The following is a 43,265-nucleotide window of genomic DNA, read 5'->3' on the forward strand; positions in this document are numbered from 1 at the left end:
CTACTGATTTCACGCGTTTTTCTCATACTGAAGGCTAGGTTGGGGGAAACTGGAAGTTAGTTTTAGAAGTTACCAAAAGTTTGCCAGCCCTTCTTTGATAAGGTATAATAATAACAAGAAAATAATCGAAGGAGATCGCATGTTTTATACTTATTTACGTGGATTGGTTGTCTTGCTCCTCTGGTCCATCAATGGCAATGCCCACTATCATAATACTGATAAAATTCCTAATCAAGATGAAAATTATATTCTGGTTGCACCTCACCGCACCTGGTGGGATCCTGTTTACATGGCCTTTGCGACCAAGCCAAAACAGTTTATCTTTATGGCCAAAAAAGAGCTCTTTGCCAACCGCATCTTTGGTTGGTGGATTCGTATGTGTGGTGCCTTTCCTATTGACCGTGAAAATCCTAGCGCCTCAGCCATCAAATATCCTATCAATGTTCTCAAAAAAAGTGATCGCTCTCTCATCATGTTTCCAAGCGGGAGCCGTCACTCAAACGATGTCAAAGGTGGCGTAGCCCTGATTGCCAAGATGGCCAAGGTTCGTATCATGCCTGTTACCTATACAGGTCCTATGACCTTGAAAGGCTTGGTTAGCCGTGAGCGTGTCGATATGAACTTTGGAAATCCAATAGATATCTCAGATATCAAGAAAATGAATGATGAAGGCATTGAAACAGTCGCCAATCGTATCCAAACAGAATTCCAACGTCTGGACCAAGAAACCAAACAATGGCATAATGATAAAAAACCAAACCCACTCTGGTGGTTTATCCGTATCCCTGCCCTCATCCTTGCCATTATCCTCGCTATCCTAACCATCATCTTTAGCTTTATCGCAAGCTTCGTATGGAATCCAGATAAGAAAAGAGAAAAACTTGCTTAAATAAATACAACAATCCCTTGGAAAAAGCCAAGGGATAAATCTTTTATTCGATTTTCCATTTTTGGGCCAACCAGCTGGAAAAGGCTAAAAATCGTTCAGCTACTTGTTCATGGTGTCCATAAGGATCAAAGACAAACTGGCCGTTCGGATAGCATTTCTGAAGACTGGTATGAATCTGCTCAGCATAGGTTGGTGCTTGAGCCAAGCGATTGCTATGATTGACTCCTTCTGTTTGACCGTTCTGTAAATACAGCAAACAATCTAGATTTTTCACTGTCTCTGCCTTGCAGTAAGTCACAAAATCAGGATACCAAAAAGAACCGCAAATAGAGAAAACAGAAGAAACCTTGTCAAAGCTGAAAAGACTGTAGACTGCCGCCAAACCACCTAGTGAGTAGCCTCCATAAGCAAGGCGAGTTTCGTCCAGGCGATAAAGTGACTGCAACTTGTCTAAAAGACCTCCAAATAAATGATCATGATAGACGTTGGCCTGACCTCCAAAATCTGGAGCCCCATCTCTCAGAGCAGCTGCCTTCCAGGGAGTGTAATCATCTAGGCGATTTTTAGAGGTCAAGCCCACTAAAATCACAGATTCGGAAAGGGACGATAGGAAATCCAAATTTCCATCATTCAATAAAATAGCCGGATAGGTTTGATTGAGGTCGTAGTTAGAAGGAAGGCTGATTTTGACTTGAATTCCTTCCCAATCAAACTCATTATTTATTGATAAAGTCATTGATTTTCTCAAGGGAATCAATCACTGCTGGACCATAGTCCATCAATTCATCGTAAGAGATGGTCATAATTTTTTGATTCTTAATAGCAGGAACGCTTTCCAAAACAGCATTTGCCTTCATCAGCTCTACTGCTTTTTCATCCAATTTTTTATTGCGATCGCTGGTTACATAGATAATCAATTCAGGATCCATTGACACGAGGTTTTCCAAGGTCAAGCCTGATGTCCCCGTAGCAACGTTGGTATAACCAAGTTGATTCAGCAAACTTTCTTGCAAAGCAGACTTGTAGGCACCGAAGGTTTGATCATTATAAGCAACCATAATCAAAGCCTTTTTCTTTTCACCTTGGCTTGCTGGGTTTGCTTTCTTAACAGCGTCAATTTTAGTTTGTAATTGGGTTGCGTATTCACTGGCCTTGTCCTGCACATTAAAAATCATTCCAAGATTTTTGACATCTTCTACGATATTCCCCAAATCTTGCTGAATTGTTGAGAGAGAAGCTTTTTGCGTATAAACTGGGATTTTGTTTTCATTCCAAGTGCTAACTGTCCCCAAGGATTTTTCAGAAAACATCATGTTTCGACCCATCACAGCGTCTGGCTCATAAGAAAGGACTGTCTCTTGTGAGACTGTTTTTTTATCCCCAATTTGAGGAATAGTCGCAATCGCGTCCTTGTATTTGTCCGTCACAGCATTGTCTGGATTGAGCATGCCAACAATTTTATCCTTCAACCCCAACTCCAATAAGATTTCAGTGGTTGAAAGATTGTTGGTGATAACTTTTTCAGGTGCCTTGTCAAAGACTTGTTCGACTTCATTTCCTTTAGCATCATAGGTCTTAACCGTTAACGGATAAGTCGTCTCTGCTTTAGCCTTTTGACTTGTCTCTGTGCTAGACTGTGTGGTAGTTTTTTCTGTAGTAGTATTACCACAAGCTGCCATGGTTAGAGTAGCTACTGTTATGAGTAAAATACTGAGTGTTTTTTTCATCTTGTTTTCCTTTTCATTCTTATAAATAGTGAATCATAGCTTGCTGGTCCTCGGTCCAAGTAACCTGACTTTGAACTCCGTATACAGTTTGCAATGATTCAGGGGTGATGGTCTCCTTTGGAGTCCCTTGGTAAAGGATTTCTCCCTCTTTCATCAGATAGAGATAATCCGAATAGCGACAAGCAAGTTGAATATCATGTAGGACAGCTAGAACATTGACCTTGAGCCCCTTCACAATGGCCAACAAGTCTAGCTGATACCTGATATCCAGGTGATTGGTTGGTTCGTCCAGGAGCAAGAGAGTCGGTTCTTGCGCCAAGGCGCGGGCTAATAAGACTCGTTGTTTCTCCCCCCCTGACAGAGAAGAATAGAGACGAGTTTTCTTCTCGAGCATATCCACCTTAACGAGAGCATCTTGAACGAGGGCATAATCCCTTTCCTTTTCCTTCTGTAAAAAAGAGAGGTGGGGAGTTCTTCCCAGCAAGACGATTTCCTCAACTGTACAATCAAACTGCAATTGATTAAACTGAGTGACAACTGCCATTTGCTTGGCTGTTTCTTTGATTGTCCATTGTTCAAGAGGTTTTCCATCTAGGCTTATCAAGCCTTTGTCCGCCCTTTCCTGACGATAGAGGAGTTTAAGCAGGCTGGTTTTCCCACTTCCATTTGGTCCTAGTATCGTGTGAAATTGATGCCCCTCAACCTTAAGAGAAACTCCTTTGAGGATTTTTTTCTCTCCTAGTCCAAAGTGGACATCCTGACAAATCAAGTCCATATCAGCCCTTCACCTCCCTTCGCCTACCTCCAACAATGTAGATAAAGAAGGGAGCACCTACCAAGGCCGTGAAAATACCAATAGGCAACTCAGCATTTGGAATAGTGACACGAGAGAGTACATCTGCCCAGATAACGAAAAGGGCACCTAGTAAAGTCGCAACAGGAAAAAGTCTCCTGTAATTCGTTCCTACTAACCCTCGAGCTAAGTGAGGAGTAATTAGACCGACAAATCCAATAATCCCACAGGTTGCCACCAAGACTGCTGTCAGCACAGCTACCATGGTCACATAAAGATACCAATAAAAGCGTAAGGGAATCCCCAAAGTTAAAGCAGCCTCATCTCCCATCATCATCGCATTAAAAACACGATACTGAGTAGAGAAAAATAGAAAGGCCATTCCTACTACTATAGTTGGAAGGACTAAGTCAGACCAGGTAGTTCCGGCAAGCGAACCCATGGTCCAAAACTTAATGGTCATCACACTGTCCGCATTAGCGCCAACTGAGATAATAAAGTTGGAAAATGCCAGAAAAAGAGCATTGACCACTGTTCCTGATAAAATCAGACTAGAAGTCGTCATCCTTCCCTGCATAGAGGCAATGATGAGGACAGCAATTGTTGCCAAAATCGCTCCAAGAAAAGCGCCAAGGCTAATCATCACTTTTAAACCAAGAATGATGCTCAAGGTTGCTCCTAGAGTTGCTCCCGCAGATATTCCTAAGACATAAGGCTCTGCGATGGGATTGTTCACTGTAGACTGCATCACACTACCACACATAGAAAGGCCTGCTCCTACTATCAGACCTAACAATACTCGGGGGAATCTCATGTTCCATACAATGGCAAGAGTGGACTTGGAAACCTCTCCTATCTCAAGAGGAAACCCCAATCTGCTCAAAATAATCCGATAAGTATCTCCTAGATGAATCGCAACGGATCCCATTGAAACTGCTAGAAAGAGAGAAATCCCTAAAATACCTAGCAAAACAACTAAAAGTAACACAAATTGCTGGTCTTGTCGGCTTCCAGAAAATTTGGAAAGCATGCAAACCTCCTTTGATAGAATCTTAAAAATTTAGAAAATTCTCATGAAAAAGTATACCATATTTTCAACAATGGAACAAGATGAGAACAAATGAATATAGTTGATTTTATTGTGCTAGGAACCGTAACCGAAGATTATACTTGAGTATATCGAGGTAAGGTGCCAACGCAAAAAGCCCTCTGAAGTCAGAGAGCTGATTTGAGCTCGGGCTAAAATCCTAGTGAAACAAAAAAATCTACACGGTCAGAAAAGTCTCTATCGTGCCATTTTCATACATGATATATAGTCCAAGTAGAATGAATACTAAGGGCACAATGATTCGCTCGTATTTTTCAATTGTCTCGAATATTAAGGGAATAGAGGATAACACCCGACTAATCTCGCATAAGATAATTATGCCGATTACAAACACAAGCAAGGCCACGAGGGTCTGTGACCAATCTAATGAAGCAAAATAAGGTATATAGATACCTAAATTATCTCCGCCAGACGCAATTGTCAGCAATGTAACTGTCCAAAACAGTTGATTTGCCTTGCTTTGTTCTAATCTTTCAATAATTTCTTCCTCTTCTTCCTCACCTTCTCCAACAATTGCAAAGCGAATCCCTAAATAGATAGGGATTAAACCAAGCAATCCAACCATCCATTCTTCAGGCACGAAATTAACGACATAAGCAGCAACTAAACTCGCCCCTACAAGTAAGCCTGTGCCTAGATATTGCCCCGCATAAATATGCCATTTTTGTTTATTCTGTGATAGCTGTGCAAATAAAATAAATAAAATAATTAAATAATCGATACTGGTGGAAATATAAACACCAATAGCAGATATGATTGTCTGTCCCATAAAAAAACCTCCTGTATTAGTCAGTAATAAATCAGCAGATTTTAGGAGAGCACAGACACATTAATTTAGCTATCGCTAGTGGGTAATTTCGAACATAGGAAAGCATTTTACTCCTCCTCAAAACGTAGTTACAAAGTAATTTCTAACTGGAATTCGGTGACTACTTCCATGTAAAGTATAACATACTATACTTTACTTCGTAAAGTGTGGGCTCTCCGAAGGGGCTTGCAGACAGCTACTCGGCTTGAAAAGCCGAGTAGCTACGCACCCTTATGGTGTAATTAGCTGATACCATTTGAGGTTTTTGTAGTCTCCAAAATTGTGACCGATAAAACCTCAATAAAAAAGCCCTCTAAAAATCAGAGAGCTGATTTGAGCCCGGGCTAAAATCCTAGTGAAAAAGATGAAACTCCTTGTGTTCATCGAACACGGTGTCCTTTCCCTATTTTCATACGGATTTTTGACGCCCTCAGCATCATAATTCTTGCTGGATAAATCGTTTATAGACTAGGCGACGAGGAGAAGAATGTACGAAACTTTCAGTGAAACAAAAAATCTCCCCGAAGGGAGAATATCTGGTTTATTTTACCTTACAGTGCTAGGAACCGTAACCAAAGATAATACTTGAGCATACCAAAGTAAGGTGACAAAAGTAAAAAAGCTACCCAATTTAGAGTAGCTTCATTATCAAGATATGCTCAATTGAACACGGCCTAAGCACTTGGCAAAAAAGATAAAATCTCCTAGAAACTGAAGTTTCTTCGTCAATTTTCCTATTTTTGCTTTGTGCTTTTGACGGCCTTTGTATCTTGAATTAGCGACGAAGTCCTAGAGAGTTGATCAACTCACGGTAACGGTTAACGTCGTTTTTACGCAAGTATGCAAGCAAGTTACGACGGCGACCGATTTTTTTCATCAATCCACGGTAAGTAGCGTGGTCTTTTTTGTGTTGTTTGATGTGTTCGTTAAGGTGGTTGATTTCCCAAGTAAGGACAGCAACTTGAACCTCTACTGAACCTGTATCACCTTCGTGACGTGCATATTGTGCGATGATTTCATTTTTTTTCTCTTTTGAGATTGCCATGATGTTTCTCCTTTTTATTTGGCTTCATCCGAGTGACAGGTTGGCATGCCTGTAACCAAGAAGAAGTTATTTGTCTTTACGACAATCCCTATTCTACCAATAACTAACTTCTTTGTCAACAGATTTACTTTCTTGTTTTAAATATGCTATAATGATTATGGTAAGAAATCTAAGTTATCTGTTTTTAAACGAGGTGATTACCATGCCTAGATTCTATTCCCATCTCCCCTACTATCTGGTCATCTTTTTCTTTTACTGGCCACTTTATGAGTTGTTATCACTAATCGTTTCTGACCCCCTTTTGCTCAAAAGTCTCTACGTAAATAATATTCTCTTCTTTACACCTCTGGTAATCTTGATTGTATCGCTACTCTATAGCTACCGTTTCCGTTTCTCACTTTGGTGGTTAATTGGTAACGGACTGCTCTTTTGCTTTACTATCATAACTTTTGGTGAGTTTATACTAATTTACTTGCTAATCTATGAAACCTTGGCTCTGGTGGGCATGGCTTCCGGTATTGGCATCAAGCATATTCTACAAAAATGAAAAACAAAAAACTTTCACAAAATCCTTGAAAAATCTCACAATCATGCTATAATAATCCATAGAGACAAGTCACTTAGTCCCTTTCTACTAGAGAGTGCGTGGTTGCTGGAAACGCATAGAGAGCCTAAACTGATACTACTCTTGAGTTTTTTATGAAAACATAAAACGGTGGCCACGTTAGAGCCAATCAGAGGTGTCCCTCTCTTTTGAGGTACATAAATGAAGGTGGAACCACGTTGCGACGTCCTTTCGAGGAGGTCGCTTTTTGTTTTTCTAGCTTTCACAATCCTCTGTCCCTGTTTTTAAAATAGGGCTCACACATTCGTCAATAATATAAGTAAGGAGAACATCATGATTAACATTACTTTCCCAGATGGCGCTGTTCGTGAATTCGAATCTGGCGTGACAACTTTTGAAATTGCCCAATCTATCAGCAATTCCCTAGCAAAAAAAGCCTTGGCTGGTAAATTTAACGGCAAACTCATCGACACTACTCGTGCTATCACTGAAGATGGAAGCATCGAAATTGTGACACCTGACCACGAAGATGCCCTTCCAATCTTGCGTCACTCAGCTGCTCACTTGTTCGCCCAAGCAGCTCGTCGTCTTTTCCCAGACATTCACTTGGGTGTTGGTCCAGCCATCGAGGACGGCTTCTACTACGATACTGACAACACAGCTGGTCAAATCTCTAACGAAGACCTTCCTCGTATCGAAGAAGAAATGCAAAAAATTGTCAAAGAAAACTTCCCATCAATTCGTGAAGAAGTGACTAAAGACGAGGCACGTGAAATCTTTAAAAACGACCCTTACAAGTTGGAATTGATTGAAGAACACTCAGAAGACGAAGGCGGTTTGACTATCTATCGTCAGGGTGAATATGTAGACCTTTGCCGTGGCCCACACGTCCCTTCAACAGGCCGTATCCAAATCTTCCACCTTCTCCATGTAGCAGGTGCTTACTGGCGTGGAAATAGCGACAACGCTATGATGCAACGTATCTACGGTACAGCTTGGTTTGACAAAAAAGACTTGAAAAACTACCTTCAAATGCGTGAAGAAGCTAAGGAACGTGACCACCGTAAACTTGGTAAAGAGCTTGATCTCTTCATGATTTCTCAAGAGGTTGGTCAAGGACTTCCATTCTGGTTGCCAAATGGTGCGACTATCCGTCGTGAATTGGAACGCTACATCGTAGACAAAGAGTTGGCTTCTGGCTACCAACACGTATACACTCCACCACTTGCTTCTGTTGAACTTTACAAGACTTCTGGTCACTGGGATCATTACCAAGAAGACATGTTCCCAACTATGGACATGGGTGACGGGGAAGAATTTGTCCTTCGTCCAATGAACTGTCCGCACCACATCCAAGTCTTCAAACACCATGTTCATTCTTACCGTGAGTTGCCAATCCGTATTGCTGAAATCGGTATGATGCACCGTTATGAAAAATCTGGTGCCCTCACTGGTCTTCAACGTGTACGTGAAATGTCACTCAACGACGGTCACCTCTTTGTGACTCCAGAACAAATCCAAGAAGAATTCCAGCGTGCCCTTCAGTTGATTATCGATGTTTATGAAGATTTCAACTTGACTGAATACCGCTTCCGCCTCTCTCTTCGTGACCCTCAAGATACTCACAAGTACTTTGACAACGATGAGATGTGGGAAAATGCTCAAACCATGCTTCGTGCAGCCCTTGATGAAATGGGCGTGGACTACTTTGAAGCCGAAGGTGAAGCAGCCTTCTACGGACCAAAATTGGATATTCAAGTTAAGACCGCTCTTGGAAAAGAAGAAACTCTTTCTACTATCCAACTTGACTTCTTGCTTCCAGAACGCTTCGACCTTAAATATATCGGAGCTGATGGTGAAGAGCACCGTCCAGTTATGATCCACCGTGGAGTTATCTCAACTATGGAACGCTTCACAGCTATCTTGATTGAGAACTACAAGGGTGCCTTCCCAACATGGCTAGCACCTCACCAAGTAACTCTCATCCCAGTATCTAACGAAAAACACGTGGACTACGCATGGGAAGTAGCTAAAAAACTCCGTGACCGTGGTGTCCGTGCAGATGTAGATGAGCGCAATGAAAAAATGCAGTTCAAGATCCGTGCGTCACAAACAAGCAAGATTCCTTACCAATTGATCGTTGGGGACAAGGAAATGGAAGACGGAACTGTTAACGTTCGTCGCTATGGCCAAAAAGAAACACAAACTGTCTCAGTTGATGACTTTGTTCAAGCTATCCTAGCTGATATCGCCAACAAATCACGCGTTGAGAAATAAGAGATAAAATCCTAGCTACCTAAAAAGCAACAACTATTTCAGCTGTTGCTTTTTATATTTTTACTCAATGAAAATCAAAAAGCAAACTAGGAAGCTAGCCGCAAGCTGTACTTGAGTACGGTAAGGCGACGCTGACGTGGTTTGAATTTGATTTTCGAAGAGTATTATTTAATCCGAGCTAGTAGTGATTGACCAAACCACCACACAAGATTTACTTTCATGAGTTAGATAAAGTCAGTATCCTCAATCCTTGTCTGCTTCATTTTCTTTTACGATATCTTTTTGTGAATCCTTTTCAGAGAGTTTTTGATCGATATACTTGTTAATGGTTTCATAAAATTCCTTGGTCGAATCACTGTCTAATTTTGTCGAATTATGAACTTGATTGACTTTCAATTGAACAGATTGAATACCGTAAGAGGCTTGTTTTTGGTGGAGCGTTTCTAATTCTTCTTCTGAAATCGGATCTCCAACAACCGTCAAGACCAACTCATTGTTTCTTGATTTGTAGACTTGATTAATGACCGTGTGATTGGCGAACTCTTTTCCTACAAACTGCTTGATTCCTTCTTTTCGCGCTTGATCTATCGTCAGAGTGACTGCTGAATAACTAGCCGGAAGAATCAATAATACAATCAAGGATATCAACCCAATTCTCATTTTAATGTTTAGCTCTTTAAATGAACTTAAGGGAGATTTTCTCATCATAATTCTTGTTCCAACAATGTTGATTAGCATGATAAAGACACAGTTGATCAAGAAAAGATAGAGAGCCCCCAATAAAAATCGTACATTCCCATTAGCTAAACCATAGCCAGCAGTACAGATAGGCGGCATCAGAGCTGTAGCAATGGCTACTCCTGGCACGATATTGTTTGCTTCTTTTTTCCTTGAACCGATCACACCAGCAATCCCACCAGCAATAGCAATGAGGACATCCCAAATGGTTGGAGAGGTTCGTGCAATCAACTCGCTACTTGCATAAGACAAGGGAGAAATCCAGAAATACAGAGTCGAGACAAGCAAACTGACCAACACTTGAGTCAATAAAACCTCTAGAGATTGCTTGATTAAACGCGTATCAAAAATAGCTAAACCGAATCCCAGTCCAACAATCGGTGTCATGAGAGGTGAAATCAACATGGCTCCTATAATGACAGCTGTTGAATTCATATTTAGTCCGATAGAGGCAATAAAAATTGCACACATCAAAATCGCTGTATCTCTCAATCGAACATGAAGGTCATCGTATAATTTCTCACGGTATTCCCGTGTTGAATAATTGGCAGTCATTTGTCCTCTCCTCTTTCCTTATTTAAATTGGTATAATAATTAAAAATAACAGCTGATAAACAGCCAAAAAATATGAGCCCATAAATCGTCAAGAAGACACTGGTAATCCTTCCAATCAAGGTCACAGCTAGGAGATCCCCGTAGCCGACAGTCGTCGAAGTCACAAAAGCATACCAAAGACCGTCTCCGTAATTTGTGATAGCAGGTTCAACTAGGAAAAGCACGCCTCCTGACCCAAAAACAAAGGTCACAAAACTCAGAGCAAACCGAGTAAAACCCGTAACCTGCATAATATGCCATAACATTTTTAAACGTTTCATTTGTTCTCCTTATTCATACTAGCTCCTGACCGAGCCGTTTTTTTCCAATAATCAAAGTGAAGATAGGACATGATCTCCATCAGAGAAAGATAGACAAACTGATAGATCTGATTTAAGCTGATTATCAACTGATATTGTTTGAAAAATGACTGGAAGAAAGACCAGATATGACTGTCTTGAATCAGTCCCTTCTTAATATCAGACAGGATATTAGCTAAAGCTCCCAAGGACTGAAACGGTAAATCCTTGACATTTATATAGATCCGGTCCACCACATCATTCAGACTGGTATCTTGGATGGCATGAAATTCTCCAAAGAGAACTCCTGCCGCTCCAAGAGTAGAAACAAATTCCACCAAATAATTTCTGAGGAAATTTTCTCAACCTTTTCCCATAATGTGTTTAGTGCCATCCATAACGATCCCAACCAGAAAAAGGAAAGAAAACAAGCAAAGAAATTTTGCCGTAAATCCCAAAAAGCTTCAAGACTTGGTGTTGTTGGTTTTTCTAACTCTAAAACCAAGATGGTCATAATAATTGCTAGAACAGCATCTGTCAATACAATTAATCTGTCTTTCTTCATCGGATTGCATCCCCTTTCTTTTTTGTAACATTCTATCTTATCGCATAATATTGGATATTCTTTCATAATCCGACTACAAACAAAAATAAACCAAAAAGTATGTCCCTATTATACTATATTTAACTCTAGAAGTATTCATCCATCTAATTAATAAATATATCATATTTCACAATAAGTGAATACTATCAAAGATTCATCATGGTGTGGATTTTACCCCCAAAATTACAGAGAATGGAGCTGATAAACACTAAACGTTCACACCATTAGTTAAATGATTTTTTGTTCATCATTTTTCTTAGATGATAGAACTTCTAATTTATTTCTTATTCAAGCAAAAACAACCTGCTATAAGTAAGAAAGAGGAAGATACAAGAAAAACACGGCGTAAAAACCGATTCAGTTCATTGTCCTCAATCCTTGTCTGCTTCATTTTCTTTTACGAGATCGTTTTGTGAATCTTTTTCAGAGAGTTTTTGATCAATATACTTGTCAATGTTTTCATAAAATTCCTTGGTCGCTTCACTATCTAATGTTGGCGAGTTCTGAACTTGATTCACTTTCAATTGAACAGATTGAATACCGTAAGAGGCTTGTTTTTGGTGGAGTGTTTCTAATTCTTCTTCTGAAATCGGATCTCCAACAACCGTCAAGACCAATTCATTGTTACTTGACTTGTAGACTTGATTAATAACCGTATAATTGGCGAACTCTTTTCCTACAAACTGTTTGATCCCTTCTTTGCGCGCTTGATCTATCGTCAGAGTGACTGCTGAATAACTAGCCGGAAGAATCAATAATACAATCAAGGATATCAACCCAATTCTCATTTTAATGTTTAGCTCTTTAAATGAACTTAAGGGAGATTTTCTCATCAAAATTCTTGTTCCAACAATATTGGTTAGCATGATAAAGACACAGTTGATCAAGAAAAGATAGAGAGCTCCAAATAAAAATCGTACATTTCCATTAGCTAAACCATATCCTGCAGTACAGATAGGTGGCATCAGAGCTGTTGCAATGGCTACTCCTGGCACGATATTGTTTGCTTCTTTTTTCCTTGACCCAATTACGCCTGCTATCCCACCAGCAATAGCAATGAGAACATCCCAAATGGTTGGAGAGGTTCGTGCAATCAATTCGCTACTTTCATAAGATAAGGGAGAAATCCAGAAATACAGAGCTGAGACAAGCAAGCTGACCAATACTTGGGTAAATAAAACCTCTAGAGATTGCTTGATTAAACGCGTATCAAAAATAGCTAAACCAAACCCCAGTCCAACAATCGGTGTCATAAGAGGGGAAATCAGCATGGCTCCAATAATGACAGCTGTTGAATTCATATTTAGGCCGATAGAGGCAATAAAAATCGCACACATCAAAATCACTGTATCTCTTAATCGAACATGAAGATCATCATATAATTTCTCACGGTATTCACGTGTTGAATAGTTTCCGGTCATTGGTTACTCCTTTTATTTCATATAATTTTGTTTCTGCATGGATGATGGTAGAGAGACTTCTGTCCAGTCTTACATATTTTTCTTCTCACCTGTTATACTTTTGAAAATTATCCTCTAAGTATCCGTCAGTCCATCCTTAACATTATATCAAAAATTTTACAGTCTTTCTCTGACGAAATCTATCAATTGAATAGATAGATGAAGCAAGAAATTTTTGTTTCCTTATCCGAAGAAGGAAAAACGGTATCTCTCCTTAATACTATGCGTTTTATTCTTTATAATTTAGCTATTTCAAAATTACAAGTTCTCCATTCTTAATTTCCCAAACTTGGTCAAACTTACTTAATAATTCGTTTTGGCGATGTAAAGTAACAATGACGGCACTTGGTAGTTCCAGAACTCTTTCCAATTCCATTTTAAACTGATTAGTATCCAAGGCAGAGAAAGGTTCGTCTAGGATAAGCAATGGATTTTTACGATTTTTCTCACGATTTAAATACATTCGTTGTTGCTGACCACCTGACAGGGATTGTGGTGGAATTTTTTCAAAATCTTCTTCTCTGAATTTTTCATTGAAACTATTGAATAGCGTTACATTATTTTCATAACTCGAAATAAATGTATGTTCTTGTTGCAAAATCATACCGAATCTTCCCCAAAGATGGTCCAAAACAAGCCCATCTAGCACAATTTGTCCTTCAAAATCTTCATCTGTTCCATTTAAAATGTTGAGAAGACTACTTTTTCCAGACCCATTCTTACCAATAAGCGCAATTTTATCCCCTTTTTGAATCGTAGCGGAAGTAATTATCAATTTTGATTCTCCCAGTTGTTTGGAAATGTTTTTCAAACTAATCATATCAAAAGAATGTTGAGGTGCTTGAACTGAAACGGGTCTCCCAACAATGTTTTGAAAACTCTTGATTACAGGCTTTACGGACTCTAACATTTGTAAATCATAAAGGATTTCCTGTATTGGTTCAGAAAAAGCATTAATATATCCGAAACTCGCCACCACCTCAGGAATACCGAGTTGCTGGTGAGATAGAGAGTAGGCTAAATAAATAAACAGAACAAGACTAATGAATTCAAAAGAAACACCTGTCAATAAGATGCCTGTAATTTTTGTCAAACCATACTTAAAATACTTATCCTGCAAATTCTTTAGAGAACTCTTTTGTTGATTCAAAAAATGCGACATAGTTAGTTTATTTACCAAATGATGTCCCATGAGCAAATCCTCCAAAGTTCGATAGTAATCTCCTTGTTTTTTCAAGTAAACCTGTCTACGATTAGCGGTCAACTTCCCAACGATTTTAGGAATTTGAATACTAATTCCAGTGGAAAAGATTAAAATCAGTGATACAATAGGATTAATTGTTCTGCTAATAATGAAAGCGTAAATGATGATACGTAAAATTTGTTTGATAAAACTCATCAATGGAGGAAGGTAGTCCTTTTCCAACGAATCTAGGTCATTCGATTGATAGGAAATATACTCTGCTACTGTTTTCTGCTTGAAATCGTGGTGACTGAGTCCCAGAAGTGAACGAAACCACTCATTTTTCAAAGTAGTCGAAAAGATAATCCCCTGCTTCCAATCAAGTATCATTTGGATATAGTTACAACTCAAATAGCCTGCCACTGACATAGAGTAACCATATAGAGCTACTTGATAATCCCCTTTGATTAATGCCTGCGTGAAATACGGTAACAAAGCTGTGCAGATATTCGATACTACACCAAAAAGAAAATTAAAGAAGAGATACCATCTAATAGTTTTAAGATATGGTAGCATATACGATACTCCTTGCTAATGCGTTTTTTTACATATCGCAGAACAATCTCTACTATTCCCTATTTCAGATAGTGCGATACTCGGACATTGAGTGCAATAATTGTAAATCACACAAGTACTGCAGTTTTTACTATCATTCAAAATATAATTTGCTATTTTGTAAAATATAGGTCTATCTCATGTTTCTTTGATAGATGTAAAATGAATATTTCCAATACTTCTATTGAAAGCTTTTTCAGTTTTTCTAACGATTTAGGCTATTTCGTGACACACCCACAATCCGTGAAAATTCTGGTTATATCAGATTATGTGATTTTCGTAAGAATTTTATATTGTCTCCAATCATGGCAGTCTCCTTTTACTTGATAAAACTATTATAACATTTAGAAATTAAAAACTGGTTCAAAATCAATAGAATGTGTGTATTCGATACATTCAATAAATTCTTGGAAACAGTTCTACACCAGTTACACAAATCTATATACACCTATCTCATTCAAAATAAAAAGAAAGCTGCAGTTCTTTTAATCCTGTATCAACGATTCATTCTGAAATCGAATAGGAGACATTTCCCAAGTCTACAATTCACTTCATCTCAAATTAATTTTTGTAATTCACCCTTAGTTTATAGATTTTATGCTCAACAAAAGTATAAAGCATACAAAACTTCACTTTGAACCAGTATTTATACTATATTCCGTATTAAAAATTCTATTATTGGTTTTGTAAAAAACAGTCTTCAAATATCCTGAAATATAGCAAAAAGAGATTGGGTAAAAACTCATTGTCTCTTCTCACTCAAGGACTAAGTTCACTTGAGCAAACTGAATCCGCACTATCGTTCCTTTTCCGACCTCAGACTCGATGCGAATCTGGTGACCTAGTTCTTCAGAAATTTTCTTAGATAGATAGAGGCCAAGTCCAGATGACTGCTGAGTTAGGCGTCCATTATATCCTGAAAAGCCACGTTCAAAGACTCGGAGGACATCACTGTTTTTTATCCCGATTCCCGTATCCTTGATACAAAGCTCTTGCCCGTCCATATAAATCTCCAGACCACCTTCCTTGGTGTACTTGAGACTGTTTGAGATAATTTGTTCAATGACCACTAGCAGCCACTTTTTATCCGTCACGATTTCTTTATCAAGGTCATGTAGATTGACATTTAAGCCTTTTTGAATAAAGAAAAGAGCGTATTTACGAATTATTTCCTTGACCAAGTCCTCAATTTGAACCTGCTTTAAGACCAAATCATCATGAAAACTTTCTAAACGCAGGTACTGTAAAACTAGATTGGTATAGGAATCGATTTTAAAAATTTCCTGTTCTAACTGCTGCTTTAATTGGCGATCATCTACTTCTGCAACTAAGAGTTGACTGGCTGCAATGGGGGTCTTAATCTGATGAACCCACAAGGTATAGTAATCCAGCAAATCCGTCAGTTTTCTTTCTGAATCTGACCTCTGCTGATAGAGTTCCATCTCACGCGCTTCTAATTTTTCAGCCAAGGCTCTTTCCAAAGGAGACTGAGCTTCCCTCTCCCCATAGAGAAGTTCCTGACGATATACCTGCATTTCTACCAATATGTCCCAAGCAAAAAATAAAATGGTTACAAAGCAACACAAGAGGAAAAAATAGAGAAAGTAAATTCCTAAACTGGCAAATAAAAACTGAAAGAGTAAGACCAGAAACGTCAAAGAAAGTAGATAGACAAACAGACGACTACGGGAGCGCAGATAGGCTAGAAAAAATTGTTTCCAATCAAGCATGCTTCAGTCCGTACCCTATCCCTTTCTTGGTCTCGATAAATCCTACCAAACCCTGCTCTTCCAATTTTTTACGCAAACGAGCTACATTAACAGATAGGGTATTGTCATCAATGAAAAAGTCACTATTCCAAAGTTCCCGCATGAGGTCGTCACGCGCTACAATATTGCCCGCATGCTCAAACAAAACTCGTAAAATCTGGAATTCGTTCTTGGTCAAATTCAAGACTTGGCCTTGATAATGTAAATCCATGGATTTGGTATTGAGGATCACACCGGCGTATTCCAGTAAACTCTCGTCACGCCCAAACTCATAGGAACGGCGTAGCAAGCCCTGAACCTTGGCTAAAAGAACCTGCTGGTCAAAAGGCTTGGTCACAAAGTCATCCGCGCCCATGTTAATCGCCATGACGATATCCATAGCCTGGTCTCTCGAAGACAGAAACATGATGGGTACCTTGGAAATCTTGCGAATCTCCTGACACCAGTGATAGCCATTAAACAAAGGCAGTCCAATATCCATGAGGACCAGATGAGGTTCCGACTGAACAAATAGACTCAAAACTTCCATAAAGTCTTCTACCAGGACCACTTCAAATCCCCATTCAGAGAGCATTTTCCCGACCTGTTGACGAATAACCTGATCATCTTCTACTAATAAAATCTTGTGCATCTGATTCTCCTTTGCTAATTTTAGGAGTCTTAAATCCTTTAGTATAAATAGAGGGCTTAGTATCTAATACTTTTTTGACATTTCCTTGTCACAACAGCTCAAAAACAGATAGTGAATAACCCCATTGATATCATACCTTATTTTCAGACATAGTGCCAGCCTTACCCTTTTATTTTTAATTTTTTCAACCTTCATTTCAGTTCTTTTATCCATCCCCTTAACCAAAATTTATATCTATTCTTCCAAACCTTGAGTGTAGTTAAAACGACACTCTATACTCTTCTAACATTGAAAAGCTCCTTATCGAGTTGTATCCGTAAAAAGTTCTAGCTTTCAGATTGACAATCTGAAAAAGATTTGTTAAGATATGAATGAACGGGATTTAATATTCATTCAGAAAAGAGGTGAATCAAATTGGACAAAAAACAGGCTTTGAAATCAGCAGCTTATGAAGTTTTTTCAAAAAAAGGATACAAGGCGACAGGAATTTCAGAAATTGCTAGACAAGCTCATATGGCAGTCGGATCTTTTTATAACTATTACGAAAGTAAAGAAGCTATTTTTTTAGATATCTATATTGATGAAAACAACCGTGTTCGCCAAACTATGATCGAAGAACTGGATTGGGAAATTGATATGATTGATCTTATTAGTCAACTCTTTGCTCAATCCAGAGCACTCGTTTCTTCCAATAAAATCCTTGCAGAATGGTACAATCCTGCCATAGCAGATGAGTTGCATAGCTACTATTCCTCAGAAGAAGGGAAAGTCACGAATCCATTTCATCAATTTCTCGTGAAAACCTTTACTCATCGTTTGCAGGCTGAAGGCCATTCTCCAGAAAAAATTCAAGATATTTTACAAGTTTACAACCTATTTTACTACATGGATATGCATATCACAGAAAACGATTTTCCAGATATTAGCAAAACTGTAGAAATACTAGCAACCAATTTCATTAAAGGAATACTGAAATAAAGAAATCTTTTCTTTATTTTTTGAAAATTATTGAATGAAAAAAAATATTATTCATTCATGAAAAATTACTACACTATAGGAGTTAAAAATGAAACGAGGGAAAAAAATGTTCATAATTATTCTAACTACACTTGGAGTGCTCGGCTTTATATCTTGGGGAATCATTACCTATCTTGGACGAAGTCAAACTTTATCGATAAAATCCATTGAAAATCCCAGCGGAGATTTGTATTTAGTTCACATCACAAAACCAAAAAATCAAATATGGAAAGCTGGCTCCTTTGCTCAGTTTAAGCTTCCTGACAGCGCGTTTGGTCCAGACAAAAGTCCAGTAAAGGAGAATCAGGCTAGCCGATGGCTAACCCTTGCTTCCACTCCTGATGAGGATGAAATTCTTATTGTAACCCATAATAGTGGTAGCGTGTTTAAGGAAACCTTAACACATTTACCAGCTGGTAGTAAAATTGAAATGAGGTGGCTGGAGTCATCTTTATCTGTTAAAGACAATGACCAAGCACTGGTTTGTTTTGCCTCTGATGTCGGTATTTCTACTCTACGTCCAATTGTTAAAGAGTGGGCTGGTAAGCGCTCCATCATTCTTAATCATTTAGACAAAGGAGTAAACATTTTTGATAATGAGTTAAGAGAGCTTAGTAAGAATAATCCGAATCTAACTTATAAAACTAGCGAAACCTTTTCTCAAAGCCAAGCATTTTTAAAAAATGCGGTTGTGAAATACGGTAACCAAGCTATTTATCTCTTAACCGGCCAACCTGATGATATAAATGAGATGAAGAATTTCTTAAAAGAGAATGGGATTGACGCCAAACAGATACAAACAAGTATGTTTAGAGGTTTGAAATAAAAGCAAACTGTCTTCTATGTATCTAAATCATACCATTATAGGTCGGTATGTAGAGAGATCGTACAAACCAACTAGTAAATTCTATGTGTTTGTGATAAGATAAATAAAAAGAAAGGAGCTCTTATGACCAATATTTTTGATTATCTGAAAGATGTCGCACACGATTCTTATTACGACCTTCCTTTGAATGAATTAGATGTTTTAGCCTTAACAGAAATCACCTATCTCTCATTTGATAATCTGGTCTCCACAGCTCCTCAGCGACTTTTAGACCTAGCACCTCAGGTTCCAAGAGAACCCACCATGCTTACTAGTAAAAATCGCCTCCAGCTATTAGATGAACTAGCTCAACACAAACGCTTCAAAAATTGCAAACTCTCCCATTTTGTCAATGACATTGATCCTGAATTGCAAAAACAGTTTGCGGCTATGACCTACCGCCTCACTCTCGATACCTATCTGATTGTCTTTCGTGGGACAGATGACAGTATCATTGGCTGGAAGGAAGATTTCCACCTAACCTATATGAAGGAAATTCCTGCTCAAAAGCACGCTCTCCGCTATTTAAAGAACTTTTTTGCCCACCATCCTAATCAAAAGGTCATTCTGGCTGGGCATTCCAAGGGAGGAAATCTAGCCATCTATGCTGCTAGTCAAATTGAGAAAAACTTGCAAAATCAGATCACAGCAGTTTATACCTTTGATGCTCCCGGTCTCCACAAAGAACTGACACAAACTGAGAGCTATCAAAGGATAATGGATAAAACCAAGGTCTTCATACCACAAGGTTCCATCATCGGTATGATGTTGGAAATTCCGGCCCACCAAATCATCGTGCACAGTACTGCCTTAGGTGGTATCGCCCAGCACGATACCTTTAGTTGGCAGATTGAGGACAAGCACTTCGTCCAACTGGATAAGACCAACAGTGATAGCCAACAAGTTGACACAACCTTCAAAGAATGGGTGGCCACAGTCCCTGACGAAGAACTCCAGCTCTACTTCGATCTCTTCTTTGGCACCATTCTTGATGCTGGTATTAGCTCCATCAATGACTTGTCTTCCTTCAAGGCTATTGAACACATTCATCATCTCTTTGTCCAAGCGCAATCCCTCACTCCAGAAGAAAGGGAAACCATGGGACGCCTTACCCAGTTATTGATTGATACCCGTTACCAAGCCTGGAAAAATAGATAGTACCTTTCAAAAATCAAATGAATACAAAACAAAAGACCTAGAATACATACTTTCATGTGCATTCTAAGTCTTTTTTAATAAAATCTAACTACCAAATAACCCCTTTATAGGCTAGCAAAATGATAGCTAATATCGGAACATAAAAGGCGAGGAAGAGCCATTTCATTTTAACACAGAGAGCCACGTACTCCCGAATAAAAGCAGATGGTATGTAGTAGCCTGCTGTCCTACATCCGAGTCCATCTCCCTTCATATTTAACTTACGAGCATAGGTACTAGTACGAAAGACATGATAGTCATTTGTAACAAAGAGGAATTGAGGTTTGGCTACCAGTTCCTCACCAAGTTCCTTAGAAAAGAGAAGGTTCTCGTAGGTAGTCCTTGATTGATCTTCCAGAATAATCGCATCTTGGGGAACATCTGTCTCTTCAAGAAGATAGTTTGTAATGGCCTGCGCTTCAGAAATCTTCTCATCTCCTCCTTGACCACCACTGGCAATAATTTTTATGTTAGAATTCTTAGACTTGTGGTAAGCTTCTACTGCCTTATCAATTCTCCTCTTCAGCAAAGGTGTTACCTTTTCTCCGCCTAATAAACCAGCACCGTGAATGATAATAAAATCATAATGCTTCTTCTTAGGAATAAAGAGATACAAGATAGAGTACAGCATAAAACCCGTAAAAGCAAAGCCAAAAATAAAATAAGAGTAGAAAATGAATACAAATAAAATGTTTAGAAAGTGATTGGTGGCAAATAAAGCGTCTCTATCTCCAAAGCGAAATAACATCAAAGCAAAAAATACCAAAATGACTATTCCAAGGAGCATGGAGAGATAATTGGCCTTTGAACGTCCCTCTCGCTTCAACAAAATGACCCCATTATAGATTAAAAAGATGCCACTTAGAAAAATCAGTATCGGAAGTAAAATAAAGGGAAATATAAAAAAAGCGAAATGAATCTTCTCATACCCATTTTGATAAAAAAGGTAGCCTAGATAAAAATAACTGGAAATGAGGGATAATAAGAATAATACTGGATTCCACAAACTTCTATTATCCTTCCAAAATGACACTATAAAGGCTAATACGATTCCTATAACGAGATACATTTCTTCCTCCTTTAATGATTCTATTTTATCACAATTTTACATAGAGAAAAAGAGGGCATCTACCCCTCTTAATCCTTCATTTGACTCTCTGCATCAGCCACGACTTGTTCTAGACTGGTCTGACCAAGCTCTGCCTCCATAGCCAGCTGGATTCTCTCCAATTTTTGATCCAAAACATCATGAATATGGGCTCCAACTGGGCAATTTGGATTTGGATTGTCATGGAAACTGAAGAGTTGACCAGTCTTACCAAGACACTCAACCGCTTGATAAACGTCTAATAGACTAATGTCCTTGAGGTCCTTGACAATCTCTGTTCCCCCTGTTCCACGCGCTACTGAAATCAGCTCTGCCTTCTTCAACTGAGACAAGGTCTTTCTGATAATGACAGGATTGACCCCGACACTAGCAGCTAAAAAATCACTGGTCACCTTGCTTTCTTTCCCCTTGAGGGCAATGATTATCAGCATATGAGTCGCAATGGTAAATCTACTCGGAATTTGCATCCTCTTCTCCTTTTTACGAGGCTACCCTGCCTCTACTCTTCTTTTTCTTTTATTATACCTTTTTTAGTTGTAATGTCAATCGTTACCACTTTTCAACCAAGCATCTAATTCCCTATCATAACCCTCTTTCTGGGCCAATTCTCTCAGAAATTCCTGATGATGAGTATGGTGGATACCATTGACCAGACTTTCATAGTAAACCTCAAAATAGGGAAGTTTGAGGTCTTTAGCCAGCTGCAATTCAGCTGCCACATCGTAGTCTACCCGTCGGAAGTCCATATCTACCAAGCCCTTGCCATCAAACTCTAAAATCATATACTGGGCCCGCAAGTCCTTCCGCAACTGGGCATCTAGAAAGAAAGGTTGCCCAATCGAACCTGGATTGACAATTAATTGCCCACCAGTCCCGTAACGAAGCAACTGCTGGTGAATATGACCATAAACAGCAATATCACAAGGCGGATTGGTCACCAAGCGGTCAAAATCCTCTTGCGCTCCAGTATGAATCAACTCTCTCCCCCAGTTCTTATCAGGAAGATGGTGGCTAATTCCTACCGTCAAATTCCCAAACTGACGATGAATCTGGAGTGGTTGATTGTGGAGCAGTTCAATTTCTTCTAGGGAAATTTCCTCTAAAACATACTGGCACTGGCGTAATAGATAGCGTTGACTGGGACGAGTACTATCCAATTCCTTGCGGACACCATGCCAAAGACTGTCTTCCCAGTTTCCTAAAACTCTAGCCGTAATCGGTAGTTGAGCCAACAAGTCCAAAATCTTTCTACGCCCTGTCCCTGGCATGAGAATGTCTCCCAAAAGCCAGTATTCATCCACTCCTAGCTGCCGAGCATCTGCCAAAACAGCCTCCAAGGCGGTGGTATTTCCATGAATATCTGAAAGAAGAGCTATTTTCGTCATATCCATCTCCTCGTTTTTTCTCTTGCAATAAGTATAACATAAAAAGTCACAGCTAGAGAAATCTAGCTTTTTTTGATATACTAGATAGAGATATTAGACAAGAGGAAGCGAATGACCCCGAATAAAGAAGACTATCTAAAATGTATTTATGAAATTGGCATAGACCTGCATAAAATCACCAACAAGGAAATTGCGGCCCGCATGCAAGTCTCTCCCCCTGCCGTAACTGAAATGATTAAACGGATGAAGAGTGAAAATCTCATCCTCAAGGACAAGGAATGTGGCTATCTACTGACTGATCTCGGACTCAAACTGGTCTCTGAGCTCTATCGTAAACACCGCTTGATTGAAGTTTTTCTAGTTCATCATTTAGACTATACAAGTGACCAGATTCACGAGGAAGCTGAGGTCTTGGAACACACTGTCTCTGACCTGTTCGTGGAAAGACTGGATAAGCTGCTAGGATTCCCCAAGACCTGCCCCCACGGAGGAACCATTCCTGCCAAGGGAGAACTCCTAGTTGAAATCAATAACCTACCACTAGCTGACATCAAGGAAGCTGGCGCCTACCGCCTGACTCGGGTGCACGATAGTTTTGACATTCTCAGTTATCTGGACAAGCACTCACTTCACATCGGTGATTCGCTCCAAGTCAAGCAGTTTGATGGCTTCAGCAACACCTTCACTATCCTTAGTAAAGACGAGGATTTACAAGTGAATATGGACATTGCCAAACAACTCTATGTCGAAAAAATCGACTAACTTCTCAAGTACCACTACCAACCCTGAAAGTTTTATTTTCAGGGTTTTATTTTTATCATTTGATTTTGCTTTCATTTAGTTGTAGAATATTTGTTAAAAAAAAGAAAGATAGTTTAACCTATGAAAAAATCACTAAAAATTTTTGCGACATCTAAATGGTTTGACCTCTTTGGAGTTGCTCTGGTCGTTGGGATTGCGATTGCATCTGGTTACCTCAACTCCCGTCTCGACAAATTCGTAGACTGGGGCCCATGGACAGCTCTTGTTCCCTTTGGATTGATTTCCGTAACCAATGTTGGAATTTCCATGTTGTCCACTCGTTTCACGGGAAAATTAAGCAAATGGGGAAATTATTTTGGTATTGTTAATACCATTTTGTCCGGTGCTATTGATTATATCCTTGGAAATAAGGCGGCTATTATCACCTATCCCGTCACCTTCCTCATTTATACCTTTGCTATTAAGAAATGGGAAGCTTCGCAAGAAGGCAGACCCAACCAAATGAGCCAAAAACAGCTAAAATTGGCGGCCATCATCATTTCCATCATCGCCTTCCTCTTTGCCTTTGCGACCAACTATATCGGCTATGGAGGAAAGATGAATCTCCTTGCCTACGTGACAACTATTGCCTTTGCACTATCCCTCATTGCCAATGCTTTTAACGCATTGAAACTAACAACTCAGTGGGGATTTTGGTTGATTTACAATTTTGTGCAGCTGACAAAGGCTGGCATTCAAGGAAACTTTGCCAATATCGGAAAATACATCTTTTATATCCTCAATGCAATCGGAGCTTTATTTGTCTGGAATGATGAAGAAGTAAAACAATAAGAGGGAAAGCAAATAAAGAAATCTAATAGAATCTCCTTACTAAAATTTTTTAGCATTTTACTTGTAACTCCCATTCTTTTGGAGTAGAATGAAGCTAGATAAAAGAGGGAGGTCTTGTCATGAAAAAACTCTATAGAATCCATTTTACAGCAATTGCAGTTATCGATTTGCTACTATTCGCATTTTTCAGCAAAAAACCCGATACATCTTGGGGTGGCTCTTGCTATCTGGTTTTATTTTCCTCCTTACTCAAGGACTCCTGTTATTTCGCTTGGTTGTCCGACTCAAACATCAATTCGCTGAGATTTATCCTCAAATCAATAAAAAGATTCGCTTCTACTATTTAGGGGTTTTCTCCATTGATTTTCTATTTTTTGTGCTCTTAGCCTTCGTTAGTTCTCAGCGATTTTCCGCTCTTATGCCATTCATCACTGCTTGTCATTCTACTTTTTATTATATAACGGCTAGCCACCTGAGAGAAAACTATCCAGACTTTTACGACAAACATATCTCTTTGTGGGAGTGTCTCTAGGGAAAAGGAGGTTTTATCATGAAAAAAATTATCTACATCAAAACCATTCAACTTCTTGTCATTGATGGAATCATGCTGGCATTTTTGACATTTAAAGAGGGGCTTACTTGGGATTGGATTTTGATTTACAGTGGTTGGCTCATTTTCTTTCATCCTGTGCTATTGACCTATCTGTCCAACCAGCTTTGTGACTACTTTAGTCAACTCTATTCCCAGATTAGACCTAGATTCTGGCGTTTTTCCTTGCAAATCCTCCTATGGGATAGCCTGATCATTCTCTCCTTGATATGTTTAAGGGGTATTCCACTTTTCCTTCAGGGAACTCTCCTAATCCTAGGCCATCTCATCCCTTCCTATCGCATAAGCCAAAGCCTGAAAAGAGATTTTCCTAAGGCCTATCAAGAACCGATTTCTTTTTGGAGTATTTTGTAATAGACGAGAAAGACCAAGCCGGCTGGGCTTGGTCTTTCTTATCTATTTTTCGTATCAAGGATAATGGTGACTGGTCCGTCATTGACCAGCTCAACCTGCATATCCGCTCCAAAGATGCCTGTCTGAACGGGCACTTCTTGCGCTAATTTTTGATTGAAAGCATCATAGAAGTCTGATGCCATATCAGGCTTGGCTGCGCCTGTAAAGGCTGGACGATTTCCTTTCTTAGTATCCGCAAAGAGGGTAAACTGAGAAATAGAGAGGATTTCTCCTTCAATATCTTTGACAGACAGGTTCATCTTGCCTTCTGCGTCTGAAAAAATCCGCATATTGACCAGTTTTCTCACAGCATAATCCAAATCTTCCTCTTGGTCCTCTGGTCCAACACCAACCAGCAATAAGAGTCCCTGATTAATTTTTCCCTGAACCTGACCTTCAATGCTCACTTGGGCTTTTTTAACTCGTTGGATAATGATTTTCATAATAGCCTTTCTAGTAAGAGCTAGGACAATTAGCCATTGGTCCGTTTAACAGAGTAAACTTCTGGCACACTCTTAATCTTGTCCACAACCGTGGTTAGCGTCGAGAGGTTGGCAATTCCAAAGGATACATGGATATTAGCAAATTTCATATCCTTGGTTGGTTGGGCGTTGACTGTTGAGATATTCTTGGTTGTGTTTGAAAGAACTTGCAGTACATCGTTCAATAGTCCTGTACGGTTGAGACCATAGATATCGATATGAGCCATATACTCCTTATTTGAGTTTGAATACTGGTCTTCCCATTCCACATCAAGGAGACGTTGCTCGTAGTTTTCTTGTGCACGCAGATTCATACAGTCCACACGGTGAATAGCCACACCACGACCCTTGGTAATGTAGCCGACAATATCGTCACCAGGTACGGGGTTACAACACTTGGCAATCCGCACTAGGAGACCTGAGGCACCTTCAATGACCACTCCACCCTCATGCTTGACCTTGAGGGTTTCTTTGTTTTCAACCTTTACCTCGCCCCCTTTGACAAGTTCCTCTGCCTCCGCCTTGGCCTTGGCACGTTCTTCTTCACGGCGTTCTTTTTCAGTCAGACGGTTAAAGACGGTAATCGCACCGATTTCTCCAAAACCAATGGCCGCAAAGAGGGATTCTTCTGTTTTATAGCTAGTCTTTTGCAGAACTTGGTCCATGTGGCGCTTGTCCATAAATTTATTGGCTACATAGCCATTTTCTTGGAACTGGGCCATCAACATTTCACGCCCCTTGTTGACAGACAATTCCTTATCTTGGTTTTTAAAGAACTGACGAATCTTGTTACGCGCCTTGCTGGTCTTGACCATATTGAGCCAGTCACGACTTGGTCCAAAGGAGTTCGGATTGGTGACAATTTCAACCTGATCCCCTGTCTTGAGCTTGGTTGTCAGTGGAATCATACGGCCATTGACCTTGGCACCAGTTGCTTTTTCCCCTACTTTAGTATGAATTTCGTAGGCAAAATCAATAGGTCCTGAATCTTTTGGAAGAGAGCGGACAGCCCCATCTGGAGTAAAGACGTAAATCTCCTCAGCCAGATAGTTTTCCTTGACAGAGTCCACAAATTCCTTGGCATCATCAGCCTGGTCTTGGAGCTCCATCATCTCCTTGATCCAGTTCATCCCAATAGCTGATTCCTTGCTGTTGACTTGCCCCTTAATGCCTTTCTTATAAGCCCAGTGAGCCGCAACCCCGTACTCAGCCACCTCGTGCATGGCTTTAGTTCGAATCTGGAATTCGATCGGCCCTTTTGGCCCATAAACTGTCGTATGGATAGACTGGTAACCATTGGCCTTTCGGTTGGCGATATAGTCTTTGAAACGACCAGGCATGGGTTTCCAAAGTTCATGAACATAACCAAGCATGGCATAAACATCACTTTGGGTATCCAAAATACAACGAATAGCAATCAGGTCATAGATTTCCTCAAACCGTTTTCTCTTATCCTGCATTTTGCGGAAAATAGAGTAAATATGCTTGGGACGACCATAAATCTTCCCTCTCAAGTGATGATCCGTCGTATATTCCTCTAATTTTGTGACTACCTCATCCACCAAGGCTTCACGCTCTCTGCGTTTTTCCTTCATCATATGGGTAATCTTGTAAAACTCCGTTGGGTTGAGATAACGGAAAGACAGGTCTTCCAACTCCCATTTGACACTGGAAATCCCCAGACGGTGGGCAAGTGGTGCATAAATTTCCATGGTTTCTTTGGAAATACGCTCCTGCTTGTCTTTTCGAAGGTGTTTTAGCGTCCGCATATTGTGCAAGCGGTCAGACAGTTTGACCAAGATAACACGGATATCCTCAGACATAGCCATGAGCATCTTGCGGTGATTTTCAGCCAACTGCTCTTCGTGAGACTTGTATTTAACTTTACCAAGCTTGGTAACCCCATCTACGATTACCCGCACATCAGGACCAAACTCTCTTTCCAAATCATCCAAGGTCGCATCTGTATCTTCCACCACATCATGCAAGAAACCACAAGCTACCGTTACGGCATCCAGCTTAAGCTTGCCTAAAATACCTGCCACTTGGATGGGGTGAATGATATAAGGCTCACCTGATTTGCGGTATTGACCACTATGGCATTCCACCGCATAGACCAAGGCCTTATGGACAAAATGGACATCCTCTTCCGTTAAATATTCTTTGGTTAAAGCGACAACTTCTTCGCCTGTTAAATTCACTTCTTTTGGCATCTCTACTCTCCAATTCTTCCTACCATTTTATCACTTTTTTAAGAATATGAAAACTAGATTGGAACAGAATAAGAAAAAAATAATTCAGAATTGCTTGACAATTCTGAATTATTAGTCTATAATATATTACGAAGTTAGATTTTAAACTTAGGTGATAGAAGGAGAGATAGAAGAACGGAAACCATATTGTAACCGAAAGACTTTCTGACTTCCCCAATTCCATTGAATATACGAAAGATAAACGGTGGAACTCGTGTCACATACACTGGTACCTTGACTGGATTTTGGAATTAAAAATCCTCAAGATGCTTTCTTTTATCCGTTAGTTTATAAGGAGAACACCTATGAAAAAAACTGCTATTTCTATCTTTGCTCTCCTAGTGTTAGGAGTTAGCTGCCTGTTCCTATTCAGTCAACAAAGCTATAAAAAAACAGTCGTTCAATACTATGCTAACGATCAGAACCTGCCCAATAGGATAACTTATAGTGAATATAGCGATAAACGAGAAGCCAACTACGGTGGCACTCTAAACATCACATCTATCAAACAAGCTAATGACGGAGTTTATGCAACCTATGAAGGGCAATTGACACCTCTCCAATATTGATAAATTGATAACCAGCCTGTCTTCATCCAGTCATGCTGGTTTTTAAGTTCATTCTAAATCCTTACCTATTCTCCCTAACTGTGCTATACTTAATTTAGTACATTCTTTGAGATTGGAGCCAATATGAAAATCCATAAAACTGTGAATCCCGTTGCCTATGAAAACACCTATTACCTAGAAGGTGAAAAGCACCTCATCGTCGTTGATCCTGGCAGCCATTGGGACGCTATTCGTCAGACAATAGAGAAGATCAACAAACCGATCTGCGCTATTCTCTTGACCCACGCTCATTATGACCATATCATGAGTCTGGACTTAGTTCGCGAGACTTTTGGCAATCCTCCTGTCTATATTGCAGAGAGCGAAGCTAGCTGGCTCTATACTCCTGTCGACAATCTCTCTGGGCTTCCCCGCCACGATGATATGGCGGATGTGGTCGCAAAACCTGCTGAACACACTTTTGTCTTTCATAAAGAATACCAATTAGAGGGATTTCGTTTCACCGTCTTGCCAACACCAGGTCACTCTATCGGCGGCGTTTCTATCGTCTTTCCTGATGCTCACCTAGTCTTGACAGGAGATGCTTTGTTCCGTGAAACAATCGGGCGGACCGACCTTCCAACTGGTAGTACGGAGCAACTTCTCCATAGTATCCAAACCCAACTTTTCACTCTACCAAACTACGATGTCTATCCAGGGCATGGTCCAGCTACTACCATCGCTCACGAAAAGACCTTCAATCCTTTTTTCTAGTAAAATAATGACAATCAATTTCGCAATTTAATACTCAATGAAAAACAAAGAGCAAACTAGCCGCAGGTTGCTCAAAGCACCGCTTTGAGGTTGCAGATAAAGCTGACGTCGGTGAAGAGATTTTCAAAGAGTATAAGTAAACTATACAGCAATTCTTTCCATTATAAAAGGCATCCTATCAAGGCTTTCACACCTGATTGGATGCCTTTTTCTTATGACTAGATTTTTTGCATTACCAAATAATCACGCGCTCTTCTGGTGAACGCCACATACCGTCTCCTTCTTTGACATCATAGGTTGTAAAGAAATCATCGAAGTTTGGCACTTGCACATTGACACGGAGTTTGGCTGGCGCGTGCACATCCACGCTAGCCAAGAGTTTCATAAATTCTGTACGACCTTTCATGCGCCAGATGCGACCGAAGTTGTAGAAGAATTCTTCTGCTGAGAAGTCTGGTTCTCTCTTAGCTGCTTCAAGCGCTGCAGCGATTCCTCCCAAGTCCGCCACGTTTTCTGACACAGTCAATTTACCGTTGATGGTTGCGCCATAAGAATCCTGTCCATCAAACTGGTCAATAACTTTTTGTGTTTTCTCCTTGAAGGCAGCATAGTCGCTCTCTGTCCACCAATCCTTGAGGCTACCATTTTCATCGAAGGAAGCTCCGTTGGTATCAAAGGCGTGGGAAATTTCATGGGCAATAACCGCCCCAATACCACCGTAGTTAGCAGAAGACGACTGATGCAAGTCATAGAAAGGTGCTTGCAAAATAGCTGCTGGGAAGACAATTAAGTTCTTCTGTGGATTGTAGTAGGCATTGACCATATGAGCAGGCATGCCCCATTCCTTGTAATCTACAGGCTGGTTCCACTTGCTCCAACTGTGCTTGATTTCAACACGCGCAAAGGCTAGAGCATTATCAAAAAGACTAGCAGTCTCATCCACTACCTTGTCCTTGTAACGCTCTGGCAATTCTTCTGGGTAACCGATATAAGGCTTGATAACATTGAGTTTGACGATGGCCTTGTCACGAGTTTCAGGAGTCAGCCAGTCATTTTTAGCCAAGCGTTCCTTATAAACATCAATCATAGTTGCCACTTTTTTCTCCACGTCTGCCTTAGCCTCTGGGGAGAATTTTTCATGGGCATACCAGAGACCCAAGGCTTGTTTGAAAGGACCTTGTGCTAGCTGGTAGGCTGCCTTGACCTTGTCTTTGGCTTCTGGAACTCCTGAAAGCGCACGGCTATAGGCACCTGACAAGACACGAATTTCTTCTGTTAAATAACTGGTTGAGAGATTCACAACACTTAAAATTAAGGTTGCCTTGAGGAGAGGCCATGCCTCTTCACTATAGAATTGATCTGCTGCTTGCCAGAAACGTTCCTCGTCTACGATAACCTTGTCTGGTACTTGTCCAAGAACGGCTTGGAAGAAGTCATCCAGAGGTAGGGCAGGCGCAAATTTCTTGAAATCTTCATAAGAATATGGATGGTAGAGTTTAGCATACTCTGAACTTTCTTCATTAGAAAGCACCACTGCTGCAACTCGACGGTCCAATTCTAGTCTTTTCTCTAGCAAGTCTTCAATTTCTTCATCAGAAAAATCATAAGCCTTGAGGAGATTTGCGCTGCTTTCTTTCCAAAGAGTCAAAAGCTCTTCGCGCTGAGGATGGTCTTCTGCATAGTAGGTCGTATCTGGCAAGATTGTACTTGGAGCACTAGCCCATAAAACGTTGATTCTGGCATCCATAAAGTCTGGCGATACACCAAAAGGAAGGAAGTTTGGTTTGCCAGCAAGCTCAAACTCTGCTAGTTTAGCTGTAAAATCCGCAAAAGTCTCCAATTCTTGGAATTCTTTAAGAAGTGGTAAGACAGGTGTGATACCGTCAGCTTCTCTCTTGTCAAAATCACGAACTAGGCGGTGGTATTTGACAAAGTTTGCCAAGATAGCATCCTCAGGCACCTCTTCTCCTGCCAACCACTTGTCTGTTGTCGCTAGCATCAGGTCTTCAATTTCCTGATCTAAATCAACAAAACCTCCCGTTTGAGACTTATCTGCTGGAATTTCAGCTGTCTGTTGCCATTCTCCATTGATTGCATCATAAAAATCATCTTGATAACGTGTCATCGTGTTCTCGCTTTCATTTGTACTTGTTTTTAGCTTAACAAAAATTAACTGGGAATGCAATTAAAAATGAACTTTCTCTTTCCATCATTTTTCAGTTATTATTTTAATTTTTTTAAAAATTAACTTGACTTAATTTTTTTTTTAATGTATATTAAGAGGCAGGAGGAATACAAGTTTATGATACGTATCGAAAACCTCAGTGTCTCCTACAAAGAAACGTTGGCACTTAAGGATATTTCACTAGCGCTCCATGGACCAACAATTACCGGTATCATTGGTCCAAACGGTGCTGGGAAATCAACATTATTAAAAGGGATGCTGGGAATTATCCCACATCAAGGTCAGGCATTTCTCGATGACAAGGAAGTTAAAAAATCCTTACACCGAATTGCCTATGTCGAACAAAAAATCAATATCGACTACAACTTTCCCATCAAGGTCAAGGAATGCGTCTCGCTAGGACTATTTCCCTCTATTCCTCTCTTTCGAAGTTTAAAGGCTAAACATTGGAAGAAAGTGCAAGAAGCCCTTGAAATCGTCGGCCTAGCTGACTACTCTGAACGTCAAATCAGTCAACTGTCTGGAGGTCAATTCCAGCGGGTTTTGATTGCCAGATGCTTGGTGCAGGAAGCCGACTATATCCTCTTGGATGAACCTTTTGTTGGGATTGATTCTGTCAGTGAGGAAATCATCATGAATACGCTGAGAGATCTGAAAAAAGCTGGGAAGACGGTTCTCATCGTCCACCACGACCTCAGCAAGGTTCCCCACTACTTCGATCAAGTCTTGCTTGTCAATCGAGAAGTGATTGCCTTTGGTCCAACCAAAGAAACCTTTACCGAAGCCAATCTCAAAGAAGCTTACGGTAATCGACTCTTTTTCAATGGAGGTGACCTATGATTGCAGAATTTATCGATGGATTGCAAAAATTCCATTTCTTACAAAATGCCTTGATAACAGCCATTGTCGTCGGGGTCGTAGCTGGAGCTGTAGGATGTTTCATCATTCTACGCGGGATGTCACTCATGGGAGATGCCATTTCACATGCTGTCTTACCAGGTGTAGCCCTCTCCTTCATCTTGGGCGTTGACTTCTTTATCGGAGCCATTGTCTTTGGATTGCTAGCTGCCATCATCATTACCTACATCAAGGGGAACTCGATTATCAAAAGCGATACCGCCATCGGCATTACCTTTTCTTCTTTCTTAGCCCTCGGTATCATCTTGATTAGTGTCGCTAAAAGTTCAACTGACCTTTTCCATATCCTTTTTGGTAATATCCTAGCCGTCCAAGATACGGATATGTTTATTACTATGGGTGTTGGGGCAGTCATTCTCTTGTTAATCTGGATTTTCTTCAAGCAACTCTTGATAACTTCCTTTGATGAACTCTTGGCTAAAGCCATGGGAATGCCTGTCAATTTCTATCACTACCTTCTCATGGTACTCTTGACTCTCGTGTCTGTGACAGCCATGCAAAGTGTCGGAACTATCCTGATTGTAGCCATGCTGATTACCCCAGCTGCAACTGCTTATCTGTATGCTAATAGCCTGAAAAGCATGATTTTCCTTTCCTCAACCTTTGGAGCGATAGCTTCAGTTTTGGGGCTCTTTATCGGCTATAGCTTTAACGTTGCGGCAGGTTCTAGTATCGTGCTCACAGCTGCTAGTTTCTTTCTCATTAGCTTCTTTATCGCTCCAAAACAACGATATTTGAAACTGAAAAATAAACATTTGTTAAAATAAGGGGCAAAACCCCAATAAATTGGAGGATCTAATGAAAAAATTAGGTACATTACTCGTTCTCTTTCTTTCCGTCATTGCTCTTGTAGCATGTGCTAGCGGAAAAAAAGATGCAGCTTCTGGTCAAAAACTAAAAGTTGTTGCTACAAACTCAATCATCGCTGATATTACTAAAAATATTGCTGGTGACAAGATTGATCTTCACAGTATCGTTCCTGTTGGTCAAGACCCACACGAATACGAACCACTTCCTGAAGACGTTAAGAAAACATCTCAAGCTGATTTGATTTTCTATAACGGTATCAACCTTGAAACAGGTGGCAATGCTTGGTTTACAAAATTGGTAGAAAATGCCAAGAAAACTGAAAACAAAGACTACTTTGCAGTCAGCGAAGGTGTTGATGTTATCTACCTTGAAGGCCAAAACGAAAAAGGCAAAGAAGACCCACACGCTTGGCTTAACCTTGAAAACGGTATGATTTTTGCTAAAAATATCGCAAAACAATTGAGCGCGAAAGACCCTAGCAACAAGGAATTCTACGAAAAAAATCTCAAAGAATATACTGAAAAGCTAGACAAACTTGATAAGGAAGCTAAAGAGAAATTTAACAACATCCCTGCTGAGAAAAAACTTATCGTAACCAGCGAAGGATGTTTCAAATACTTCTCTAAAGCCTACGGTGTCCCAAGTGCCTACATCTGGGAAATCAACACTGAAGAAGAAGGAACACCTGACCAAATCAAGACCTTGGTTGAAAAACTTCGCCAAACAAAAACTCCTTCACTCTTTGTAGAATCAAGTGTGGATGACCGTCCAATGAAAACTGTTTCTCAAGACACAAACATCCCAATCTACGCACAAATCTTTACTGACTCTATCGCAGAACAAGGTAAAGAAGGCGACAGCTACTACAACATGATGAAATACAACCTTGATAAGATTGCTGAAGGATTGGCAAAATAATACTCTTCGAAAATCAAATTCAAACCACGTCAGCTTTATCTGCAACCTCAAAGCGATGCTTTGAGCAACCTGCGGCTAGTTTCCTAGTTTGCTCTTTGATTTTCATTGAGTATAAGCCTCTGAAAAACGTCATTCTCACACGTGAGATGACGTTTTTTCTATGCCCATATTTCCGGTCAAATCATTGGAAAATTCTAACTGTTTTAGCTAAAATGGAAGAAAAAAGATTGGAGTATCTTATGGTAACTTTTCTCGGAAATCCTGTAAGCTTTACAGGTAAACAACTACAAGTCGGTGACAAGGCACTTGATTTTTCTCTCACTACAACAGATCTTTCTAAAAAATCTCTGGCTGATTTTGATGGCAAGAAAAAAGTCTTGAGTGTCGTGCCTTCTATCGATACAGGCATCTGTTCAACTCAAACGCGTCGTTTTAATGAAGAACTGGCTGGACTGGATAATACGGTTGTCTTGACTGTTTCCATGGACCTCCCTTTTGCCCAAAAACGTTGGTGCGGTGCTGAAGGCATTGAAAATGCCATCATGCTCTCAGACTATTTCGACCATTCCTTTGGACGTGATTACGCTCTCTTAATCAATGAGTGGCACCTATTGGCACGCGCAGTCTTTGTCCTCGATACTGACAATACTATTCGCTACGTTGAATACGTGGACAATATCAACTCTGAACCAAACTTCGAAGCCGCAATTGCAGCAGCTAAAGCCCTATAGAAAAAATCCTCTGTCACAAAGAGTTTCCTGCTCTTTGAAACGGAGGATTTTTGAATACGAGTAAATACAAGTTCAATCAGATAAAAACAACTACCTTATACTAATTCAAACTACGTCAGCTTTATCTGCAACCTCAAAGCGGTGCTTTGAGCAACCTGCGGCTAGCTTCCTAGTTTGCTCTTTGATTTTCATTGAGTATTACTCTACAGATTTCAAGGCTTCAAGCATATCAACCTTTCTCAGATGATGATTGACAAAGAAACCAAGTAGGGTCAAAATGGTGCTTACTGCTGCCACTGGGATTACATAGACCTCCCAGCCTACCTGCGGATAAAAGAGAATAGTCGCAGGAGAAATCATTTGAATCAAAAATTGGTGTAAATAGAAACCAGCTGCTAGACCAAGGACAATTCCCACAAGGGACAGCACAATCGTCTCACGGTAAATGTAGAGAGTGACTTCATTATTATGAAAACCGAGAACCTTGATAGTGGAGAGTTCACGGATTCTCTCAGCTACGTTAATGTTGGTTAGATTGTAAAGGATAACAATAGCCAACAGAACCGACACGATGACCAAGATGGTCATGGTCTGATTGAGTGAACTTGCGACCGAGTCAAAGAGCCGAATGGCTGAAGCATTCTGGACAACGCTGGACACCGCAGTTTGATTCATAAGCAAGCCGGCCTGTCTTTCGATACTAGGCGCACTAGTATCCTTTAGCGTAACCAGATAAGTGTTGGCTTGGGGTAGCTGTCCATAAAGTTGCTCATAATTGGCTTGGTTCATATAAATAAAATGACCAACGTAGTTCTCAGCAATGGCAGCAACCTTTAGTTCCTTACCTTCAATTTCGAAAGTCTGCCCAACCTTGACACCTGCCAGCTGGGCTAGTTTAGTTGTAATAACGACTCCATCTTTCAATGTCAGCTCCTGCTGATGATTTTGCAGATGGATAAAGGGAGTCAAATCTTCCTTATCTGTCATCATAAGGGTAATGGTCTGAAGACCAGCCTTACCTTTGAAATCCTTATCTAGCGTTTTTGAATAGATTTTCTGATAGGTTTGAATATCCTGCCCTTTCAACACTTCTTCCAACTCTGCCTTGTCTTGATTGGTCGCACTAGGATTTTCAGAGACAATCATTTGATACTGTTGAATTTGTTGAAACTGTCTAGACGGAACTCCTGCTACAGAGGATTGGATTCCCAAGCCTGCAAAAAGCAGAGCGACTGAACCTGCCACACCAAATATTGTCATCAACATCCGCTGTTTATAACGGAAGATATTGCGGGCTGTTACTTTATGGGTAAAATTGAGACGACGCCAAATAAAACCGATACGCTCCAGTAAGATTTTAGCTCCTTTAACAGGTGGTTTAGGCAGTAAAAGCTGAGCTGCTTCATCGTGAAGTTCCCTCCGAGCCACCAGATAGGCTGGTAACACACTCGCTAACCAACTCAGACCAAGTGCCAGTAAACTATAGCTCCAATAGAAGTGAATCTGAGTTTCTCCCACCACCATACCTTTTGTAATAACACTTGAAATCACACTGGCTAGCAAATAATGACCAAGTATACTACCTAGAGCTGTTCCGACAGTCCCAGCCACTAGACCGTACAGGAGAAACTTGGCGATAATATCCTTACTACGATAGCCCAAGGCCTTAAAAATCCCTGCATGTGTTCGCTCTTCATCCACAAAACGAGTCATAGTTGTAAAGGTCACCATAGCTGCTACGGCATAAAGCACTACCGGAAAGATATTGCCCACTGCCCGAATACTGGCTGAAGCATTGCTGTACATGAGGTAGCCCTGACCACCTGGCATGGTCTGACGATTATAGACCTGATACTTAGGCTCGGCCAAATCATCCAAGACTTGCTGATGTTTGTCTAATTTTTCCTTTTCTTGAGCTAAATTCTCTTCAGCTTGCTTTAGTTTATCCTCTTCCTTGCTCAATTCCTGCTTGGCTTGGATAAGTTGAGCATTAGCCTGCTCTCTCTGAGCTTGAGGAAGCAAGGTTAGTTGACTTTCCTGAGCCTGTAAACGATCTTGAGCAGTTGCTAAACGACGCTTGCCTTCCTGCAAATTAGCCTGAGCCTTATCAAGGGTCTCTTGCCCCTTATCGAGAGATTCTTGTCCTTCTTTTTTCAAGACTTGCAAACGTGCCTTGCCATTATCTGATAGAGCTTGTTCAAGTTCTTCCTGATGTTGCTTGGATTTTTCTTCATAAGCTACTGAAAAGGAATTTAAACCTGCTAAATCTTGATATTTCAAACGAGCTATATTGTAGACTTTCTGATCAAACTGGCTAGGTAAAATCACCCCGTAGGCTGTCAGAGTCCCACTTCCACTTCCTGCATAGCCCATATCTCGCTGGGAGAGGATTTCAGCCGAATCCACAAAACCAGTAATGGTAAAAGTATGGTCTTTTAAAGAGGAATGACCGCCTTCTTTTTCTTTAAAACTAATCTCCTGTCCCACGCTATATTGACTCTGCAGATGACTTGCCAAAGCGATTTCCTGGTCTGACTGCGGAAGTCGTCCCTCTCTGAGCTGAAAGGTTGAAATTCTCTCTGGTTTGGAGTACAGCCGAATAGCATCCTGCCCATTATCCATAGTCACATCTGTCAAGTAGCCAAACTCGACCTCTGCCCCCTGCGTCTGTTCTAGTTCTTCTTGATCTGCTTGATCCAAACCATAGTTAGACATGACTGCCAAATCCAAGGTTTGAGCAGTGGTTAAATAAGCATGGGCAGTCTCTTCCATATTGGGGCTGGTTACTTTGAGGCCTACTAAGGCTAGAGACCCTAACATCATCAAGGTCAAGATGGATAAAAAACGCCCCTTGGAGCCTGTAAAGGACTGAATTAAGTCCTTCCAATAAGTTTTTCGCTTAATCATGCTAGTACTCCAAACTGTCAATATCCTGAGGAAACTGGTTCATCACCACATCCTTGACACTGGCATCGTGCATATGAATCACGCGATCAGCAATAGGGGCCAAAGCTCCATTGTGAGTCACGATAATCACCGTCGCTCCCTTTTGACGAGACATATCTTGGAGAATCTTCAAGACTTGCTTGCCTGTCTGATAATCCAAGGCGCCTGTCGGTTCATCACAAAGGAGAATTTTAGGATTTTTGGCTACCGCGCGTGCAATGGAGACTCGCTGTTGCTCCCCTCCAGAAAGCTGGGCTGGAAAATTATTAAGACGATGAGCCAGACCTACATCTGTCAAAACCTGCTCAGGATTCAAGGCATCTGTCACAATTTCTGAGGCCAGTTCCACATTTTCCTTAGCTGTCAGATTAGATACTAGATTGTAAAACTGAAAAACAAAACCGACATCATTACGGCGGTAATTGGTTCTCTGGTGGGAACTATAGTCTGCAATATTAACACCATCTATCCAGATTTCCCCTTCATCATTGGTATCCATTCCCCCTAGGAGATTGAGAACTGTTGACTTACCTGCACCTGACGCACCAAGAATAATAACCAATTCTCCCTTTTCAATCTCAAAATTCACATCACGATTGGCCACAATCTCCGTATCCCCAACCTGATAACGCTTATAACAGTGTTTCATCTCAATATAAGCCATCAGACCCACCCTCTCTCAAACAAATTACTTCCTACTACCATTATAACGCTTTTTCAACTAGTTGGAAACTGCTTACATTCTCAAATCCTTATTAAAGGCAGTCTCAAACTACTGCCTTCTATCACCTTCTTAAAAATAAAATTGAACAAGATCGCCTTCTGCTGTTGCTACCGAAATACAATCTTTCTCTATGCATTTCACTTTTGCTTTTTCTTGATTCATTTTAATCACACTCTTCTCAATATCTGGATAAGAGACTCGCAAATCTCCCCCGCTTCTTGATAAAATGGTCAACTGTAAGAGTTTTTTATCCTCCCACCTCATGCTCACTTCAAAATGTCCACGTGCCATTAAGCCTGAAACGGAACCTCTTGACCATGCATCGGGTAGGGCGACTAGAGGTACCAGATAAGCTGAATGAGACTGGAGTAACATTTCTGCCATGCCACTGCTAGCACCAAAATTACCATCTATCTGAAAAGGAGGGTGGCTACACCAAAGATTTGGCAAGGTCGATGACTTTAACTGCTCTGCTAATAATTTATGGGCTCGATTGCCATCTCCTAGACGCGCCCAGAGATTGATCTTATTAGCCTTGGACCAGCCTGTTCCGCCATCTCCACGATCATTGAGGCTAGCACGCGCCGCTACAAGATACTCTTGTCCCTTGTAGCTAAAGAGAGTTCCAGGATAGAGTCCCACTAGATGGGAAGCGTGCCGATGCTGGGCCTCCACTTTTTCATTTTGAAAATGTTGCTCTTCCTCCTCATACCACTCCCTGATTCGACCAGATTGAGTGATTTGAAGAGGATTAAGCAAGTCAAACTTCTCCTTGACCTCAGTCAACAAAGCTTCATCCAGTCCCAATTCCTGAGCAGCCTGAATAAAATCATGGAATAATTGCCAAATCAGAGATTGGTCATAGGTATTGCCAATCGAAATCGGCCCGTGTTCTGGAGAATAAGACGGAGAAGACACCCAACGCTGCGCCTGCCTATCCTCATGTAAAAACACATTCCAAAAACGAACCGTTTCCCTCAACATGGGATAAATTTTCTCCCTGAGATAGTCTTGATCCCTATAAAATGAATAGGCTTCATAAACAGTTTGCATCATCCACGCATTGGCAGCTGGCGACCAGCCCCAGTAGTAGTCCCAACCAGGTGCCGTCCAGCCAAAAGGAGTCGCTTGCGTATGAACCAACCAACCGTTCTCCTCCCCTTTCTGAGAAATGATTCCTGCATACCTTGCAGCCGCTATGCGACCATAAACACGCAAATCATCGATATAGTTGATGACCGGAAAAGCCGTCTCTAAGAGGTTAGTCACATAGGCTGGCCAATAATTCATCTGCAGGTTGATATTCAAGTGATAGTCCGAATTCCAAGGAGGATTGTCGACCGCATTCCAGACACCTTGCAGGTTAGCTGGTAGCGAATCTGGGCAATCTCTGGAAGAACTAATCAATAAATACCGCCCATACTGGAAGAACAGCTCCTCCAAAGCCTGCCCCTCTTGTGGATTATAATTTTTTAACAAATCATCTGTAGTGGATGCGTCAACTTCAGCCCCCAAATCCAATTGAACACGCTGAAATAAAGCTTGGTAGTCCTGAATATGCCTTGATTTCAATTGGTCATAGCCCTTTTCTTTAGCTGTCTCCACCAGATTTTTTACTTGTCGCTCCAAATCTAGTTTCTTGCGATAATTGCTAGCAGGATTTTGGGCAAAATTCGTCTTAGCTGCCAAGAAGAGATTGGCATAACTGGCTCCTGATATCTGAACCTTATCCGACCAGACTCTAATGTCTCCATCTGTTTCCCAAGCTAGATAACTAGCAAACTGCAGGTCATTGTCCTTAACTCGCCCCTTCATCAAGATATAAGAATCAGTAATATCCAGCTTACACTCCTTGTAATCAGATTTTTCCTGCTCATACTTTCCATCAGAAGCCAAATCACGGGTCAAGGATAGTTCTATAGTAAAATCTAGAGTTTCCAACCCTTCCTTAGTAAAGCGCTGAACCAAGAGATCATCTGGAAAACTCGCAAAGGCTTTACGTTCAAATCGCGTTCCCTTATAGGCATAGGAAGTCGTCGCAAGTGCCTTACTGATATTCAGCTGTCTCTGATAATCCGTCACCTGAGACAAAGTATTGCCTTGATTACTAAACACAATATGAATATCCCCAAATGACAGATAGGTCCCATATTGACTCGTTTGGGGCCCAACTAGGTGCTGTTCTGCCAGTTCTTTTGCCCGATTGTAATCTCTCTTTTCCAAAGCCTGCCGAATTTCAGCTAAAAAACTATACTGGTCCTGAAGATTTCCACCCTGATAATCTGAACTATCAGGAAGTGGACCACCAGACCAAAGACTTTTTTCATTGAATTGAATCCGTTCAGCCCCTATAAGCCCAAATACTTTAGCACCTAAAGAACCATTGCCAATCGGTAAAGACTCTTCTTCCCACCCCTTGTAAGTGGTTGAAGCTGGTTGCTTGTAGGTCAGCACATAATCTTGTTTTTTATTCCTTATCATACTACCATACTAACATAAAAAGCCTAGAAATCAATTCTAGACTTACAATTTTTTATTTTCCAAGGTAGTATTCAGAAACTACGTTCAATTTTTCGTCGAATTCGAATACCAATGGTGGGAAGTTAGGGATTTCCACGTCCATGATTTCGTCATCTGACAAACCTTTGATGTGTTTTACAAGGGCACGGATTGAGTTACCGTGAGCTCCTACGAATACGTTTTTACCATCTTTAAGAGCTGGAGCGATTTTATCTTCCCAGAAAGGAAGGGCACGTTCCAAAGTCACTTTCAAGTTTTCAGCATCTGGGATTACTGAGTCGTCAAGTGAAGCGTAACGACGGTCTGTGTGAGCTGAGTGCTCATCATCACGGTCCATGTTTGGAGGCAATACATCGTATGAACGACGCCAGATGTGAACTTGTTCATCACCAAATTGTTCAGCAGCTTCAGCTTTGTTTTTACCAGTCAAACCACCATAGTGACGTTCGTTCAAACGCCATGATTTTTCAACTGGAACCCACAATTGATCAGAAGCTTCAAGAGCCAAGTTAGTTGTTTTGATCGCACGTTTCAATACTGAAGTGTAAGCTTGGTCAAATTCGATACCAGCCTCTTTGATCAATTTACCAGCGTCAATCGCTTGTTGTGTACCTTTTTCAGACAAATCAACATCAGCCCAACCAGTGAAAAGGTTAGCTTTGTTCCATTCAGACTCACCGTGGCGAGCAAAAACCAATTTTACCATTAGATGGATTCTCCTTTAAATTTTCCGAGGTTTCCCCTCGTTTATCTATTCTATTTTACACAATTTTTCACAAAAAAGCTAGTCAAAACCAAAAAGGAAAGGACTGTTTGCCAATCACATTGTTTTTGGTTGTTTCTATTCTATCTTCATTATTTAATCTTTAAAAAACACCCCAATTTCTAACATTTGGGGTGTAATTTAACCAATTATTCTCAATTACTACAAAAAAATTTCTATCTTACTGTAGTTGAGATGTCAAAGTTTTCAACTGTTTTTGCAAATTGTCTCTAAAGTCTTTCAATTGTTGAGACAATTTTGATTTATCATCTTCCTTGATCTCAGTTGACCCTAGCAAATCATACAATTTTTTCTGCGCATCGAATAATTTTTGAGTTGACTCTTTTAGTTTGGTAAACGACTCATTATTTTCCATAGCTGTGCCTTTGAAACTTTCCTCAGCTTTAGTAAAATAATCATCAAAAATCTTTTTATAAAGATCTATATAATCTGCATAAGTACGCATTGATTCAATCGCATCATCTGTTACAACTGGAGTATCGAAAGTGATTGTTTCTTTTGAGGTATTAGATGTTGCTACTGTCTTCTCATCATTACTTGTTGAAGCGGTCTTTGAACTTTGTGATCCACATGCAACGAGAAGAGAAATAAATAATAGGACTACTCCTAGACCGATAAAATGTTTTGTTCTTTTCATGCTAAAACACCTTTTATTCTTCTGATTTGAATTTCTTCAATGTTGCAAGGAATAGAGATCCTCCAATAATAGCAAGAATCCCCCCAACCCATCCTAAGAATGGAATGAGACTAACTCCACCTGAAACAATCATTAGTACAGACGGAGCTGCACCTACACGATTATCTCCTTTATAGTAAACAATAGCAATGATACCAAGAACAAGATTTGCAATCTTCAAGGCATTCAAGAGTAAGGCAACACCTGAAACAGCCCCTGCAGTAGCTCCTCCATTAAGAGTTGTAGCAGCTGTATTTACCGCTGTTCCCAACAAGACAAAAGGACCAATAAGAAGTAAAATTCCTCCCACAAGACCGACGATACCACTAATTAAAGCAAGTGTTTTTGATTTCATAATAAAATCTCCTTTTTATTTTTTTCAAATAAAATTGTATCATATTTACTAAAAAAAAAAGTATTTTCTGATATTATAAAATAAAAATTTGTATAATATGAAATAAAATATAATACTTTTCAGAAATCAAAAGCAATTACACAAATTTATTATTGTAAAAATGTGACACAATTTACCAATCTTATCCGCAATATCAAATTCGTATTTTATCTTACTGCTGTTAGCTTGCTAAGTTTCTCTTTGATTCTTGTTGAGTATAAAAAGTCACACCTCGCAAATTTTCAAAATAAATAGGCTCTATAATATTTGTAGTGGGTAAATCCCCTATGAATCTTATGGAGCCTATTTTTGTGTAGAAAAAAAGTCCCA

The 43,265-nt window shown here is 40.2% G+C and carries 40 protein-coding genes and 3 pseudogenes; 17 read left to right on the forward strand and 26 right to left on the reverse strand.

What is annotated here, in order from left to right; genetic code table 11:
• Nucleotides 1-139 precede the first annotated feature (139 nt).
• Nucleotides 140-889: a lysophospholipid acyltransferase family protein gene (locus N8L33_RS08535; RefSeq protein WP_261059605.1), complete on the forward strand. Its 750-nt coding sequence runs from the start codon at nt 140-142 to the stop codon at nt 887-889.
• Between the two features lie 43 nt (nt 890-932).
• On the opposite strand, the gene N8L33_RS08540 is transcribed toward N8L33_RS08535, so the two are convergent.
• The 6 genes from N8L33_RS08540 to rpsO form a co-directional block, all read right to left on the reverse strand.
• Nucleotides 933-1,625: an alpha/beta hydrolase-fold protein gene (locus N8L33_RS08540; protein ID WP_261059606.1), complete on the reverse strand. Its 693-nt coding sequence runs from the start codon at nt 1,623-1,625 to the stop codon at nt 933-935.
• A complete protein-coding gene (locus N8L33_RS08545) occupies nt 1,606-2,616 on the reverse strand; it encodes an ABC transporter substrate-binding protein (RefSeq protein WP_261059607.1) in 1,011 nt (336 codons plus the stop codon). The genes N8L33_RS08540 and N8L33_RS08545 overlap by 20 nt, the downstream gene beginning before the upstream one ends.
• 19 nt (nt 2,617-2,635) lie before the next feature.
• Entirely contained in the window at nt 2,636-3,391 is a 756-nt protein-coding gene (locus N8L33_RS08550) for an ABC transporter ATP-binding protein (RefSeq protein WP_261059608.1), read from the reverse strand.
• A 1-nt stretch (nt 3,392) separates the two neighbouring features.
• Entirely contained in the window at nt 3,393-4,439 is a 1,047-nt protein-coding gene (locus N8L33_RS08555; protein ID WP_261059609.1) for a FecCD family ABC transporter permease, read from the reverse strand.
• A 235-nt stretch (nt 4,440-4,674) separates the two neighbouring features.
• Nucleotides 4,675-5,286: a CadD family cadmium resistance transporter gene (locus tag N8L33_RS08560; protein WP_049487351.1), complete on the reverse strand. Its 612-nt coding sequence runs from the start codon at nt 5,284-5,286 to the stop codon at nt 4,675-4,677.
• Between the two features lie 814 nt (nt 5,287-6,100).
• The gene (rpsO, locus tag N8L33_RS08565; protein ID WP_001018251.1) at nt 6,101-6,370 is read right to left on the reverse strand and encodes a 30S ribosomal protein S15; all 270 of its coding nucleotides are present in this window, start codon (nt 6,368-6,370) and stop codon (nt 6,101-6,103) included.
• A 202-nt stretch (nt 6,371-6,572) separates the two neighbouring features.
• Here rpsO and N8L33_RS08570 point away from each other — a divergent pair.
• From N8L33_RS08570 to thrS, 3 genes and pseudogenes are all read left to right on the forward strand, one after another.
• Nucleotides 6,573-6,946: pseudogene (locus N8L33_RS08570) on the forward strand (hypothetical protein).
• A gap of 73 nt (nt 6,947-7,019) precedes the next feature.
• A pseudogene (locus N8L33_RS10185) lies at nt 7,020-7,228 on the forward strand (hypothetical protein).
• Between the two features lie 40 nt (nt 7,229-7,268).
• Nucleotides 7,269-9,212, forward strand: coding sequence for a threonine--tRNA ligase (gene thrS / locus N8L33_RS08575; protein ID WP_000608345.1), 1,944 nt, complete (start codon nt 7,269-7,271; stop codon nt 9,210-9,212).
• 243 nt (nt 9,213-9,455) lie between these two features.
• Here the strand turns inward: thrS and N8L33_RS08580 are convergent, their stop codons facing one another.
• The 8 genes from N8L33_RS08580 to N8L33_RS08615 all read right to left on the reverse strand — a co-directional run bounded on the left by N8L33_RS08580 (nt 9,456) and on the right by N8L33_RS08615 (nt 17,105).
• Nucleotides 9,456-10,505: a DUF389 domain-containing protein gene (locus tag N8L33_RS08580; protein WP_261059611.1), complete on the reverse strand. Its 1,050-nt coding sequence runs from the start codon at nt 10,503-10,505 to the stop codon at nt 9,456-9,458.
• Nucleotides 10,502-10,825 (reverse strand): potassium channel family protein, encoded by a 324-nt coding sequence (locus N8L33_RS08585; RefSeq protein WP_000825751.1) that lies wholly within the window; start codon nt 10,823-10,825, stop codon nt 10,502-10,504. The genes N8L33_RS08580 and N8L33_RS08585 overlap by 4 nt, the downstream gene beginning before the upstream one ends.
• Nucleotides 10,822-11,181: a hypothetical protein gene (locus tag N8L33_RS08590; RefSeq protein ID WP_000397555.1), complete on the reverse strand. Its 360-nt coding sequence runs from the start codon at nt 11,179-11,181 to the stop codon at nt 10,822-10,824. The genes N8L33_RS08585 and N8L33_RS08590 overlap by 4 nt, the downstream gene beginning before the upstream one ends.
• Entirely contained in the window at nt 11,106-11,408 is a 303-nt protein-coding gene (locus N8L33_RS08595) for a TMEM175 family protein (protein WP_006151097.1), read from the reverse strand. The genes N8L33_RS08590 and N8L33_RS08595 overlap by 76 nt, the downstream gene beginning before the upstream one ends.
• 410 nt (nt 11,409-11,818) lie before the next feature.
• Nucleotides 11,819-12,868: a DUF389 domain-containing protein gene (locus tag N8L33_RS08600; RefSeq protein ID WP_261059612.1), complete on the reverse strand. Its 1,050-nt coding sequence runs from the start codon at nt 12,866-12,868 to the stop codon at nt 11,819-11,821.
• A 286-nt stretch (nt 12,869-13,154) separates the two neighbouring features.
• On the reverse strand, nt 13,155-14,666 hold the full coding sequence (locus N8L33_RS08605; protein WP_261059613.1) for an ATP-binding cassette domain-containing protein: 1,512 nt from the start codon (nt 14,664-14,666) through the stop codon (nt 13,155-13,157).
• Nucleotides 14,667-15,460: 794 nt separating this feature from the next.
• A complete protein-coding gene (locus tag N8L33_RS08610) occupies nt 15,461-16,435 on the reverse strand; it encodes a sensor histidine kinase (protein ID WP_000887973.1) in 975 nt (324 codons plus the stop codon).
• Nucleotides 16,428-17,105: a response regulator transcription factor gene (locus N8L33_RS08615; protein ID WP_000548991.1), complete on the reverse strand. Its 678-nt coding sequence runs from the start codon at nt 17,103-17,105 to the stop codon at nt 16,428-16,430. The genes N8L33_RS08610 and N8L33_RS08615 overlap by 8 nt, the downstream gene beginning before the upstream one ends.
• Nucleotides 17,106-17,513: 408 nt before the next feature.
• Here N8L33_RS08615 and N8L33_RS08620 point away from each other — a divergent pair, with 408 nt between their 5' ends.
• From N8L33_RS08620 to N8L33_RS08630, 3 genes are all read left to right on the forward strand, one after another.
• Nucleotides 17,514-18,083 carry a TetR/AcrR family transcriptional regulator gene (locus tag N8L33_RS08620; protein ID WP_101776789.1) on the forward strand — a complete coding sequence of 190 codons (570 nt, stop codon included), beginning with the start codon at nt 17,514-17,516 and terminating at the stop codon, nt 18,081-18,083.
• Nucleotides 18,084-18,171: 88 nt separating this feature from the next.
• Nucleotides 18,172-18,948, forward strand: coding sequence for a ferredoxin reductase domain-containing protein (locus tag N8L33_RS08625; protein WP_261059614.1), 777 nt, complete (start codon nt 18,172-18,174; stop codon nt 18,946-18,948).
• 123 nt (nt 18,949-19,071) lie between these two features.
• Nucleotides 19,072-20,145, forward strand: a complete 1,074-nt coding sequence (locus tag N8L33_RS08630) for a DUF2974 domain-containing protein (protein ID WP_261059615.1) — start codon at nt 19,072-19,074, stop codon at nt 20,143-20,145.
• Between the two features lie 88 nt (nt 20,146-20,233).
• On the opposite strand, the gene N8L33_RS08635 is transcribed toward N8L33_RS08630, so the two are convergent.
• From N8L33_RS08635 to N8L33_RS08645, 3 genes are all read right to left on the reverse strand, one after another.
• Entirely contained in the window at nt 20,234-21,253 is a 1,020-nt protein-coding gene (locus N8L33_RS08635) for a YdcF family protein (RefSeq protein WP_261059616.1), read from the reverse strand.
• A 68-nt stretch (nt 21,254-21,321) separates the two neighbouring features.
• Nucleotides 21,322-21,759, reverse strand: coding sequence for an Rrf2 family transcriptional regulator (locus tag N8L33_RS08640; protein ID WP_001166795.1), 438 nt, complete (start codon nt 21,757-21,759; stop codon nt 21,322-21,324).
• Nucleotides 21,760-21,834: 75 nt separating this feature from the next.
• The gene (locus N8L33_RS08645; RefSeq protein WP_261059617.1) at nt 21,835-22,677 is read right to left on the reverse strand and encodes a metallophosphoesterase family protein; all 843 of its coding nucleotides are present in this window, start codon (nt 22,675-22,677) and stop codon (nt 21,835-21,837) included.
• Nucleotides 22,678-22,788: 111 nt separating this feature from the next.
• Between N8L33_RS08645 and N8L33_RS08650 the strand changes: the two genes are divergently transcribed.
• The 4 genes and pseudogenes from N8L33_RS08650 (at nt 22,789) to N8L33_RS08665 (ending at nt 25,234) form a co-directional block, all read left to right on the forward strand.
• Entirely contained in the window at nt 22,789-23,439 is a 651-nt protein-coding gene (locus tag N8L33_RS08650; RefSeq protein ID WP_261059618.1) for a metal-dependent transcriptional regulator, read from the forward strand.
• A gap of 120 nt (nt 23,440-23,559) precedes the next feature.
• Entirely contained in the window at nt 23,560-24,270 is a 711-nt protein-coding gene (locus N8L33_RS08655; RefSeq protein ID WP_203176384.1) for a nicotinamide mononucleotide transporter, read from the forward strand.
• Nucleotides 24,271-24,389: 119 nt separating this feature from the next.
• A pseudogene (locus N8L33_RS08660) lies at nt 24,390-24,802 on the forward strand (hypothetical protein).
• 18 nt (nt 24,803-24,820) lie between these two features.
• Complete coding sequence (locus tag N8L33_RS08665) at nt 24,821-25,234, forward strand: hypothetical protein (protein WP_261059619.1); 414 nt, start codon at nt 24,821-24,823, stop codon at nt 25,232-25,234.
• Nucleotides 25,235-25,272: 38 nt separating this feature from the next.
• On the opposite strand, the gene dtd is transcribed toward N8L33_RS08665, so the two are convergent.
• Nucleotides 25,273-25,716: a D-aminoacyl-tRNA deacylase gene (gene dtd / locus N8L33_RS08670; protein ID WP_000691419.1), complete on the reverse strand. Its 444-nt coding sequence runs from the start codon at nt 25,714-25,716 to the stop codon at nt 25,273-25,275.
• Between the two features lie 29 nt (nt 25,717-25,745).
• The gene (locus N8L33_RS08675) at nt 25,746-27,968 is read right to left on the reverse strand and encodes a RelA/SpoT family protein (protein WP_261059620.1); all 2,223 of its coding nucleotides are present in this window, start codon (nt 27,966-27,968) and stop codon (nt 25,746-25,748) included.
• Between the two features lie 344 nt (nt 27,969-28,312).
• On the opposite strand from N8L33_RS08675, the gene N8L33_RS08680 reads away from it, so the two are divergent.
• Together N8L33_RS08680 and N8L33_RS08685 are read left to right on the forward strand one after the other, a co-directional pair.
• Entirely contained in the window at nt 28,313-28,576 is a 264-nt protein-coding gene (locus tag N8L33_RS08680; protein WP_000750447.1) for a hypothetical protein, read from the forward strand.
• A gap of 123 nt (nt 28,577-28,699) precedes the next feature.
• Nucleotides 28,700-29,329: an MBL fold metallo-hydrolase gene (locus N8L33_RS08685; RefSeq protein ID WP_261059621.1), complete on the forward strand. Its 630-nt coding sequence runs from the start codon at nt 28,700-28,702 to the stop codon at nt 29,327-29,329.
• Between the two features lie 232 nt (nt 29,330-29,561).
• Here the strand turns inward: N8L33_RS08685 and pepO are convergent, their stop codons facing one another.
• Complete coding sequence (gene pepO / locus N8L33_RS08690; RefSeq protein ID WP_261059622.1) at nt 29,562-31,454, reverse strand: endopeptidase PepO; 1,893 nt, start codon at nt 31,452-31,454, stop codon at nt 29,562-29,564.
• Between the two features lie 177 nt (nt 31,455-31,631).
• Here pepO and N8L33_RS08695 point away from each other — a divergent pair, with 177 nt between their 5' ends.
• The 4 genes from N8L33_RS08695 (at nt 31,632) to tpx (ending at nt 34,891) form a co-directional block, all read left to right on the forward strand.
• Nucleotides 31,632-32,354 carry a metal ABC transporter ATP-binding protein gene (locus tag N8L33_RS08695; RefSeq protein ID WP_261059623.1) on the forward strand — a complete coding sequence of 241 codons (723 nt, stop codon included), beginning with the start codon at nt 31,632-31,634 and terminating at the stop codon, nt 32,352-32,354.
• Entirely contained in the window at nt 32,351-33,199 is an 849-nt protein-coding gene (locus N8L33_RS08700) for a metal ABC transporter permease (protein ID WP_049500957.1), read from the forward strand. The genes N8L33_RS08695 and N8L33_RS08700 overlap by 4 nt, the downstream gene beginning before the upstream one ends.
• Before the next feature lie 31 nt (nt 33,200-33,230).
• Complete coding sequence (psaA, locus tag N8L33_RS08705; protein WP_000733078.1) at nt 33,231-34,160, forward strand: metal ABC transporter substrate-binding lipoprotein/adhesin PsaA; 930 nt, start codon at nt 33,231-33,233, stop codon at nt 34,158-34,160.
• Between the two features lie 239 nt (nt 34,161-34,399).
• Nucleotides 34,400-34,891, forward strand: a complete 492-nt coding sequence (gene tpx / locus N8L33_RS08710; RefSeq protein WP_000256026.1) for a thiol peroxidase — start codon at nt 34,400-34,402, stop codon at nt 34,889-34,891.
• 198 nt (nt 34,892-35,089) lie between these two features.
• Here tpx and N8L33_RS08715 read toward each other — a convergent pair whose 3' ends face one another.
• The 6 genes from N8L33_RS08715 to N8L33_RS08740 form a co-directional block, all read right to left on the reverse strand.
• A complete protein-coding gene (locus tag N8L33_RS08715) occupies nt 35,090-37,798 on the reverse strand; it encodes an ABC transporter permease (RefSeq protein ID WP_261059624.1) in 2,709 nt (902 codons plus the stop codon).
• A 1-nt stretch (nt 37,799) separates the two neighbouring features.
• A complete protein-coding gene (locus tag N8L33_RS08720; RefSeq protein ID WP_261059625.1) occupies nt 37,800-38,501 on the reverse strand; it encodes an ABC transporter ATP-binding protein in 702 nt (233 codons plus the stop codon).
• Between the two features lie 129 nt (nt 38,502-38,630).
• Nucleotides 38,631-41,042 (reverse strand): glycoside hydrolase family 95 protein, encoded by a 2,412-nt coding sequence (locus N8L33_RS08725; RefSeq protein ID WP_261059626.1) that lies wholly within the window; start codon nt 41,040-41,042, stop codon nt 38,631-38,633.
• A 52-nt stretch (nt 41,043-41,094) separates the two neighbouring features.
• Nucleotides 41,095-41,787, reverse strand: coding sequence for a phosphoglycerate mutase (locus N8L33_RS08730; RefSeq protein WP_000240129.1), 693 nt, complete (start codon nt 41,785-41,787; stop codon nt 41,095-41,097).
• Between the two features lie 238 nt (nt 41,788-42,025).
• Nucleotides 42,026-42,502 (reverse strand): hypothetical protein, encoded by a 477-nt coding sequence (locus N8L33_RS08735; RefSeq protein WP_261029661.1) that lies wholly within the window; start codon nt 42,500-42,502, stop codon nt 42,026-42,028.
• Between the two features lie 13 nt (nt 42,503-42,515).
• Nucleotides 42,516-42,896 carry a hypothetical protein gene (locus tag N8L33_RS08740; protein WP_000837844.1) on the reverse strand — a complete coding sequence of 127 codons (381 nt, stop codon included), beginning with the start codon at nt 42,894-42,896 and terminating at the stop codon, nt 42,516-42,518.
• Nucleotides 42,897-43,265: the final 369 nt, after the last annotated feature.

It is taken from the genome of Streptococcus mitis (assembly GCF_946188695.1).
Lineage (GTDB): Bacteria > Bacillota > Bacilli > Lactobacillales > Streptococcaceae > Streptococcus > Streptococcus mitis_DF.

Coding starts and splice junctions, on each gene's coding strand:
- N8L33_RS08580 (WP_261059611.1), bottom strand. CDS start 10,505: ATGACTGCCAATTATTCAACACGGGAATACCGTGAGAAATTATACGAT.
- N8L33_RS08655 (WP_203176384.1), top strand. CDS start 23,560: ATGAAAAAATCACTAAAAATTTTTGCGACATCTAAATGGTTTGACCTC.
- N8L33_RS08665 (WP_261059619.1), top strand. CDS start 24,821: ATGAAAAAAATTATCTACATCAAAACCATTCAACTTCTTGTCATTGAT.
- N8L33_RS08685 (WP_261059621.1), top strand. CDS start 28,700: ATGAAAATCCATAAAACTGTGAATCCCGTTGCCTATGAAAACACCTAT.
- N8L33_RS08680 (WP_000750447.1), top strand. CDS start 28,313: ATGAAAAAAACTGCTATTTCTATCTTTGCTCTCCTAGTGTTAGGAGTT.
- N8L33_RS08730 (WP_000240129.1), bottom strand. CDS start 41,787: ATGGTAAAATTGGTTTTTGCTCGCCACGGTGAGTCTGAATGGAACAAA.
- N8L33_RS08645 (WP_261059617.1), bottom strand. CDS start 22,677: ATGACGAAAATAGCTCTTCTTTCAGATATTCATGGAAATACCACCGCC.
- N8L33_RS08650 (WP_261059618.1), top strand. CDS start 22,789: ATGACCCCGAATAAAGAAGACTATCTAAAATGTATTTATGAAATTGGC.
- N8L33_RS08640 (WP_001166795.1), bottom strand. CDS start 21,759: ATGCAAATTCCGAGTAGATTTACCATTGCGACTCATATGCTGATAATC.
- N8L33_RS08675 (WP_261059620.1), bottom strand. CDS start 27,968: ATGCCAAAAGAAGTGAATTTAACAGGCGAAGAAGTTGTCGCTTTAACC.
- N8L33_RS08600 (WP_261059612.1), bottom strand. CDS start 12,868: ATGACCGGAAACTATTCAACACGTGAATACCGTGAGAAATTATATGAT.
- N8L33_RS08610 (WP_000887973.1), bottom strand. CDS start 16,435: ATGCTTGATTGGAAACAATTTTTTCTAGCCTATCTGCGCTCCCGTAGT.
- N8L33_RS08725 (WP_261059626.1), bottom strand. CDS start 41,042: ATGATAAGGAATAAAAAACAAGATTATGTGCTGACCTACAAGCAACCA.
- thrS (WP_000608345.1), top strand. CDS start 7,269: ATGATTAACATTACTTTCCCAGATGGCGCTGTTCGTGAATTCGAATCT.
- N8L33_RS08735 (WP_261029661.1), bottom strand. CDS start 42,502: ATGAAAAGAACAAAACATTTTATCGGTCTAGGAGTAGTCCTATTATTT.
- N8L33_RS08720 (WP_261059625.1), bottom strand. CDS start 38,501: ATGGCTTATATTGAGATGAAACACTGTTATAAGCGTTATCAGGTTGGG.
- N8L33_RS08535 (WP_261059605.1), top strand. CDS start 140: ATGTTTTATACTTATTTACGTGGATTGGTTGTCTTGCTCCTCTGGTCC.
- pepO (WP_261059622.1), bottom strand. CDS start 31,454: ATGACACGTTATCAAGATGATTTTTATGATGCAATCAATGGAGAATGG.
- N8L33_RS08540 (WP_261059606.1), bottom strand. CDS start 1,625: ATGACTTTATCAATAAATAATGAGTTTGATTGGGAAGGAATTCAAGTC.
- dtd (WP_000691419.1), bottom strand. CDS start 25,716: ATGAAAATCATTATCCAACGAGTTAAAAAAGCCCAAGTGAGCATTGAA.
- N8L33_RS08550 (WP_261059608.1), bottom strand. CDS start 3,391: ATGGACTTGATTTGTCAGGATGTCCACTTTGGACTAGGAGAGAAAAAA.
- N8L33_RS08625 (WP_261059614.1), top strand. CDS start 18,172: ATGAAACGAGGGAAAAAAATGTTCATAATTATTCTAACTACACTTGGA.
- N8L33_RS08715 (WP_261059624.1), bottom strand. CDS start 37,798: ATGATTAAGCGAAAAACTTATTGGAAGGACTTAATTCAGTCCTTTACA.
- N8L33_RS08585 (WP_000825751.1), bottom strand. CDS start 10,825: ATGAAACGTTTAAAAATGTTATGGCATATTATGCAGGTTACGGGTTTT.
- N8L33_RS08605 (WP_261059613.1), bottom strand. CDS start 14,666: ATGCTACCATATCTTAAAACTATTAGATGGTATCTCTTCTTTAATTTT.
- N8L33_RS08560 (WP_049487351.1), bottom strand. CDS start 5,286: ATGGGACAGACAATCATATCTGCTATTGGTGTTTATATTTCCACCAGT.
- rpsO (WP_001018251.1), bottom strand. CDS start 6,370: ATGGCAATCTCAAAAGAGAAAAAAAATGAAATCATCGCACAATATGCA.
- N8L33_RS08740 (WP_000837844.1), bottom strand. CDS start 42,896: ATGAAATCAAAAACACTTGCTTTAATTAGTGGTATCGTCGGTCTTGTG.
- N8L33_RS08635 (WP_261059616.1), bottom strand. CDS start 21,253: ATGTATCTCGTTATAGGAATCGTATTAGCCTTTATAGTGTCATTTTGG.
- tpx (WP_000256026.1), top strand. CDS start 34,400: ATGGTAACTTTTCTCGGAAATCCTGTAAGCTTTACAGGTAAACAACTA.
- N8L33_RS08545 (WP_261059607.1), bottom strand. CDS start 2,616: ATGAAAAAAACACTCAGTATTTTACTCATAACAGTAGCTACTCTAACC.
- N8L33_RS08630 (WP_261059615.1), top strand. CDS start 19,072: ATGACCAATATTTTTGATTATCTGAAAGATGTCGCACACGATTCTTAT.
- psaA (WP_000733078.1), top strand. CDS start 33,231: ATGAAAAAATTAGGTACATTACTCGTTCTCTTTCTTTCCGTCATTGCT.
- N8L33_RS08595 (WP_006151097.1), bottom strand. CDS start 11,408: ATGAAGAAAGACAGATTAATTGTATTGACAGATGCTGTTCTAGCAATT.
- N8L33_RS08695 (WP_261059623.1), top strand. CDS start 31,632: ATGATACGTATCGAAAACCTCAGTGTCTCCTACAAAGAAACGTTGGCA.
- N8L33_RS08615 (WP_000548991.1), bottom strand. CDS start 17,105: ATGCACAAGATTTTATTAGTAGAAGATGATCAGGTTATTCGTCAACAG.
- N8L33_RS08555 (WP_261059609.1), bottom strand. CDS start 4,439: ATGCTTTCCAAATTTTCTGGAAGCCGACAAGACCAGCAATTTGTGTTA.
- N8L33_RS08700 (WP_049500957.1), top strand. CDS start 32,351: ATGATTGCAGAATTTATCGATGGATTGCAAAAATTCCATTTCTTACAA.